Annotated in this window: 56 protein-coding genes and 1 riboswitch (2 of these 57 running past the window's edge); of the genes, 22 read left to right on the top strand and 34 right to left on the bottom strand. The window is 66.3% G+C overall.

The window, feature by feature from the left end:
* The 5 genes from JF290_RS05470 to pdeM form a co-directional block, all read left to right on the top strand.
* Positions 1–477: the 3' portion of a prepilin peptidase gene (locus tag JF290_RS05470; protein WP_199023755.1), read on the top strand. The gene continues 18 nt to the left of window position 1, outside the view; only the last 477 of its 495 coding nucleotides appear in the window; its start codon lies off the left edge, out of view; its stop codon occupies positions 475–477.
* 110 nt (positions 478–587) lie between these two features.
* Entirely contained in the window at positions 588–1,895 is a 1,308-nt protein-coding gene (locus tag JF290_RS05465; protein WP_199023754.1) for a P-loop NTPase family protein, read from the top strand.
* Positions 1,892–2,692, top strand: coding sequence for an NAD(P)-dependent oxidoreductase (locus tag JF290_RS05460; protein WP_199023753.1), 801 nt, complete (start codon positions 1,892–1,894; stop codon positions 2,690–2,692). The genes JF290_RS05465 and JF290_RS05460 overlap by 4 nt, the downstream gene beginning before the upstream one ends.
* Before the next feature lie 72 nt (positions 2,693–2,764).
* Complete coding sequence (locus tag JF290_RS05455) at positions 2,765–5,200, top strand: ligase-associated DNA damage response DEXH box helicase (RefSeq protein ID WP_199023752.1); 2,436 nt, start codon at positions 2,765–2,767, stop codon at positions 5,198–5,200.
* A 31-nt stretch (positions 5,201–5,231) separates the two neighbouring features.
* Entirely contained in the window at positions 5,232–5,894 is a 663-nt protein-coding gene (gene pdeM, locus JF290_RS05450) for a ligase-associated DNA damage response endonuclease PdeM (RefSeq protein WP_199023751.1), read from the top strand.
* On the opposite strand, the gene JF290_RS05445 is transcribed toward pdeM, so the two are convergent.
* The gene (locus tag JF290_RS05445) at positions 5,891–6,655 is read right to left on the bottom strand and encodes a LytTR family DNA-binding domain-containing protein (protein WP_199023750.1); all 765 of its coding nucleotides are present in this window, start codon (positions 6,653–6,655) and stop codon (positions 5,891–5,893) included. The genes pdeM and JF290_RS05445 overlap by 4 nt on opposite strands.
* Positions 6,656–6,814: 159 nt before the next feature.
* Between JF290_RS05445 and JF290_RS05440 the strand changes: the two genes are divergently transcribed.
* Positions 6,815–7,225: a PaaI family thioesterase gene (locus JF290_RS05440; RefSeq protein ID WP_199023749.1), complete on the top strand. Its 411-nt coding sequence runs from the start codon at positions 6,815–6,817 to the stop codon at positions 7,223–7,225.
* On the opposite strand, the gene folD is transcribed toward JF290_RS05440, so the two are convergent.
* The 15 genes from folD to ruvC all read right to left on the bottom strand — a co-directional run bounded on the left by folD (position 7,222) and on the right by ruvC (position 20,680).
* Positions 7,222–8,115 (bottom strand): bifunctional methylenetetrahydrofolate dehydrogenase/methenyltetrahydrofolate cyclohydrolase FolD, encoded by an 894-nt coding sequence (gene folD / locus JF290_RS05435; protein ID WP_199023748.1) that lies wholly within the window; start codon positions 8,113–8,115, stop codon positions 7,222–7,224. The genes JF290_RS05440 and folD overlap by 4 nt on opposite strands.
* 186 nt (positions 8,116–8,301) lie before the next feature.
* The gene (locus JF290_RS05430; RefSeq protein WP_199023747.1) at positions 8,302–8,880 is read right to left on the bottom strand and encodes an MOSC domain-containing protein; all 579 of its coding nucleotides are present in this window, start codon (positions 8,878–8,880) and stop codon (positions 8,302–8,304) included.
* 139 nt (positions 8,881–9,019) lie between these two features.
* Positions 9,020–10,936 carry an ATP-dependent zinc metalloprotease FtsH gene (gene ftsH, locus JF290_RS05425; protein WP_199023746.1) on the bottom strand — a complete coding sequence of 639 codons (1,917 nt, stop codon included), beginning with the start codon at positions 10,934–10,936 and terminating at the stop codon, positions 9,020–9,022.
* A 75-nt stretch (positions 10,937–11,011) separates the two neighbouring features.
* Entirely contained in the window at positions 11,012–12,265 is a 1,254-nt protein-coding gene (tilS, locus tag JF290_RS05420; protein ID WP_199023745.1) for a tRNA lysidine(34) synthetase TilS, read from the bottom strand.
* Positions 12,262–13,113: a tol-pal system protein YbgF gene (ybgF, locus tag JF290_RS05415; protein ID WP_199023744.1), complete on the bottom strand. Its 852-nt coding sequence runs from the start codon at positions 13,111–13,113 to the stop codon at positions 12,262–12,264. The genes tilS and ybgF overlap by 4 nt, the downstream gene beginning before the upstream one ends.
* Before the next feature lies 1 nt (position 13,114).
* Positions 13,115–13,630, bottom strand: a complete 516-nt coding sequence (gene pal, locus JF290_RS05410; protein ID WP_199023743.1) for a peptidoglycan-associated lipoprotein Pal — start codon at positions 13,628–13,630, stop codon at positions 13,115–13,117.
* Between the two features lie 78 nt (positions 13,631–13,708).
* Complete coding sequence (gene tolB / locus JF290_RS05405; protein ID WP_199023742.1) at positions 13,709–15,028, bottom strand: Tol-Pal system beta propeller repeat protein TolB; 1,320 nt, start codon at positions 15,026–15,028, stop codon at positions 13,709–13,711.
* Entirely contained in the window at positions 15,025–16,098 is a 1,074-nt protein-coding gene (locus JF290_RS05400) for an energy transducer TonB (protein ID WP_199023741.1), read from the bottom strand. Before JF290_RS05400 ends, tolB begins: the two co-directional genes overlap by 4 nt.
* A gap of 9 nt (positions 16,099–16,107) precedes the next feature.
* Entirely contained in the window at positions 16,108–16,587 is a 480-nt protein-coding gene (gene tolR / locus JF290_RS05395; RefSeq protein ID WP_199023740.1) for a protein TolR, read from the bottom strand.
* Between the two features lie 3 nt (positions 16,588–16,590).
* Positions 16,591–17,286, bottom strand: coding sequence for a protein TolQ (tolQ, locus tag JF290_RS05390; RefSeq protein ID WP_199023739.1), 696 nt, complete (start codon positions 17,284–17,286; stop codon positions 16,591–16,593).
* A gap of 103 nt (positions 17,287–17,389) precedes the next feature.
* Entirely contained in the window at positions 17,390–17,773 is a 384-nt protein-coding gene (ybgC, locus tag JF290_RS05385; RefSeq protein WP_199023738.1) for a tol-pal system-associated acyl-CoA thioesterase, read from the bottom strand.
* Positions 17,774–17,798: 25 nt separating this feature from the next.
* A complete protein-coding gene (locus JF290_RS05380; protein WP_199023737.1) occupies positions 17,799–18,422 on the bottom strand; it encodes a hypothetical protein in 624 nt (207 codons plus the stop codon).
* Positions 18,423–18,482: 60 nt separating this feature from the next.
* Positions 18,483–19,502: a Holliday junction branch migration DNA helicase RuvB gene (gene ruvB / locus JF290_RS05375; protein WP_199024004.1), complete on the bottom strand. Its 1,020-nt coding sequence runs from the start codon at positions 19,500–19,502 to the stop codon at positions 18,483–18,485.
* A gap of 9 nt (positions 19,503–19,511) precedes the next feature.
* Positions 19,512–20,186 carry a Holliday junction branch migration protein RuvA gene (ruvA, locus tag JF290_RS05370; RefSeq protein ID WP_199023736.1) on the bottom strand — a complete coding sequence of 225 codons (675 nt, stop codon included), beginning with the start codon at positions 20,184–20,186 and terminating at the stop codon, positions 19,512–19,514.
* Positions 20,183–20,680 carry a crossover junction endodeoxyribonuclease RuvC gene (ruvC, locus tag JF290_RS05365; protein ID WP_199023735.1) on the bottom strand — a complete coding sequence of 166 codons (498 nt, stop codon included), beginning with the start codon at positions 20,678–20,680 and terminating at the stop codon, positions 20,183–20,185. Before ruvC ends, ruvA begins: the two co-directional genes overlap by 4 nt.
* A 345-nt stretch (positions 20,681–21,025) precedes the next feature.
* On the opposite strand from ruvC, the gene JF290_RS05360 reads away from it, so the two are divergent.
* The gene (locus JF290_RS05360) at positions 21,026–21,244 is read left to right on the top strand and encodes a DUF1127 domain-containing protein (protein WP_199023734.1); all 219 of its coding nucleotides are present in this window, start codon (positions 21,026–21,028) and stop codon (positions 21,242–21,244) included.
* Between the two features lie 109 nt (positions 21,245–21,353).
* Here the strand turns inward: JF290_RS05360 and JF290_RS05355 are convergent, their stop codons facing one another.
* The 4 genes from JF290_RS05355 to JF290_RS05340 all read right to left on the bottom strand — a co-directional run bounded on the left by JF290_RS05355 (position 21,354) and on the right by JF290_RS05340 (position 25,313).
* On the bottom strand, positions 21,354–21,698 hold the full coding sequence (locus JF290_RS05355; RefSeq protein WP_233155159.1) for a hypothetical protein: 345 nt from the start codon (positions 21,696–21,698) through the stop codon (positions 21,354–21,356).
* 115 nt (positions 21,699–21,813) lie between these two features.
* Positions 21,814–22,680, bottom strand: a complete 867-nt coding sequence (locus JF290_RS05350) for a 50S ribosomal protein L11 methyltransferase (RefSeq protein ID WP_199023732.1) — start codon at positions 22,678–22,680, stop codon at positions 21,814–21,816.
* Positions 22,680–24,074, bottom strand: a complete 1,395-nt coding sequence (locus JF290_RS05345; protein ID WP_233155158.1) for an MATE family efflux transporter — start codon at positions 24,072–24,074, stop codon at positions 22,680–22,682. Before JF290_RS05345 ends, JF290_RS05350 begins: the two co-directional genes overlap by 1 nt.
* A gap of 6 nt (positions 24,075–24,080) precedes the next feature.
* On the bottom strand, positions 24,081–25,313 hold the full coding sequence (locus JF290_RS05340) for an MFS transporter (RefSeq protein ID WP_199023731.1): 1,233 nt from the start codon (positions 25,311–25,313) through the stop codon (positions 24,081–24,083).
* 127 nt (positions 25,314–25,440) lie between these two features.
* On the opposite strand from JF290_RS05340, the gene JF290_RS05335 reads away from it, so the two are divergent.
* Entirely contained in the window at positions 25,441–26,502 is a 1,062-nt protein-coding gene (locus JF290_RS05335) for a YeeE/YedE family protein (protein WP_199023730.1), read from the top strand.
* A gap of 157 nt (positions 26,503–26,659) precedes the next feature.
* Here JF290_RS05335 and JF290_RS05330 read toward each other — a convergent pair whose 3' ends face one another.
* Positions 26,660–28,894, bottom strand: coding sequence for a primosomal protein N' (locus JF290_RS05330; RefSeq protein ID WP_199023729.1), 2,235 nt, complete (start codon positions 28,892–28,894; stop codon positions 26,660–26,662).
* Between the two features lie 49 nt (positions 28,895–28,943).
* On the opposite strand from JF290_RS05330, the gene fsa reads away from it, so the two are divergent.
* From fsa to JF290_RS05310, 4 genes are all read left to right on the top strand, one after another.
* The gene (gene fsa / locus JF290_RS05325; RefSeq protein WP_199023728.1) at positions 28,944–29,597 is read left to right on the top strand and encodes a fructose-6-phosphate aldolase; all 654 of its coding nucleotides are present in this window, start codon (positions 28,944–28,946) and stop codon (positions 29,595–29,597) included.
* A gap of 154 nt (positions 29,598–29,751) precedes the next feature.
* Positions 29,752–30,459 carry a DUF484 family protein gene (locus tag JF290_RS05320; protein WP_199024000.1) on the top strand — a complete coding sequence of 236 codons (708 nt, stop codon included), beginning with the start codon at positions 29,752–29,754 and terminating at the stop codon, positions 30,457–30,459.
* Positions 30,456–31,376, top strand: a complete 921-nt coding sequence (locus tag JF290_RS05315) for a tyrosine recombinase XerC (RefSeq protein ID WP_199023727.1) — start codon at positions 30,456–30,458, stop codon at positions 31,374–31,376. Before JF290_RS05320 ends, JF290_RS05315 begins: the two co-directional genes overlap by 4 nt.
* 87 nt (positions 31,377–31,463) lie before the next feature.
* Positions 31,464–32,168, top strand: coding sequence for a CDP-alcohol phosphatidyltransferase family protein (locus JF290_RS05310; RefSeq protein ID WP_199023726.1), 705 nt, complete (start codon positions 31,464–31,466; stop codon positions 32,166–32,168).
* A 28-nt stretch (positions 32,169–32,196) separates the two neighbouring features.
* Here JF290_RS05310 and JF290_RS05305 read toward each other — a convergent pair whose 3' ends face one another.
* The 6 genes from JF290_RS05305 to gcvT form a co-directional block, all read right to left on the bottom strand.
* Complete coding sequence (locus JF290_RS05305) at positions 32,197–32,664, bottom strand: hypothetical protein (RefSeq protein WP_199023725.1); 468 nt, start codon at positions 32,662–32,664, stop codon at positions 32,197–32,199.
* A gap of 64 nt (positions 32,665–32,728) precedes the next feature.
* Entirely contained in the window at positions 32,729–33,181 is a 453-nt protein-coding gene (locus JF290_RS05300; RefSeq protein WP_199023724.1) for a methylated-DNA--[protein]-cysteine S-methyltransferase, read from the bottom strand.
* Positions 33,182–33,212: 31 nt separating this feature from the next.
* The gene (locus JF290_RS05295) at positions 33,213–34,151 is read right to left on the bottom strand and encodes a 2-hydroxyacid dehydrogenase (protein ID WP_199023723.1); all 939 of its coding nucleotides are present in this window, start codon (positions 34,149–34,151) and stop codon (positions 33,213–33,215) included.
* A gap of 43 nt (positions 34,152–34,194) precedes the next feature.
* The gene (gene gcvP, locus JF290_RS05290) at positions 34,195–37,044 is read right to left on the bottom strand and encodes an aminomethyl-transferring glycine dehydrogenase (protein WP_199023722.1); all 2,850 of its coding nucleotides are present in this window, start codon (positions 37,042–37,044) and stop codon (positions 34,195–34,197) included.
* Between the two features lie 127 nt (positions 37,045–37,171).
* Complete coding sequence (gene gcvH / locus JF290_RS05285) at positions 37,172–37,531, bottom strand: glycine cleavage system protein GcvH (protein ID WP_199023721.1); 360 nt, start codon at positions 37,529–37,531, stop codon at positions 37,172–37,174.
* Positions 37,532–37,551: 20 nt separating this feature from the next.
* Positions 37,552–38,676 carry a glycine cleavage system aminomethyltransferase GcvT gene (gene gcvT, locus JF290_RS05280; RefSeq protein ID WP_199023720.1) on the bottom strand — a complete coding sequence of 375 codons (1,125 nt, stop codon included), beginning with the start codon at positions 38,674–38,676 and terminating at the stop codon, positions 37,552–37,554.
* 153 nt (positions 38,677–38,829) lie between these two features.
* Positions 38,830–38,916: riboswitch (glycine riboswitch) on the bottom strand.
* A 111-nt stretch (positions 38,917–39,027) separates the two neighbouring features.
* On the opposite strand from gcvT, the gene JF290_RS05275 reads away from it, so the two are divergent.
* Positions 39,028–40,119: a DUF2855 family protein gene (locus JF290_RS05275; protein WP_199023719.1), complete on the top strand. Its 1,092-nt coding sequence runs from the start codon at positions 39,028–39,030 to the stop codon at positions 40,117–40,119.
* Between the two features lie 88 nt (positions 40,120–40,207).
* Here JF290_RS05275 and JF290_RS05270 read toward each other — a convergent pair whose 3' ends face one another.
* Both JF290_RS05270 and truA read right to left on the bottom strand, forming a co-directional pair.
* On the bottom strand, positions 40,208–40,831 hold the full coding sequence (locus JF290_RS05270) for an Npun_F0296 family exosortase-dependent surface protein (RefSeq protein WP_199023718.1): 624 nt from the start codon (positions 40,829–40,831) through the stop codon (positions 40,208–40,210).
* Between the two features lie 234 nt (positions 40,832–41,065).
* On the bottom strand, positions 41,066–41,833 hold the full coding sequence (gene truA, locus JF290_RS05265; protein ID WP_199023717.1) for a tRNA pseudouridine(38-40) synthase TruA: 768 nt from the start codon (positions 41,831–41,833) through the stop codon (positions 41,066–41,068).
* 96 nt (positions 41,834–41,929) lie between these two features.
* On the opposite strand from truA, the gene JF290_RS05260 reads away from it, so the two are divergent.
* The 7 genes from JF290_RS05260 to JF290_RS05230 all read left to right on the top strand — a co-directional run bounded on the left by JF290_RS05260 (position 41,930) and on the right by JF290_RS05230 (position 50,717).
* Positions 41,930–43,345, top strand: a complete 1,416-nt coding sequence (locus JF290_RS05260; RefSeq protein WP_199023998.1) for a YcjX family GTP-binding protein — start codon at positions 41,930–41,932, stop codon at positions 43,343–43,345.
* Positions 43,342–43,776 (top strand): GNAT family N-acetyltransferase, encoded by a 435-nt coding sequence (locus JF290_RS05255; protein ID WP_328701207.1) that lies wholly within the window; start codon positions 43,342–43,344, stop codon positions 43,774–43,776. Before JF290_RS05260 ends, JF290_RS05255 begins: the two co-directional genes overlap by 4 nt.
* Positions 43,773–44,774 (top strand): YcjF family protein, encoded by a 1,002-nt coding sequence (locus JF290_RS05250; RefSeq protein ID WP_199023716.1) that lies wholly within the window; start codon positions 43,773–43,775, stop codon positions 44,772–44,774. Before JF290_RS05255 ends, JF290_RS05250 begins: the two co-directional genes overlap by 4 nt.
* A gap of 56 nt (positions 44,775–44,830) precedes the next feature.
* Positions 44,831–45,649 carry a class I SAM-dependent methyltransferase gene (locus tag JF290_RS05245; RefSeq protein WP_199023715.1) on the top strand — a complete coding sequence of 273 codons (819 nt, stop codon included), beginning with the start codon at positions 44,831–44,833 and terminating at the stop codon, positions 45,647–45,649.
* A 63-nt stretch (positions 45,650–45,712) separates the two neighbouring features.
* Entirely contained in the window at positions 45,713–46,423 is a 711-nt protein-coding gene (locus tag JF290_RS05240) for a VIT1/CCC1 transporter family protein (protein WP_199023714.1), read from the top strand.
* A gap of 327 nt (positions 46,424–46,750) precedes the next feature.
* Positions 46,751–49,666 carry an isoleucine--tRNA ligase gene (gene ileS, locus JF290_RS05235; protein WP_199023713.1) on the top strand — a complete coding sequence of 972 codons (2,916 nt, stop codon included), beginning with the start codon at positions 46,751–46,753 and terminating at the stop codon, positions 49,664–49,666.
* Between the two features lie 214 nt (positions 49,667–49,880).
* Positions 49,881–50,717 carry a DMT family transporter gene (locus JF290_RS05230; protein ID WP_199023712.1) on the top strand — a complete coding sequence of 279 codons (837 nt, stop codon included), beginning with the start codon at positions 49,881–49,883 and terminating at the stop codon, positions 50,715–50,717.
* 1 nt (position 50,718) lies between these two features.
* On the opposite strand, the gene JF290_RS05225 is transcribed toward JF290_RS05230, so the two are convergent.
* Positions 50,719–50,994, bottom strand: coding sequence for a DUF1467 family protein (locus JF290_RS05225; protein WP_199023711.1), 276 nt, complete (start codon positions 50,992–50,994; stop codon positions 50,719–50,721).
* Positions 50,995–51,045: 51 nt separating this feature from the next.
* Positions 51,046–51,450 (bottom strand): methylmalonyl-CoA epimerase, encoded by a 405-nt coding sequence (gene mce / locus JF290_RS05220; protein WP_199023710.1) that lies wholly within the window; start codon positions 51,448–51,450, stop codon positions 51,046–51,048.
* Positions 51,451–51,577: 127 nt separating this feature from the next.
* On the opposite strand from mce, the gene JF290_RS05215 reads away from it, so the two are divergent.
* Together JF290_RS05215 and JF290_RS19685 are read left to right on the top strand one after the other, a co-directional pair.
* Complete coding sequence (locus JF290_RS05215) at positions 51,578–52,300, top strand: response regulator (protein ID WP_199023709.1); 723 nt, start codon at positions 51,578–51,580, stop codon at positions 52,298–52,300.
* A 1-nt stretch (position 52,301) separates the two neighbouring features.
* Positions 52,302–52,424, top strand: a complete 123-nt coding sequence (locus JF290_RS19685) for a hypothetical protein (protein WP_268911991.1) — start codon at positions 52,302–52,304, stop codon at positions 52,422–52,424.
* Between the two features lie 57 nt (positions 52,425–52,481).
* Here the strand turns inward: JF290_RS19685 and JF290_RS05210 are convergent, their stop codons facing one another.
* From JF290_RS05210 to aspS, 3 genes are all read right to left on the bottom strand, one after another.
* Positions 52,482–53,651, bottom strand: coding sequence for a DUF1501 domain-containing protein (locus JF290_RS05210; RefSeq protein ID WP_199023708.1), 1,170 nt, complete (start codon positions 53,649–53,651; stop codon positions 52,482–52,484).
* A gap of 9 nt (positions 53,652–53,660) precedes the next feature.
* A complete protein-coding gene (locus JF290_RS05205; protein WP_328701206.1) occupies positions 53,661–55,052 on the bottom strand; it encodes a DUF1800 domain-containing protein in 1,392 nt (463 codons plus the stop codon).
* Between the two features lie 97 nt (positions 55,053–55,149).
* Positions 55,150–56,119, bottom strand: the 3' end of a protein-coding gene (aspS, locus tag JF290_RS05200; protein WP_199023707.1) for an aspartate--tRNA ligase. The gene runs 1,019 nt beyond the window's last position; the window shows 970 of its 1,989 coding nt (coding positions 1,020–1,989); its start codon lies off the right edge, out of view; it ends in the stop codon at positions 55,150–55,152.

Genomic DNA, 56,119 nt, shown 5'->3' with positions numbered 1-56,119 from the left:
GCGGCATTCTGGTTCCTGCCCTTCGTGTTGCCGATCTGCTTCTACGTCGCTTTTACCGATCTGCGCGAGATGCGTATCACCAACCAGGCGGTCATCCTTCTGGCCGCGGTTTTCGTGATCGTCGGCCTGTTTCTGCTGCCCTTGCCCACCTATGGGTTGCGCCTGCTGCAAATGGGAGCGGTTCTGGTGATCGGTATCATCCTCAATGCCGCCGGTGTCGTCGGTGCGGGAGATGCCAAGTTCGCCGCGGCCGCGGCGCCTTACATCGCGATCGGCGACCTGCGGCTGCTCCTCGCGATCTTCGCCGCAAATCTGCTCGCCGCCTTCGCGACCCATCGGCTGGTCAAGTACACGCCCCTGCGTCGGGTCGCCCCCGACTGGAAAAGCTGGTCAACAGGCTGGAAGTTCCCGATGGGCCTGTCGCTGGGGGGAACGCTGGCGATCTATCTCCTGCTCGGCGCGCAGTTCGGAGCCTGATACCGCGGACTTGACCACCGCCCACCCGCAGAGCGCACGGGAATTGCCCAATTCTTGCCAGAAAACCCGTCTATGCACGGAGGCGAGCAACAGCAGGATCAAGCCCCGACATGAACATGCAAGTCACCCCCGTCATGGAACCGCCTCTACCCCGGGGCATCGACGACATGAAACTTCCGCTGGTGATGATGCGGGACATCCTGCTCAAGACGATCTTCCGCAAGACCGTCGATACGGTCTCGGAAATCGCCGCCGCGATCTGCCTGCCGATGCAGGTGACACAGGAACTGGTCGACATCGCCCGCGACCAGCGCCTGCTCGAGGCCACCGGGACGCTCAACGCCAACAACGGCAACGAAATGGGATACCAACTGACCGACGCCGGCAAGGCGCGGGCGCTGGATGCGCTCGCGCAGTCGGAATATTTCGGCGCGATGCCGGTGCCGCTCGACGTCTACCGCGACCAGGTCAAGCGTCAGTCGATCCGCAACATCCAGATCACCCGTGACCAGTTAACCAGTGCCATGGGCCACCTGATCCTACCCGACAGCCTGCTTGATCACCTCGGTCCCGCCGTCAGCGCGGGGCGCTCGATCCTGATGTATGGTCCACCCGGCAACGGCAAGTCCTCGATCTCCAACGGCATCCGTGACGCGCTCGGCGACAAGGTCTACGTGCCGCGGGCCATCGAGTATTCCGGGCAAGTCATCACCGTTTACGATCCGATCGTGCACACCGCCGTCGATGAAATCCGCGACGATCCCAACTCGCTGCGTCGCGCCAAACGGTTCGACACGCGTTATGTGTGCTGCGAACGGCCCACCGTGGTGACAGGCGGGGAATTGTCGCTCAAGATGCTCGACCTCGTCTACAACCCGACCGCGCGCACCTACCAAGCGCCGCTGCAACTGAAATCCACCGGGGGTATCTTCATCGTCGACGACCTCGGCCGGCAGGAGGAACCGCCCCAGGCGCTGATCAACCGCTGGATCGTACCGCTCGAGGAAGGAAAGGACATTCTCGGCCTGCAGTCAGGCGAGAAGTTCGAGGTGCCCTTTGACACTTTGGTGATCTTCTCGACCAACTTTCACCCGAACGAGATCTTCGACCAGGCCGCGCTGCGCCGGATCTTCTTCAAGATCAAGATCGACGGGCCGAGCCAGGAAAACTTCCTCAAGATCTTCGCCCTCGTCGCGCGAAAGAAGGGCATGGAGCTTGACGAGGCAACGCTGGTGCATCTGCTCAAGCAGAAATACCCGACCATCGACAACGTCTACGCCAATTATCAGCCGGTTTTCCTGATCGACCAGATGATCGCGATCTGTGACTTCGAAGGTATCCCCTACCGGATGAGTCCTGATCTCATCGACCGGGCTTGGGCCAACATGTTCGTGAAGGATGAAAAGATCGTGAAATGATCGGCATTGCGGGATGCGGTCGGATGGGAGCACCGATGCTCGCCGCCTTGCGCGCGGCAGGCTTTGACGCGCGCGGTTTCGACATAAGGCCACCAATCGAATTCGGGCCGCTTGCGCCAGCCATGACGGACGACCCAGCCCCCTTTGCGGCGGATCTGAAAACGCTCCTGACGGTTGTACGCGACATCGATCAGACCGAGGACGTTCTCTTCGGCGCCCAGGGATTTGCTCTGGCACCCCGAATTGAACGCGTGCTGATATGCTCGACCCTCTCGCCACGCTACCTTCACGGCTTGCGCGACCGCGTCCCGGCCCACGTGGCGCTCATCGACGCTCCGATGTCCGGCGCCCAGGTCGCTGCGCTTGAGGCGCGCCTGTCCTTCATGCTGGGCGGTCAGCCCGCCGATCTTCACGCAGTCCAGCCGCTGCTCGACGCGATGGGCGTCCATTTCCATCGTATGGGCCCTTTCGGCGCCGGCATGCAGGCCAAGGTGCTCAACAACCTGCTTGCGGCCGCGAGCACCGCGATGACCCGCCTCGTGCTGGACTGGGCCGATAGCGCGGGCCTCGACGAAAACGATTTGCTCGCACTCATCGCCTCGTCCTCGGGGCAGAACTGGTTCGCCTCCGGCTTCAACGACATCGAATTCGCGCGGGACGGCCACCAACCCGACAACACCATCGGCATCCTCGTCAAGGATGTCGCAAGTGCGCTCGACGCCGCTCCCGACGGAGCCGACACACAACTCCCCGAAGCGGTTCAAGCTGCCATCCGCGCCCTGAAAGCGCGCCCCTGACTTCATCTTTGGCGAAATACTCCGGGGGTTTGGGGGCTGGCCCCCAATCCGGGTCACGCTACACTGCCCCTGATGGAACTGCCCGACGCTATCAACCGCTGGTTCACCGACAGGGGATGGTCGATCCATCCTCACCAACGCGCCATGCTGGCGCGGGCGAAGGACCCCGCGACCCTGCTCATCGCTCCGACCGGCGGCGGGAAAACAATGGCCGGTTTCCTGCCCACGCTGGTCGACCTCGCACAGACACCACGTGCGGGGCTGCACACGCTCTATGTGAGCCCCCTCAAGGCGCTGGCCGCCGATATCAGGCGCAACCTCGAGACTCCGGTCGCAGAGATCGGCTTGCCGATCCGCATCGAGGACCGCACCGGCGACACCTCCGCCACGCGCAAGAAGCGCCAGCGGGCCGATCCGCCACATATCCTGCTCACCACTCCCGAAAGCCTCGCGCTTCTGGTCTCCTACGAGGATGCGCCACGGATGTTCGAACGCCTGCAACGGGTCATCGTCGACGAAATCCATGCGCTCGCGGACAGCAAGCGGGGCGATCAGCTCATGCTCGCCTTGGCGCGCCTCCAAACCCTGTGCCCCGGCCTGCGCCGCGTGGGCCTCTCGGCGACAGTGGACGATCCGACGGCCATCGCCCGCCTTCTTGCCCGCCATCCCGACCCGTGCGAGATCCTGATGGCCGACCCAGGCCCGGCGCCGGACATCCGGATGCTAGAGACCGGCGCCCCACCGCCCTGGGCAGGCGGCGGCGCCGCCCATGCCATTCCTGCCGTGCTCGACCAGGTCCGCGCCCATCGGACCACGTTGATCTTTCACAACACCCGCGCCCAGGCCGAGATCTTCTTTCACAATCTCTGGCTCGCCAATACCGAGGGTTTGCCGATCGGCATCCACCACGGCAGTCTCGATCGGCAGCAGCGCGTCCGGGTCGAGGCCGCGATGGTGCGGGGAGAATTGCGGGCGATCGTCTGCACCGGCAGCCTCGACCTGGGGATCGACTGGGGCGACGTGGACCTCGTGATCCAGATCGGTGCGCCGAAGAACGTCAAACGCCTGGTGCAGCGGATTGGCCGCGCGAACCACCGCTACAACGCGCCGTCAAAGGCCCTGTTGGTGCCGGCCAACCGGTTCGAGGTCGTGGAATGTCTCGCCGCGCTTCAGGCCGTGATGGCACATGATCTTGACGGAGAACCGCGCGGTCCCGGCCCGCTCGACGTGCTGTGCCAACACATCCTGATCGCCGCCTGCGCCGGACCGTTCCACGCGGACGACCTGTTCGCCGAAGTCACCACCGCCGGAGCCTACCGCGATCTCGATCGGACAGAGTTCGACCGCTGTCTCGATTTCGCGGCGACCGGCGGCTACGCGTTGCGCGCCTATGACCGGTGGCAACGATTGGTGCAGCGATCCGATGGCTTGTGGCAGTTGCGCGACCCACGCAGCGCCCAGAGAATCCGGATGAATATCGGCACCATCGAGGACACCGACACGCTGAAAGTCCGCCTGCAACGCAATCGCGGCGGCAAGCCGCTGGGCGAGGTCGAGGAGGCGTTCGCGGCCTCGCTCACGCCCGGCGATACCTTCCTGATCGGCGGGCAGGTCGTGCGCTACGAAGGATTGCGCGAGATGACCGTCGAAGTCACCCGCCGTGCCGATCGCAAACCGAAGATCGCGACCTTCATGGGCACCAAGTTCGCAACCTCGACCCAACTCAGCGCGCGCATTCTGGATCTGTTCGCCCAAGAGGATTGGCCACAGCTGCCGTCTCACACCGCGGACTGGCTGGCTCTGCAACGCCGCGTTTCCCGCCTGCCCGAACGCGGCCGCCTGCTGATCGAGAGCTTTCCCCATGACGGGCGCGAACATGTCTGCGTCTACGGCTTTGCCGGGCGCAACGCGCAGCAGACACTTGGCTTGCTGCTGACCAAGCGGATGGAAGACCTCGGACTCGCCCCGCTTGGTTTCGTCGCGACCGATTACGCCACCCTGATCTGGGGGCTGGAGCCGCTGCTGGACGCGGCTCCGTTGATGGAGCCGACGCGCCTGCGCGAAGGACTGGACAGTTGGCTCGCGGGCAACGCGGTGATGAAGCGCACTTTTCGGGCCAGCGCGACGATCGCCGGGTTGATCGAACGCAACACGCCAAGCGCGCGCAAGTCGGGACGGCAGGCAACGTTTTCATCCGACATCCTTTACGACACGCTCATGAAATACGACCCAGATCACCTGATGCTGGATATCACCCGTCGCGAGGCGCTTCGTGGCCTCGTCGATTTCAGCCGTATCGAGGAAATGCTGCAACGGGTTGGGGACCGGGTCGACCTGCTGCGTCTGCCGCGCATCACGCCACTGGCCGCGCCGCTGCTGCTGGAAGTGGGCAAGGTGCCGGTGGTGGGGGTGGCCGAGGAGCGCCTGATGGCCGAGGAAACCGCGCGGCTGATGGCGGCGTCCGGGCTGGACACGATGCCCGGCACGCAGGCGACAGCCGGCTCTTGAAGCACAGGACGCGATGCGTAATGACACCGCAATGGATCGACATGCTTTCCGCTTTGCTGGCTGCGACCTCGTCGCGCTTGGCTCGGGCGCGCTCTGGTGGCCCGCGCGGTCGCTGCTCTGCGTGTCCGATCTGCACTTGGGCAAGTCCGAGCGGGTCCAACGACGTGGAGGCGGGCTTCTGCCGCCCTACGACACGCGCGACACGCTCACCAGGCTGAGCGCCGATCTCGACCGCTGCGATGCGCGCGAGGTGATTTGCCTCGGCGACAGTTTCGACGATCTCGACGCCGCCAATGCACTGAGCGAGACGGACAAACAGTGGATCGCACGACTTCAGGCCGGGCGACACTGGGTCTGGATCGAAGGAAACCATGACCCGGGCCCCGTCGAACTGGGCGGCAGCCACCTGACCGAACTGGCGCTCGGCCCGCTGGTCTTCCGCCATATTGCCACGCCGGCGGCGCAGGGCGAAATTTCGGGGCACTACCATCCGAAAGCCGCGCTCCGGACCCGCGGCCGTCGCATCACGCGTCCCGCGTTCCTGCTTGACCGCAACCGGATCATCCTGCCCGCCTATGGCACCTACACCGGCGGATTGCGCAGCCACGATGCCGCGCTGTCCAGGATCATGGAACCCGACGCTTTCGCGATCCTGACCGGACCGGCGGTCCACGTGATCCCGATGCCGCGCTAGATCACGCCTGCGGCTTCCAGATCCGGTGCATATTTTCGGCTGACGGGCACCATGTCGCCATTCACCATCCGCAGGGTGATCCGCGCGCCCGTGCGTTCGACACCCGCAATCGCGGCGGCGCTGACCCAGTGAGAGCGGTGCGTGCAATAGCCGGGCACCGGATCCATCTCGTCCACGGCATCGGCAAAGCGCAGCCGGAGGGTTTCCGTCCCGGCGGCGGAGATCACGTCAACAAGATGATCCCGCGCCATCAACCGCAGGATCGGCCCGCGAAAGTCCGGCGACAGCCGCCGGAGCAACCGGGGCGGGTCTTGGCCATCCGGGTCTTCGTCTATCGCCACCGGTGCTGCGGTGATCTTCGGCAGCATCCGGCGCAACAAACAAACACCAATGGTGATCGCGGCCACGTAGTAAGACAGCTTCACCAGCCTCGGGCCTGCCTCGCCCTCGTAGAACAGGACCGCGTAGGTCAGCCCCCAGAGAACCGGTGTGAACAGCACCGTCATCAACACGGTGAGCGTCGCATCGACAAGAACCGGGCGGTCGGCCCCGACCCAGGCGACCGCCGCCTGATGACAAAGCGTCCCCATCACCACCGACACCGACGTCACCAAGGTCCAGTAGATCAGACGAATCGGAAAGGTCTGCGAATCATATGTTCCGAAAGGTCCTGTCGCCGCCGCAAGCACCGCGCATATGAAAGCCACGAGGATCACCGTGGGCGATTTCAAAAGGACCAGGGTCTTTCTCAGCAGTTTCAATATGCAGCCTTGGGTGCCATGTGTTCGTCGACAGACGGAAGATTGAAAATGAGCAGGCGGCGCATCCGTGCAAGTCGTCAGCGCTCGGTTGAAAATTTCGTTTGGACAATCGCTTGTGTGGTTCTAGGAAAACCGGACCGCAAACTCAACGAGGCCCTGATGGATAAGCGGATATCGGCAAGTTTCGCGCGCCAGAGCATGATGACGACCCTGGGCGCGCGGATCGACTCGGTCGAAAAAGGCGCGGTGGCGCTCAGCGCGCCGGTCCTTCCCGGCAGTCGGCAACAGCATGGTGTGGCCCATGCGGGCCTGACCTTCGCGCTCGGTGACAGTGCGGCGGGTTACTCCGCGCTGTCGATCATGCCGGAGGACCAGGAGGTCATGACCGCCGAGATGAAGATCAACTTGCTCGCACCGGGGCGCGGAGACCGGCTGCGCGCAACCGGACGTGTCATAAAACCGGGCCGACGCCTTGTTGTCGTGGCCGCCGATGTCCACGCCATCGACGGCGAGTCAGAGACGTTAATCGCAGTTCTGACGGGAACCATGGTTCCGGTTCCCATCGCCTAGGCGGTCAGGCCCTGCGGTTCATCGAGGCCGTGGGCGCGACAGGTCGCCGTGAGGGTATTGGCCAGAAGGCAGGCGATGGTCATCGGCCCGACACCACCCGGCACCGGGGTAATCGCGCTCGCTACGGCAGCGCAACTTTCATAGTCGACATCACCCACCAGGCGCGTGCCGCCTTCAGGCTTGTCGATGCGGTTGATGCCCACGTCGATCACGGTCGCACCGGGCTTGATCCAGGCGCCCGGCACCATCTGCGCGCGACCTACGGCGGCCACCACGATATCGGCCCGGCGCACAACATCGGGCAAGTCCTTGGTGCGCGAATGCGCGATTGTCACGGTGCAGCTGTCGCCCAGCAGCAGTTGCGCCATCGGCTTGCCGACGATGTTGGAGCGCCCGATCACCACCGCATCCATGCCCGACAGGCTGCCGTGGTGGTCGCGCAGCATCATCAGGCAGCCCAGCGGCGTGCAGGGCACCATGCTCTTCTGACCCGTGCCCAAAAGACCCACATTGCTGATATGGAACCCGTCCACATCCTTGGCCGGGTCGATGGAATTGATGACGAGATCCTCGTCGATATGGTCCGGCAGCGGCAGTTGTACCAGGATACCGTGAACGGCGGGGTCATCGTTCAGCTTTTCGATCAACGCCAGCAGGTCGGACTCGGACGTATCGGCATCAAGCTTGTGCTCATAGCTGTTCATCCCGACCTCGACGGTCTGCTTGCCCTTGGACCGGACATAGACCTGGCTGGCCGGATCTTCGCCCACCAGCACCACTGCGAGGCCGGGAGTGATTCCGTGATCGGCCTTGATCCGCGCCACATGTTCGGCGACCTGGCCGCGTACCTTGGCGGCGAATGCCTTTCCATCGATGATTTCAGCGCTCATCCATCTGTCCTTTCACTTTGGGGGGCGCCTCCCGCGCCGTTCCTTTGCCCGTCCGGAGCCATCGCCGCCACGGTGCCGAGTCTTGAAAACCCATACTGCGCGCGTGCTGCGAAAGCGGCCGGATTTCCGACAATTCGACATCACGATGCGGCAGAACGGTGACGCACGACCTCGGATCGCGCCCCGTCAGGGTGCCCATGCGCGCTGATCCGGCACGAACAGGCGAAGCTTGTCACCCAGGGCGACCGCGCCGGGGCGCTCGACCCAGGCCGTCACGCCGCGCCGGTCGTTTGCCGCCGGTTTGAAAAGCTTGCCGTGACCCGGAGCCTCGGCCTCGATCTCGCGCCCCGGGAACACGCAGGGACCGTTTTCGAGATCGATGGTCACGCAGGCGCCGCTGTCGAACAACAGGCGTGAGCCGGGTGGTACATGGCTGAAATCGGGAATTCCCCGCAGAATCATCGACGCACCGATCAAGCCGGGGTCCAGCGCGTCGAGTCCCATCGCGGCGGCGATGTCGCCCATTTCCTCGTCCGACAGCACGCTCAGCTGCCGCGTGTTGGTGATCTCGGTCCCCTTGGGATAAAGATTGGTGACGCGCGAACAGGACGGGCGGCGATCGCCCGCGTGCGCCTCGCCCTCGACACCGCCAAACGCCAGATCGACCGTGTCGCGCGCTTCCGAGCGTAGCGAACCTCCGCCGACCGGCACAACGCCCAGCCAGACCACTTCGGCGATGTATCCGCTATCCTTCGTACCGGCCATCCGACGGGTCTCCTTGCTTCGGGCTCGTACTTTCGGGACGACGATACCTGAACCCGCCGATGATGCCAGTACGCAAACGCAATGGCCCGGGGCGATATACTCGCTCCGGGCCGTTGTTGAACTAGCAGACCGTTGACACTCAGACCGAGGGTTCGGGCTCCATCCCGCCTTCAGGCGGAATCTTCTTTGGCTTGGTCTTGGGAATGGCGGTGACGCTGGGGGCGCTGCCCTGATCGGACGCATCGTCGCCATCGTCGCCCGCTTGAGGGGGCTCACCGTTCATCACGCGCCTGATTTCCTCACCGGTCAGCGTCTCGTATTCCAGCAGGCCCTGGGCCAGGCGTTCCCATTCCTCGTTTTTCTCCTGCAGGATCGAATAGGCCCGGTCATAGGCCTCCTCGATCATGCGCTTCACCTCCTCCTCGATCAGCTCTTTCGTGTGAGCCGACACGGAGAACCCCGGCGTCTGGCCGGAATAGCCTTCATGCGCCTCGGCATAATCGATATTGCCGACCTTCTCGGACATGCCCCAGCGCAGCACCATCGCTCTGGCCAAGGCGCTGGCCTGCTGGATATCGCCCGCCGGGCCATTGGAGACCTTGTCCTCGCCCCATTTCAGGATCTCGGCGGCCTTTCCGGCCATGGTCATCGCCAGCTTTTGCTCGCATTCCGACTTGTGCCAGTTCAGCCGGTCGATTTCCGGCAAGCTGACCACCATCCCGAGCGCACCACCTCGTGGGATGATCGTCGCCTTGTAGACCGGGTCGCATTCCGGCAGCGACATACCCACCACCGCGTGCCCGGCCTCGTGATAGGCGGTCTTTTCCTTCTGTTCGGCGGTCAGCACCATGGATCGGCGTTCCGCGCCCATCATCACCTTGTCCTTGGCGTTCTCGAAATCTTCCATGGTGACAAAGCGCCGCCCGACCCGTGCCGCCATCAGCGCCGCCTCGTTCACGAGGTTGGCCAGATCGGCACCCGAAAAACCGGGCGTGCCGCGCGCGATGATGCGCAGGTCCACATCCGGCCCCAGCGGGGTTTTGCGGGCATGCACGCCCAGGATTTTTTCGCGGCCCTTGATGTCAGGGTTGCCCACCGTCACCTGGCGGTCAAAGCGGCCCGGACGCAACAGGGCCGGATCAAGAACGTCCTTGCGGTTGGTGGCGGCGAGGATGATCACGCCTTCGTTGGCCTCGAACCCGTCCATTTCGACCAGAAGCTGGTTCAGCGTCTGTTCGCGCTCGTCGTTGCCGCCGCCATAGCCCGCGCCCCGGTGCCGGCCCACGGCGTCGATCTCGTCGATGAAGACGATGCAGGGCGCGTTCTTCTTGGCCTGCTCGAACATGTCACGCACGCGCGAGGCCCCCACGCCAACAAACATCTCGACAAAGTCCGACCCCGAAATCGTGAAGAACGGCACGCCGGCTTCGCCCGCAATGGCGCGGGCCAGAAGTGTCTTACCGGTGCCGGGAGGTCCGACCAGAAGCGCCCCTTTCGGGATCTTGCCGCCCAGGCGGCTGAATTTCTGCGGGTTGCGCAAGAACTCGACGATTTCCTCGAGCTCTTCCTTGGCCTCATCGATACCGGCCACGTCGTCGAACGTCACCCGGCCATGTTTCTCCGTCAGCATCTTGGCCTTGGACTTGCCAAAGCCCATCGCGCCGCCCTTGCCGCCGCCCTGCATGCGGTTCATGAAATAGACCCAGACGCCGATCAGCAAGAGGAACGGCAGAAGCGTCATCAGGAAGGACTGGAAACCCGATTGCTGCTGCTTTTCCGCCCGCACCGGAATCTCGTTCTGGATCAGCAGGTCGGTGATGCCGGCATCTTCGGGCTTGATCGCCACGTAGTCGACACCGTCGGATCCGCGGAAGCGGATCTGTTCGCCATCCAGCGTGACCTGGCTGACTTCACCGGCCTCGACGGATTCAACGAACTGGGAATACGGGATCTCGCGGCTCTGCATCGTCCCGCCGGGGCCACTGAACAAGTTGAACAGCGCAAGGATCAGCAGGAACAGAACGACCCAAAAGGCGATATTGCGTGCATTGCCCAAGGAAACTCTCCTAAATCGGGGGCCGGAAAGGTCACGGCCCGCTACAAACTTAAAATAGAGACGAAACGCCGAGGTTCAATGCGATAATAAAGATGCGAAGAACTCCTCTTCGCCGCCGACCAGCCATGCGTCCCAGCCGTCCGGGCGCCCAGCCAAGGGGGCCGCGACCAGTTCGGGCCCGTCCCAGACTGCCGGCGACGCGATCAGGGAGGCCAGCGGCCGACCGGTCAGCCGCCACTCCGGACACAGGTTCAGACCCTCGCGACCGAGCGCACGGATTTCCAACGGGCGTTCCGAGCGTCCATCGCATCGCCAACGCCGGTCCCAGGTGTCGCCTGTCGCGGCGCGGAGCGCGCTGACCGCGTTGTATTCCCGGCTGATCCAGATCTGGCGGCTGAACCGCTGAACATGGCATCCGTTCAGGGTGATGGACAGGCCCGCGCGCACCGATTTCAGCGCCTGCGTAACGGCGGCGTGGCGAGGCCCCTTGTATTGCCCGCCGACCCAGTTGATCGCGTGGACGAGGAGTCTGCGTGCGATTTCCTCGGGCAGCGTGCGGAACTGCCGCAGGTCGAGCGCAACATCGCCGCCATCCACGGTGGCGATATCGCGCGCGGTCAAAAATGTGAACCAATCCAGCGATTCGCGGGCCTGCGCCATGTTGCGTGCGACGGTTGCGAAAGCCTGCGCCGTCAGTCCGTACGACTCCAGCACCCTCAGAGCCTCGCGCATTTTCACCCGGTCAAAATTCTGGTCGTTGTTGCTGGGATCCTCGGCCCAGGCGATGCCGCGCGTTGTCAGGTACTCGCGCAGATCGTCGCGCGAGGTGTTGAGCAGCGGCCGCACCATGCTGATCCCGTGCATGACCCGCCGCAGGGGCATGGCCGACAAACCGTTCACACCGGACCTGCGGGCCAGCCCCATCAGCACCGTTTCGGCCTGGTCATCCGCTGTGTGGCCCAAGGCAAAGACGGCGACCTCCGTGCTCTTGGCCCAGTCGCTGATCAGACGATACCGCGCCTCGCGCGCCCGCGCCTGAAGGTTGCCGCTGCCGTCCCAACCGGTCCAGCGCAAGACCGTGTGCGGGATGCCAAGCTCGTCCGCCAGGCCCGCGACGAGGCGCGCTTCGTCGGCGGCTTCCGGCCGAAGCCCGTGGTCGACCGTCACGGCCGACAGTTCGACCGACCCGACCTCGAAACAATGCGCGAGGATGTGGAGCAGGGCGACCGAGTCGCCGCCGCCCGACACGGCGACGCCCAGACGTGCCGGAGGGGCATTGCCGAACTGCGCCCGAACCCGAGCGAGAATATCGCCCCGGGACGCTGTCAACTGCAGCCCAGCTTGTCCATTTCCTGCCGGGCTCGGGCCACGGCATCCGAAGCTGGAAACCGCGTGCCGACCTCTCCCAGCGTGACACAGGCCTGGCTGGTCTGGTTCAGCCGCCCGAGCGCCGCACCGAGTTCGAACAAGGCGTCCGGTGCCTCGGGGCCCGTCGTATCGGCCGAAAAACTGGCGAGATAGGCCCGCGCCGCTTCGCGCGTGTCGCCGGTGGCGTCCAGCGCCCGGCCTCGGTTCAGCTCCGCCCGTGCGGCCAGCGGGCTGCCGGGATAGGTCTGGTTGAACCGCGCGAAGAGATCGGCCGCGCGCGCCGCATCGCCGCTTTCAAACGCCTGCATCGCGGCCTGGAAATCGGCCTCTTCGCCGACCGCCAGTTCGCCCGCCGCGCTGCCCGCGCCGGCGCTCGGTTCTGTTCTCGGGGTCACCGGCGGTGTCACCGCCGCCACGTCGCCTCCGAGGGTCGAGGTTTCGCCCAGCTTGCTGACGTCGCCGCCTTCCAGCTCGACCAACCGAAATTCGAGATCCCCGATGCGGTTCGTCCCGTCGCTGACCACCGCGTTGATGCGGTTCTCCAGCTCTTCGGATTGCGCCGTCAAGCGCTGAAGTTCCGCTTCGATCGCCGCGACTCGGTCCAGCACGCTGCTGCCCGACAGGTTCAGCGCGCTGTTCCCGGTGGTGGACAGCTCGCGCTTGAGTTTCTGCACCTCGACATTGAGGATGGTCAGCTCCTGCCGGATATCAGCCAGCGTCTGGTCTGTCTGCGCCTGCCCGACCGTGCCAGAGCAGCTCAGTGCGACGGCAAGGGCGATCGCCGCGACGCGCTTTGCCCGAATGTGCATGTCAGCTCGACAGACCGCTGGCCAGGACCGTCACCGCCCGGCGGTTCTTGGCATAGCAGGCCTCGTCGCTGCAGATCTCGATCGGACGTTCCTTGCCATAGGACACGGTCTGAAGGCGGTTGCCCGCCACCCCGCGCGAGATCAGGTATTCGCGCGCCGCGTTGGCCCGACGCGCGCCGAGCGCGAGGTTGTATTCGCGGGTACCCTGCTCGTCGGCGTGGCCTTCTATCACGGCCGTGTAGTCCGTATTGGTGATCAGCCACTGCGCCTGCCCGTTCAACACGGTCTGGCCCTCGGGCGAAATCGTCGACTGATCGACTGCGAACAGCACGCGGTCGCCCACCGCCTGCTGGAAATATGCGACCGACGTCGGGTCTGACGGCAGACCGGAGCCGGCCACGCCGGTTCCGGTGCCGCTCCCGCTGCCCGACCCGGCTCCACCGAACCGGTTCGGATCGTTGCAGGCGGCCAGCGCAAGAAGCGCACCCACCATCAGGAATCTTGTCAGAAAAGTCATGCCACGCGCCTCGCAGAATTCAGTGTTCACGCTTCCTATCACAGCGGATTCGGCTTGTGAACGTAGCCGATCCACCCCTTACTTCTGCAACGGGGACCAGGACGGATCGGACGCGCCGTCCGGCGTGGGAACCGGTTTAAGGTTCCGCCCCGTAATGTCCACCGAATAGAGAGAGGACCGCCCCGATGCGCCCTGGGTCTCACGGGAGAACATGATGACCCGACCGTTCGGCGCCCATGTCGGCCCCTCGTCAAGGAAAGAGGCGGTCAGCAGCCGTTCTTCGCTGCCATCCAGCCGCATGACCCCGATGTGAAAGCGGCCCTTGTTCTGCTTGGTGAAGGCGATCAGGTCGCCGCGCGGCGACCAGACCGGGGTGCCATACCGCCCCTGTCCGAAGCTTATGCGTTGCGCCTCGCCGCCCGCCGCCGGCATGATGTAAAGCTGCTGGGTGCCCGAGCGGTCGCTTTCGAACACGATCCGGCTGCCATCGGGCGAATAGCTGGGTGCCGTCTCGATCGACGGCGCGTTGGTCAACCGGCTGCGCTGGCCGCTGTTCAGATCGAGCCTGTAGAGGTCGGTATTGCCACCCTGCTCGAGCGAGAACACCACCGTGCGCCCGTCGGGCGCGAAGCGTGGCGCAAAGCTCATCGTGCCTTCGGTCTGATCGAGCACCCGGCGTTCGACATTGCCGACGTCCAGAACGTGGATGCGCGGAAAACCGCTCTCGTAGCTCGTATAGAGCACCCGGTCGCCGGTCGGTGAGAACCGCGGCGCAAGCACGATCGACGAGCTGTCGGTCAGGTACTGCACGTTGGCGCCGTCGTAGTCCATGATCGCGAGCCGCTTGCGACGCTGGTCCTTGGGGCCGACCTCGGAAACGTACACGACGCGGCTGTCGAAATAGCCGCCCTCGCCGGTGATCCGGCTATAGACCTCGTCGGCCACCTTGTGCGCCATGCGCCGCCAGCCGGCAGTCGAGCCGACGAATTGCAGCCCGGTGCCGAGTTCAGCGCCCGAAAACACATCATAGACGCGGAATCGCACGGTCAGCTTGTCGCCCGCGACGCTGACGCCGCCGGTGATCAGGGCCTGCGCGTTGATCGCCTTCCAGTCCGCATATTGCACAGGGGCGTTGAAATCCGTGATCTTGCCGATATGCGCCGTGGCCGGGATCTCGCGGAACAGGCCGGTGCCGGTCAGATCGGCGGCGATCACCTGCGAGATTTGCCCGGCTTGCGCCGCCGCGTCGGCCGTGTCCGGCACGAAGGTCGGCACCGCGAAGGGCAGAGGTTCGATGACACCCTCGGTGATCTCGATCCGCAGTGGACCTGTCTGGGCCGCCAGCGGCGCCGCGAGCAGGGTAGCGCCGAACAGGAGGCACGCGAGGAGTCGTTTCATTTGATCCGCATCCTTTCCGGGTTGAATGTCATCTCGATATCACGCCATTGGTCGTATTTCTCGGCCGGGAGATCAAATCCGCTTGATCCGCAACGGATGATCGCCCGCCGCGCGGCACCGAACGCATCGCGCGCCGACCCGTCGCTGCCCCCGGAACTCGACACCATGCGGATCGAGTCGGTGATCGGCTTGCCGTCCTGCGCCATCGTCACGGCGACCACAACCGTGGTCTTGAGCGCCTCGGAGGACAACGAACCGACGTTCCAGCATTGGGAAACCGCGACCCTCAACGCGTCCTTTTCTCCGGCCGACAGGGGCGGACCCGACGGCGCCTCGGGCGTATCCGACCCGGCCAGCGCCTCGGCCAGCGCCGCGTTGACCGCATCACTGGTATCCGGTGCCGCCTGGGTTTCAGGCGCAGGTTGCGCCGTTGGCGTCGGTGCCGGTGTCGGGCGTTCGGGACGGACGGTCGGTGGACGGGGCGAACGGATGGGCGCCAGTGTCGCAAGCGTCTCGCTTTCCGCCTCGGCCTCGGTCACGATCCGGTCACTGGCCGCTTCCGGTGCGGTCGCCTCCTGCGGTTCCTGAGGCTCCTGAGGCGACTCGGCCGTTTCGTCGGGGACGACCTCGGGCTGCGCGACCACATCGGGCCGGGCCTCTTCCGGCGGTGTGGGCGCCGGTTCGGGCGCAACGCGTTCGGAAGGCGCGGGCGCAGGCGGCTCTGGCACAACCAGCGCTTCGGGTTCTGGCGTTTCCGGAACCGGTACCGGCTCGGGCTCAACCGGTCGGGGCGGCTCGGGTTCGACCACGGGCTCGGGCTCGACCGGTTGCGGCGGTTCCGGTTCGGGCGGTGCCTCTTCCACCGGTGCGGGTCGTGACGGTGGGCGGGGGCTGTTCTCAATGGCGTCAGGCGCGCGCGGCGCGGTCAGGGCGGCGTATTCCTCAGCCGAGATCACCGTCACTTCACGCACTTCGAACGGCAAGGGTTCCGACCGGAATGCACCACCGAAAACGGCGATCCCGATCAGGCCAGCATGGGCGATGGCCGATATCCTGGTGCCGGTTTGCACCTTGCACCCTCACTCGCTGCCGCGGTCCAGCGTCGGCCCGCCCACGTCGGTCACCAGGCCGACGTTGGAAAAGCCACCCGCATTCAGGGCTCCCATGATCTGCATCACGGATTCGTAGGGGATCGCGCCGTCGGCGCGCAGGAAGACCCGATCAGTCTCTCGCTCCGCCGCGATGGCGCGCAGCTTGGCCACCAGTTCGTCGCGCGGCGTCGCGGTGGTCTGGATCTGCACCTCGCCCGTCGCGGTGATCGTCACCGTCAGGGGTTCCTCGGAATCCGCGGGCAAGGCGTTGGCCGCCGTCTTGGGCAGTTGCACCGGCACGCCAACGGTCAGCAGCGGGGCGGCGACCATGAAGATAATCAGCAGCACCAGCATCACGTCGACAAAGGGCGTGACGTTGATTTCCGACATCGGGCGCGACCGACCACGCCGACGCCCGCGGCGGCGCCCGCCGCCGTCTCCGCCCGATTGCTGGATCGCTGCGCCCATGGCCTAGCTGTCCAACTGGCGCGACAGGATGGTCGAGAATTCATCGGCAAAAGCCTCGTAGCCTCCGACGATCCGATCACTGTCCGCACTCAGCTTGTTGTAGAAGATCACCGCCGGGATGGCCGCCAGAAGCCCCAGCCCCGTGGCCAGCAACGCCTCGGCGATGCCCGGCGCCACGACGGCCAGGTTGGTGTTCTGCTGCTCGGCGATCTCGATGAAGGCGTTCATGATGCCCCAGACCGTGCCGAAGAGCCCGACGAAAGGCGCAGTCGAGCCGATGGTGGCAAGGATCGGCAGACCTTTCTGCAATTCCTCCGCCTCCTTGCTGATCGCCACGTCCATCGACCGGTCGATCCGCGACTGCGCACCGGCGATCAGACCACCGTCGCTGCGGTGGCTGCGCCGCCATTCGGTCATGCCGGCGGCGAAGATGCGCTCGGAATTGCCGTCAGGTTGCGGGCCGATCTGTTCGAACAGCCCGTCCAGCGGCTCGCCCGACCAGAAGGCCCGATCGAAGACCGACGCCTCGGCCCGGGCCGCGCGATAGTTGATCAGTTTCTGGATGATGATCGCCCACGACCAGAAGGACGCCACGATCAGCATCACCATCACCAGCTTCACGGTAAAGGTCGCGCGCGCGAAAAGGCCCCACAAGGAGAAATCGATCTCCTGCGCCAGCGCGAGGGTTTCTGCTTCCATCTGCCTGCTCATTGTTCGCGGCCGTTGCGGGCCGACGTTTTGTTTGTCGCAACTTACAGCAGATAGCGGGCCATTGCCAATAGATCACCCGGTGTCGTGCCGCTCATGTGATCAATGCGCGAATCTCCGCCGGGAGCCGCACCGGCTGGCCTGCGGCCGTCATGCAGACCGCGGTGACCACCGCCTTGAACAACGGCGTTCCCTCGCGGGTGACCAGCTGGTCCATCACCAGCCGCGCCGGCGTGATCTTTTGCACGGTTGTTTCCACCGTCAGGACGTCTTCGAATTTCGCGGTCGACAGGTAATCCGCCTCGATCCGGCGCACCACCCAGACCAGTCCGGCCTCGCGCATGGCGTTCTGGTCGTTGCCCAGCTGGCGCACCCAGTCGCTGCGTGCCCGTTCGATGAATTTCAGATAGTTGGCGTGATAAACGATCCCGCCCATGTCGGTGTCCTCGTAGTGGACCTTGACCTCGAACCTGTGCATGTGCCGCCTCCTCATCCTGCCTTGATCATTGCGGCGCCGGCAACCGCGCAAACAGGCGCAGTGCATGGGACGCATCGCGCGCCGTGGCCGGCAGGACCGGATCATAGGCCGCCCGGATCACGTTTGCGATGTCCGGGCGCAACACGGTCGTACCGTCCGCGACCGCGAGCGGAGAAGCCGCCCGAAAAGCTGTATCCGACCACAGTAGGATGGTTTGCACCACCTGGCCCAACGCCAACGTCTCAGCCGACACCGCCGTCAGTTGCGCATCCATCCGCAGGAAAACGAACGCCGCCTTGATCGCGCCGCTCTCGTCAAAACGAAACACGCGGTACTGGTTGGCATCCGCCGCAGTCAGTCGCGCGACCAGCGGGCCGAGATCCGGCACCAGCCGGTCCAGATTGGGCACCTCGGGCAATTCCTCCCAATCGCGGAAGAAGAACATCATGCAATTGCTGCCGAGTTCCAGGTCGGTTTCGGCCATCTGGTGCCCGGCCAGCGCGCAAACCGCCTCGAAGGCTCCCTTGATCACGGGCAGAGTCTCGTCCTTGACACCGAACACCACCGGCACGATCGGCCGACTCCAGCGCGCGAAAAGGAAAGACCCGTCCGAACGGGTGAACAAGGCTTCGATCTCGTCGGGAGTCATCCTCCGCTCCTCTTGCGATGGACATTCGGGGCCGAGGCATAGAACCCCTGCCCGGCAGGTTCAATCAAAGAGATCGTTCCGCCCACGCGGCGCCGCGAGGCCCAGGTGATCCCAGGCCTTGTGCGCCAGCATCCGCCCGCGCGGGGTGCGCTGGATCAGTCCTTGCTGAAGCAGGTAGGGCTCGATCACGTCCTCCAGCGAATCCCGGCTTTCGCTCAACGCGGCGGACAGGGTCTCGATTCCGACCGGCCCCCCCATGTAGTTTTCCGCAATGAGCTTCAGATAGCGTCGGTCCGCCCCATCGAGTCCAAGGTGATCGACGCCCAACCGCGTCAGCGCATCGTCGGCGAGCGCGCGGGTGATCCGCCCGTCGCCTTCGACCACGGCGAAGTCGACCACACGCCGCAAGAGACGCCCGGCGATGCGGGGCGTGCCACGGGCGCGGCGCGCGATCTCCTGCGCACCCTCTTCTTCGGCCGGGACCCCCAACAGATTCGCGTTGCGGGTGACGATCTCGTGCAACTCGGCCACGGTGTAGAATTGCAGCCGGGTCGGAATGCCGAAGCGATCGCGCAGGGGCGTCGTCAAGAGCCCCATGCGCGTTGTCGCCCCGACCAGGGTAAAGGGCTGCAATTCGATCCGCACCGTGCGCGCGGCCGGACCCTCGCCGATCACCAGGTCGAGCTCGAAATCCTCGAGCGCCGGGTAGAGCACTTCCTCGACCGCCGGGTTCAGCCGATGGATTTCGTCGATGAACAGGACATCCCGCGCCTCGAGATTTGTCAGGATCGCGGCCAGATCACCCGCCTTGGCCAGAACCGGGCCGCTGGTCATGCGAAAATTCACGCCCAGTTCGCGCGCCATGATCTGTGCCAGCGTGGTCTTGCCCAGCCCCGGCGGGCCATGAAACAGCGTGTGATCCATCGCCTCGCCCCGCTGGCGCGCGGACTGGATGAAAATCCTGAGATTGGCGCGCGCCTCGGCCTGCCCGATGAAGGCGTCCAGGGTCTGCGGGCGCAGGGCGCGGTCAGAATCCTCGGGCAGAGGTTCCGGGCGCAGGGTGGGGTCGGCGTCGTTCATGCTCATTCCCTAGCCCTTTGGCGCCAGCAGCTTCAACGCCGCGCGGATCAACTCGGCTTCGCCCGCAACCGGCCCGGCAGCAGCCGCCTCGGCCACGGCCGCTGCCGCATCGGACGGCGCATAGCCCAGGTTGGACAGGGCCGACAAGGCGGCCGCTTGCGCGACCCCGTCGGCCATCGGCGCCGCCGCGTTCTGACGCGGCGCCTCGGCGGCGGCCTCGACGGCCGACGCCGAGGCCCCCTGTTCCGTCATGGTGGGGACGATTCCGGCCAGCGCCATCACAGCCGGGGCCTTGTCCTTCAGATCGAGCACGATCCGCTGCGCCGTCTTGGGCCCAACCCCCTTGGCCGACTTGATGCTCGCGACATCGCCCAATGCCACCGCGCGCCCGACACCCTCGGGCCCCAGGGTCCCAAGGATCGCCAGCGACACCTTGGCACCGACGCCTTGTACCGAACAGAGCAGCCGGTGCCATTCCTTTTCCACCAGTGTCGGAAATCCATAGAGCTGCATCAGGTCCTCGCGGACCACGAGGTCGGTGAAGAGCGACACCGCCTCCCCCGGTCCGGGCAACCCGGCCAGTGTCCGCTCCGAACAGAACACGATGTACCCGACACCTTGAACGTCGATCAGAACGTGGTCACTGCCGCGATGATCCAGCCGCCCCCGCAGCCGCCCGATCATGTTCCGACCTCGCGCAGCATCGGGGCTCCGATCCGCCCGAAAAAGGCATGGCAGATCGCGATCGCAAGCGCATCCGCCGCGTCCGGTCCCGCCGGATCGCAGCCCGGTAGCTGCAATTTGACCATGTGCAGAATCTGTGCCTTGTCGGCGTGCCCGACCCCGACCACGGTCTTCTTGACCCGGTTGGGCGCGTATTCCCCGACGCTCAACCCCGCCTGCGCCGGTACCAGAAGCGCGATCGCGCGGGCCTGACCCAGCTTCAAGGTGCCGGCACCATCCTTGTTGACGAATGTCTGTTCCACGGCCGCGGTGTCCGGTGCGTGCGACCGCACCACCTCGGTCAACTGGCTGTGCAACGACAGCAGCCGGGTCGCCAGGTCGGTCCCGTCCGAGCGAATCTGGCCGTTGGCGACGTGGCGCATGCGCGACCCCGCCGCCTCGATCACGCCCCATCCAAGGCTGCGCAGCCCCGGATCGATGCCCAAAATTCGCATGACTGCCCGTATCCCGGCGCGATCCGCGCACAATTTGTTGCTTTTTTGATCCACTAGCACGAAACGCGAACATGGTCCAAGCGTTTTGCGGCGCAGTCAAATGCGACACCCCGCGGCGCAGGCACGACATCCGGCCTGAAACCGACACGTTTCCGGCTTGAAAACGACATCGTCTTCAGACGGTTTTTCGCATTTGTTTAGAGATGGTTAACCCCCTCCAGACCTATGCGTTTTCGGCATAGGAACCTTGCATTTTTTTGGCTTGCCGGTTCCGGATCGCCCCCTTATGTGCCGGCAAGTTCGTCATCGAAAAAGACATGTGAACTCTAACAGAAGGACAAGGATATGGCTGCTTTCGACACCACCCGCACCAGCTATGGCTCGCACGGCCTGTTCGGCCGTATCGGCGGGCTTGTCGCCGACTTCGCCGGCACGATCGCCGCATGGAACGACGTCCGCGTGACGCGCAATGCGCTCTCGGCTCTGAGCGACCGCGAATTGGAAGATATCGGTCTGATCCGTGGCGACATCGACTCCGTCGCCGTCTCCCGGATCCGATACTGACCGACCTCTCCGCCCGATCCCTGATCGCGGCGCGGGTTCAATTCAGAAGGCCGCGTGCTTGGACCCGCGGCCTTTTCTTGTCTTGGCGCAGCTGCCCTTCGCCCGAGCCTCACTGCAGGTCGATCACCATCGCCCGTGCAAGCGTGGCCGAGATCGGATCGGCCTGCATCAGGACTGCGCCCGCACGTTCGACCGCCTTGCCAGCCTGCAATCGGGTGACCCGCTCATCATAGCCGGCAGTGCCGAGGCTTGCGATCAGGAACGCCTTGTAGAGAAGCACGATCAGCAGCACCGTGGCGAGAGGTCTTAGAGACGGCGGTTGAATCCCGCGTTTCGGTGTCAGCACGATCAGCCCATCCGGCCGCATCTGCGCCCGTGATCCCCGCGCCAAGGCGCGATGTTTTTCGCCCAGACGGCGCAAACGGTCGTGAAACAGGCTCTGTCCCTGGTCCATGGCAGCCTCCATCGGTTGAGCAGCCGCGCGGCTCGCTGCCTCAAAGGATGGCGGCGAACCATGGCGAAATTGTGGCAAACCGCGCGAAACAGCATGAAAACGGCCAGATTGCGCCTTACTTGCCCAGAACCAGCGTGGTCCAGTCACCAATCCGGTCCCGCGACAGCAGATTGGTTCCGTTCTCGCGATAGACCGCGATCACCTCGTCGGCCTGTTCGTTGAGGATGCCCGACAGGATCGCCCGCCCGCCAGTGTCCAGGTGCGCCACGAGGTCCGGTGCCAGAACAACCAGCGGTCCCTTCAGGATATTGGCGAAGATCAGGTCACAGGGCGCGATCGCCGCCAACGCCGGGTGATCGAAGCCGGCGGCCTCGATACAGGTCACGCGGCCCTGCAGCCCATTGGCCGCAAGGTTGGCCTCGGCGACCTCGACCGCGACCTCGTCGATGTCACTGGCCACGATCTGCGCCTGCCAGACCCGCGCGGCTGCCATCGCCAGCACCGCGGTTCCGCAGCCGATATCGGCGACGCGACGGGCGGCGTAGCCTTCCTTGACCATCGCATCCAACGCCTGCAAACATCCCAGGGTGGTGCCATGATGCCCGGTGCCAAAGGCCATCTGCGCCTCGATCAGCAGCGGCAACGCGTCTTCGGGCACCTTGTCCGCATCATGGCTGCCGTAGACGAAAAACCGCCCGGCCTGCACCGGAGCAAGTTCCCGACGCACATGGGCGACCCAATCGGTCTCCGGCACGTCCGAGACGACGAAGGGTTTCGCCCCGAAGCTTGCCGCCAGCAAGGCCAGGCCGGCGACATCCGGTTCCTCCTCGAAATAGCCGCCGATCTCCCACAGGCCCGATCCGTCCTCGACCTCGAAGACGCCGATGCCGGTGGGTTCGGGCACGAGGCGCTCCATTGCCGCTCCCAGGGCTTCGGCGGGCTCGCGCCCCGGGAGGGTGGTCAAGGCGGTATAGGTGGTCATCATCGTCTCCTGAAGCGGTCCGCATGCGCGTAGGGGCGCGGCGGATCGAGGTCAAGCGGCGGCAGCGTCTTGCGTCCCAGCGCCACCACGAAGCGCCAGCCCCAGAAGGCCGCCGCCGCCCCCACCAGCAGATTGACCAGGGCCTGCGCATAGATCACGCCCGGCGCCGCGAACCACCCCGCCATCAACAGGGCCAGCGGCAGGGTCAGCGCTCCGTCGCGCACCCAGTTGGTCAGGGTCGACCGGGCCGGCCATCCCAGCGCATTGAAGGCCGAGTTCGACACGAAAAGCGCCGCGGCGAAGATGAAGCCGCCCACCCCGACATGGGCAAAGGCATGAACGACCTCGGCCCCCGCCGGCGTGAGACCGAACCCCGCGATCACCAGGTCGCTGACCGCGACCAGCACCGCCCAGGTCAGGAGCGTGTAAATCAGCCCGAAAAGCAGCGCATCGCGATAGGTGGTTCGCAGCCGGTCGTATTGCCTCGCACCGAAATTCTGCCCGAAAATGCCGCCAATCGCGCCGGAAAGCGAAAAGATGCCACCAAAGGCCACAACCGTGAGACGCCCGACCACCGCCCAACCCGCCACTGCGGCATCCCCGAACTGGGCCATCACGGTGGTCATCAGGTAGTTGCCGACAGGCGTGGACATCTGGGTCAGGATCGCGGGCAAGGCGATCGCGAGATACGGCCGAAATGACGCGCGCAAGTCCTCCCATGCGGGCGGGGCCAGCAGATCATGGGTGCCCACGGCGAAGCGCAGCGCCATCACCAGCATCACGCAGCGCGACAGGTTCAGCCCCAAAGCGGCGCCGTCCAGCCCCATTCCCAGTCCCAGGATCAGGAACGGGTCAATCACCATAGCGACACTGCCCGACGTCAGCGTGACGAACATCGACCTCCGCCCGTCGCCTTCCGCCCGCAACGCGCCGTTGGCGATCATCGCGACCGCCATGATCCCGAGCGACGGCACCGACATCGCCAGATAGCGCGCCGCCAGCCGCGCGGTTTCCCCCGTAGCCCCCGCGAAAGAGACCAGATCGTGCCGGAACAGGATGATGAGAGCGGCCATGCAGCACTGGAACAGCCCGGCGATGATCGCCGCACTGGTGACATGCCGGCGCGCCTCCTCGCGCGCGCCCGCACCGATACCGCGCGACACGAGCGCGGTCGCGGCAATCATCAGGCCGATCCCGGCCGAGACGGAAAAATACTGAATCGCGAAGGCGAAGCCGATGGCCGCGATCAGCTGCGGATCACCCAACTGCGAGATCCAGAAAAGGTTCGCCGCATCGACAAGGAAGACGAAGGTGATCCCCATCGCGCCAGTCATCGTCATGCGCGCGACGTGGCCCATGGTCGATCCGGTCAGGAACCGTCCCTGCGCCGCCATTCGCGCCTACTCGGCCGGGGCGGGAAGTCCGCGGGCAAAGATGGTCTCGAATCCCGGCTCGGGATGGCGCGGGATCAGCATCGCGAGGCTGAGCGAAACCAGCGCCATGCAGGCCGCCAGCGCGAACACCGCCGCCGGCGACACCACCCAGAGTAGGCCCAGCAGGGCCGGCAGGAACACCGCCGCGATGTGGTTGATGGTAAAGGCCACCGCAGCCGTGGGCGCGATATCGCCCGGGTCTGCAATTTTCTGGAAATAGGTCTTCAGCGCCAGCGCCAGGCCGAAAAGGATATGGTCGACAACGTACAGCGTCGCCGCCAGAGCCACCCCCCAGCCGAACCAGTAAACCCCGCCGTATAGCGTGAAGACGATGGCCAGCCCGACATATTCCCAGATCAGCGTGCGCCGCTCGCCGAAATGCCCCACTGCCTTGCCGAGGAAGGGCGCGACCAGCATGTTGACGACAAGGTTGATCAGGTAGAGTCCGGTCAGTTCGTGCACTTGAAAGCCGAAGTTTTCGACCATCATGAAACCGGCGAAGACCATGAAGATCTGCCGCCGCGCCCCGGACATGAACTGCAGTGCGTAGTAAAGCCAATAGCGCTTGCGCAGCACCATCTTCTTGATTTGCGGATGCGGTGCCTCGAACTGCGGATACAGGATCATGCAGGCCACCGCGACGGTGAAGGTGACGCCGCCCGCGAGCATGAAAACCAGGTTGTAGCTCAGCGCCAACGGCTCCCACATCAGGACGATCAGCACGAACACCACCAGCGTCGTCGCCGACCCGGCGCCCATGATCCAGCCCAACATCTGTGGCGCGCGGTCCTTGGGCAGCCATTGCAGCTGCAGCGACTGGTTGACGGTTTCATAATAGTGGAACCCGATCGAGCTGAGCAGCGTCAGGAACAACAGCCCGCCAAGGCTCGGCAGCCAGGCGGTAAAAGCCGTGGCCACTCCAAGAAGGGCCAGCGACACGAGCCCCAGGACCTGTTCGCGCACGAAGATGATAATCGCGATGACCCCAACCGCCAGGAAACCCGGGATCTCGCGCACCGTATGCAGCAGTCCGATATCTGCGCCATCAAAGCCCGCAACCTCGACGACGAAATTGTTCAGCAGCGCGTACCAGGCGTAGAACGCCACCGGCATCGCCATCGCCATCACGAACAGCAACGTCACCGGTCTGCGCCAGACCGGCATATGCCTTGCGTCGGAGATCGGAACGATGCTTGTCATGTGAACGGCATACGCCCGTTCACGCGGCTTGGCGAGACAAATAAGCACCCGGCGAACCTGATCTGCATCAAGGCACGAATGCAGGAAACCGAATAAATCGCCGCAAGGACCGCAACGGAGCACCGCCATGGATATCGTCAGCCTGCTCGACCGGATCGGGGAAGCCCCGACCGCCGCTCTCTTCGGGCTCATCACCGGGACGATCTTCGGAATCGCCGCGCAACGCTCGCGCTTTTGCCTGCGCGCGGCGACGGTCGAGTTCGCCCGTGGCAGGATGGGCGACAAGGTCGCGGTCTGGCTGCTCACTTTCTCCACGGCGCTGGTCTGGGTGCAGGGCGCGCAGCTTCTCGGCCTGATGAACGCGGCGGACGCCCGCATGATGGCAGTGCCGGGCAGTTGGTCAGGCGCGATCATCGGCGGACTGATGTTCGGGGCTGGTATGGTGCTCGCGCGCGGCTGCTCGGGAAGGCTTCTGGTCCTGGCGGCGACCGGCAACCTGCGCTCGGTCGTGTCGGGCCTGATCTTCGCCGTGGTCGCACAGATGAGCCTGTCGGGCGTGCTGTCCCCGATGCGCGATTCGATCGCCGCGCTCTGGATCACCTCGGGCGGACGCAACATGAACCTGCTGACGACGCTGGGACTGCCGCAATGGGGCGGCCTGCTGCTCGGCCTCGTGACGGCGGTGATCGCGCTGGTCCTGTCGCGGCGCAACCGGATCGGCGCCGCGCGGCTGGTCTTCGCCTCGGGCGTCGGATTCGCCGTCGCCGTGGGCTGGGTTCTGACCTACGCGCTCAGCCAGGCGGCATTCGAACCGGTGCAGATCGAAAGCGCGACCTTCACGGGTCCGTCGGCCCATACGCTGATGTTCTTTCTCGATCGCAACGCCGTTCTGGAATTCGACATCGGCCTCGTTCCGGGCGTCTTCCTTGGCGCGATGATCGCTGCGGGTCTTTCCGGAGAGCTGAAATGGCAGGCTTTCGACGGTCCGGTCACCATGCGCAAGGCAATGATCGGCGCGGCACTGATGGGGTTCGGCGGCATGCTCGCCGGCGGGTGCGCGATCGGCGCCGGCGTGACCGGCGGATCGATTTTCGCCGGCACCGCCTGGTGCGCGCTCTTTTTCATGTGGATCGGCGCGATGCTGACCGATCTGCTGGTCGACCAGCCTGGCCGCGCCGCACTGGCATAGCAGGAGCGCCACTTTCGCGCCAAAGGTGCAGATCCAAGCCGACCCAGCCCCAGGCAAGCCCCGGTCTTCATCTTCGCGAAAATACTCATGGGGGAGCCGGGCGTCAGCACGGCGGGGGCGAAGCCCCACACCGCCCATGGGCCGTCGCTCCTTCAGATCAATAAAAGCTCTGCGGATCGATATCGACGCTGAGTCGAAGGTCGCCTTTCAGGCGGACCGGCGCGATCCAGCGCGCCAGTGCCTCCTGCAACGCGACCCCCTTGGGCGCCTTGACCAGCAGCCGCACCCGGTGGCGGCCCCGGATCCGCGAGATCGGTGCGGGGGCCGGGCCGAAGACCTGCGCCCCAACGGCGCGCAACGCCCCGTCATTCCGCGCCAGCGTGTTGCCAAGGTCGAAGACCTGCGCGACGTCCGGGCCCGAGAGTATAACTCCCGCCATGCGCCCGAAGGGCGGTACACCCGCCGCCTCCCGTTCCGCTGCTTCGGCGCGCCAGAATCCCTCCTCGTCGCCCGACAGGATCGCCCTGATCACCGGATGCTCGGGCTGATAGGTCTGCAACAACGCCGTTCCCGGTTTCTCGGCGCGTCCGGCGCGTCCCGCGACCTGCCGCATCAACTGAAAGGTCCGCTCCGCCGCCCGCAGATCCGACCCCTGAAGTCCCAGGTCCGCATCGATCACGCCGACCAGGGTCAGCAGCGGGAAATTGTGCCCTTTCGCCACCAGTTGCGTGCCGATGATGACATCCGCCTCTCCTGCCGCGATCCCTTCGATGGCGGCCTTCAACGCCCGCGCCGAACCGAACAGATCCGAACTGAGCACCGCGATGCGCGCCTCGGGGAAGAGCGCCGCCGCCTCTTCCCCCAGCCGCTCGACGCCCGGCCCCACTGGCGCCAGCCGGTCCTCGGCGCCGCAGGACGGGCAGACCGTCGGGATCGGCGTGGTTTCGCCGCATTGATGGCACATCAGCCGTTTCAGGAACCGGTGCTCGACCATGCGTGCGTCACACTGCGCACAGGCGATCTGCTGACCGCATGCCCGGCAGAGCGTCACCGGGGCAAAGCCGCGCCGGTTGATGAACAGCAGCGATTGCTCGCCGCGCTTCAGCCGCGTCGCCACCGCGTCACGCAACGTCGGCGAGATCCAGGTACCGGCCTGCATCCGCTCGGCCCGCATGTCGATGGCGGCCATTTCGGGCAACACCGCCGCCCCGAAACGCGCCGACAACTCCAGCAGCTCGTATTTTCCGGACTGCGCGTTGGCCCAGCTTTCCAGACTGGGCGTGGCGCTGGCCAGGACGACTCGCGCACCGCAGATGGCCGCGCGCAACACCGCCATGTCCCGCGCATTGTAAAGGACTCCGTCTTCCTGCTTGTAGGAGGTGTCGTGTTCCTCATCGACGATGACGAGGCCGAGCGCGCGGAACGGCAGGAACAGGGCCGAGCGCGCCCCCACCACCAGCTGCGCCTGACCCTGCCCGGTCATCTTCCACACCCGGCGCCGCTCGGTCATGGTGACCCCCGAATGCCACTCGGCGGGCCGCGCGCCAAAGCGCGCCTCGACCCGTGTCAGGAACTCGGCCGTCAGGGCGATCTCGGGCAACAGGACCAGCGCCTGCCGTCCTTCGGCAAGACAGGCTGCCACGGCCTCGAGATAGACCTCGGTCTTGCCCGACCCGGTCACGCCCTTCAGCAGCGTCGTGCCATAGCCGCCGCCCGCCAGCCCGGCGCGCAGGTGCCCTGCCGCCGCCTGCTGATCGGCGGTCAGGGACTTGCCGGGGCGGGTGTGGTCCAGCGGCGGAAAGGGCAAATCGCGCGGGCTGGCCTCTTCGCGCACCGCGCCCTGAGCGACCATGCCCTTGACCACCGAAGGAGTCACCCCCGCCATTTCGGCCAGTTCCTTGAGCGTGAAGGCCAGTGAGCCGTAGTCGGCCAGCACCTCGAGCACGCGCCGGCGCGCGTCGGTCAGGCGGGTGGGCTCCGCCGTGCCACGCCGATAGACTTTCCGCATCGAGGGCGGATCGGACAGACCCGGGGCCCGCGTCGCCAGCCGCAGCATCGCGGGCATCGGCGTCAGCGTGTAATCCGCGGCGCGCGAAAGGAACTGGCGCATCTCTTCCAGCATCGGGGCGACGTCCAGCACCCGGATCACAGAGCGCACCCGCGCAAGGTCGTAATCGCCCTTGCCCGGCCCCCAGACCACGCCCAAAACCTTGCGTGGGCCCAAGGGCACCTCGACGAAGGCACCCAACCGGCAGCCGCCTTCGGGCGCCTTGTAGTCGAGCAGTCGGCCCAGCGGCTGGGTGGTCAGAACCGCGACCAGCGCGCCCTCCCGGAATACCTCGGCCTCGTTCACCTTGCCCTGCCTCTCGGGGGTTTCCGCGTCATGGATCATGGGGTAAAGCCAAGCCAAGCCGAGGCCAACCCATCAAAGGAATGCAGCCATGAAATTCTTCGTAGACACAGCCGAAATCGACGCGATCGCGGAACTGAACGATCTGGGCATGGTGGACGGCGTCACCACCAACCCGTCGCTGATCCTGAAATCGGGCCGCGACATCCTCGAAGTCACCAAAGAGATCTGCGACCTCGTCGACGGTCCTGTTTCGGCCGAAGTCGTCGCGCTCAAGGCCGAGGACATGATCGCAGAGGGCCGCAAGCTGGCCGCCATCGCCGACAACATCGCCGTCAAGGTACCGCTGACCTGGGACGGGCTGAAGACCTGCAGGGTGCTGACTGATGAGGGCCACATGGTCAACGTCACGCTGTGCTTCTCGGCCAATCAGGCACTGCTGGCGGCCAAGGCGGGCGCGACCTTCATCAGCCCCTTCATCGGGCGGCTCGACGATATCAACCTCGACGGGATGGAGCTGATTGCCGATATCCGCACGATCTATGACAATTACGGCTACGAGACACAGATCCTCGCCGCCTCGATCAGAACGGTGAACCACGTCACCGAAAGCGCGCGCATCGGCGCCGACGTGATTACCGCGCCGCCCGCCGTCATCAAGGCCCTGGCCAGCCATCCGCTGACCGACAAGGGGCTGGATGCTTTCATGGCCGACTGGGCCAAGACCGGTCAGAAGATCCTCTGACACGACGCACACGCTGCGGCGCGAACACCACAGGCCCGGCGGCACCCCCGCCGGGCCTGTTGCAATTAGGACAAAGTTTACGAATGCTGCGGATCAAGGGGCGATCAGACCCCGACAGGCAGGCGATCCGCCGCATCACATGAACGAGGCCCTTATGAGCAGCAGCCCGAAACTGGAAGATACCTTGCGCGCGGCGATCATCGCCAAGCCGGACACGATTCTCGACGACAAGGACGTGATGCACGCCCTGATCGCCGCCAACGAACGCGCGATGGGCGCAAATATCGTTGATCTGCGCGGCATCGCGATGGACCGCCTGGAAAGCCGGCTCGACCGGCTCGAGGACACCCACCGCAGCGTCATCGCTGCCGCCTACGAGAACCTCTCGGGCACCAACCAGGTTCACCGGGCGATCCTGCGCCTGCTCGATCCGCTGGATTTCGAAACCTTCCTGCGGGACCTGAGCGGCGAGATCGCCGAGATCCTGCGCGTGGATCACATCAAGCTGGTGCTTGAATCCAGCCAGCAAGACGCCGACCAGGCCACTGCGCAGCTTGGCGACGCGCTGGCGGTGGTCGGCCCCGGCTTCGTCGACAGCTACCTTACGCAACTGCGCGGCGGCACGCCGCGACAGGTCACGCTGCGCCGGGTCGATCATGCCCCCGAACGCATCTACGGGGCCAAGGCGTCCGAGATCGCGTCGGAGGCCTGCCTCAAGCTCGACCTCGGCACCGGGCGTCTGCCGGGAATGCTGGTGCTCGGGTCGGCCCGCGCCGATCAGTTCACCGCGCAGCACGCGACAGACCTTCTGGCCTTCTTTACCGGCGTCTTCGAACGCTCGATGCGCCACTGGCTGTCATGACCCTGATTTCGCCCGCCTGCCGCGATGCGCTGTCATCCTGGCTGGACGGGCAAAAGGCACTGGCTGGCGCGGCCAGAAACACGATCACGGCCTACCAGGGCGACGTGGTCGAGTTTCTGTCCTTCATGACGCTGCACCATGGCGAACCGCAGGGGCTGGGGGCGCTCGAACGCATCACCGTCGCCGACATGCGCGCCTGGATGGCACAGGCACGCGCCGGAGGCGTGGGCGCACGCTCGCTGGCGCGCAAGCTGTCGGCGGTCAAATCCTTCTATCGCTGGCTCGCCGATCGCGAAGGGTTCGAACCCACCGCCGTGCTGTCCACCCGCGCCCCGAAGTTCCAGAAGAAGTTGCCCCGCCCGCTCGCCGAGGACGCCGCCCGCGCGATGATCGACACCGTCGAGTTGCAGGCCGCCAGCGGTTGGGTCGCGGCGCGGGACGTGGCGGTGGTGACCCTTCTCTATGGCTGCGGCCTGCGCATTTCCGAGGCGCTCGGCCTCACCGGCGCCGACGCGCCGCTGCCCGCGACGCTCCGGATCCTCGGAAAGGGCGGCAAGGAGCGCGTGGTCCCGGTGATCGCACCCGCCCGAGACGCGGTCGCGACCTACCTGCGGCTGTGTCCACACCCGCAGCAGAACGACGCGGCCCTGTTCCGCGGCACTCGCGGCGGCCCGCTCAATCCTCGCGCGATCCAGTCCGTGATGGCACGCGCCCGGCTGCAACTGGGTCTGCCCGCCACCGCCACGCCGCACGCGATGCGCCACAGCTTCGCGACCCATCTTCTGAGCGCGGGCGGCGATCTGCGCGCGATCCAGGAACTGCTGGGACATGCCTCGCTTTCAACCACCCAGGCCTATACGGCGGTCGATACCGCCCGCCTGATGGAGGTCTACGACCGCGCCCACCCGCGCGCCTGAGACGGCCTGTGGCGGGGCCGCAACCGCGCCCTGGCTGCAGCGCGATTTCGCTTTGCATCCGTCAGACCATTCCTGCAAACAGGGCGCATGTCCCTGTCGATGCGCGCCCTTCTCGTTCACCTCTTCACCGCGACCGGCGCCGTCTTCGCGATGCTCGCCATGCTGGCCGCCGCCCAGACAGAATGGAGCATGATGTTCCTGTGGCTGGTCATCGCCTTCTTCGTCGATGGCATCGACGGCCCGTTGGCGCGACGCTACCACGTCAAGCACTATGCGCCCGAGTTCGACGGGGTTCTGCTCGACCTGATCATCGATTACCTGACCTATGTCTTCATCCCGGCCTTCGCGCTGTTCCAGTCGGGTCTGATGGACGGCTGGACCGGATGGGTCGCGATCATCGTCATCACCTTTACCAGCGCCATGTACTTCTGCGACACCCGCATGAAGACAAAGGACAATTCCTTTCTCGGCTTTCCCGGCTGCTGGAACATGGTGGTGCTGGTGGTCTTCGCGCTCGAGCCGAATTTCTGGGTGATCCTCGCGCTCGTCACGGTGCTGGCAGTGGCAATGTTCCTGCCGCTCAAATTCGTCCACCCCGTGCGCACCGAACGCTGGCGCAGCGTCACCCTGCCGATGGCACTGGCCTGGACCTTCTTCGCGGGCTGGGCGGCCTGGGTCGATTTCCACCCCGAAAGCTGGGCCCATTGGGGCCTGGTCGTGACCAGCATCTACCTGCTCTTCGCGGGCATCGCGCAACAAATCATACCGCCGCGCAACGGCAAGCCTGTCTAGATCGGGTCAGGGCAGGCCGAACAGCGCCCTAGAGCACCTCGTCCAGCGTGATCTCGCGCCCGTTGAATGTGAAACTCTCGCCCGCCTTCAACCCCTCCATTGCCTTGTAGATCGGACTCTGCGTCGAGATGCCCATGTAGGTCTCACCTTCACAGTCGAATTTCGAGGTCGAGACGATCACCACGAAATGCTTGTCGTTGAAGGACACCACCGCGCCGGGGCGCACTGTGTCGGTCAGCGAGAAATCCGCGTTCTCGATGGCGTCGATCTTGGCGTGATGGGCGTGGACCGGATGATCGAAGGCAGCCGCAAGGTCGGCGTTCTCGCGGGCATCGGCGATATCGTCCTTGTCGTGGGACTCGCGGTCATCGAGGCGCGACTCTCCCAGGTAGCTCTCGTAATGGGCGATCGCGGCGGCCAGTTCGGCCTCCTCCAGCGACATCAGCTTGTCGCGCACCGCCTGCTTGCGTGCGGCGTTGTCCTTCGATGCGGTCATGTCACTCTCCTTGCCTTTGCCTTTGGCGTTCACAGTCCTGCGCCCATGGATAAAACGCATTGATCTAGATCAGCAATCCCGCGGCCCTCTCGTGGCGCAGCAGCGCGACCTTGGTTTCGACCCCACCCGCGCCGGAAAACCCGCCAAGACCGTTCGCGCCCAGCACCCGGTGGCAGGGGATCACGATCGGGATCGGATTTGCGCCGCAGGCCTGCCCTATCGCCTGCGCGGGCGCTCCCAGCCCGCGTGCAATCTCGCCATAGGTGCGCGTCTCGCCCACCGGGATCGCGCGCATTGCCGCGCAGACTGCACGCAAGAATTCCGAACCGCGCACGTGCAAGGGCACCGTGAACCCGCGCTCCGGGTCATCGAAATAGCCGCGCAACTCCTCCGCCGCACGATCCAGCAATGCGCTGTGCTGCGCCGCCTGTCCACCCCACGTCACCGCCACCAACGCACCTTGATTTTCGGTCAGCGTGACGGGACCCGTCGGCGTATCCACCGTCAGGCTTTGCATCGGTGCCCCTCTCTGGCAGCGGAGATCGCCATCAATAGCCCCGCACGCGGTCGACCTCGTGCAGCAAGGGTGCGCCCGACTGCAGACGCAGGTAATTCTCGGCCACGTCGGCAAAGGCATCCTCGCCCAGATGCCAGCCCGACACGTGTGGCGTGATCGTCACCGCCGGATGGGTCCAGAGCGGGCTGTCCTGCGGCAGCGGCTCGGGAGCCGTGACATCCAGAACCGCTGCGCCCGGCCGCCCCGCATCGAGCGCGGCGACCAGCGCCGCCTGGTCGATCAGATCACCGCGCCCCGCGTTCAGCAAGGTGCTGCCGGGTTTCATCCGCGCCAGCAGGTCGGCTCCGAACAACTCCCGCGTCGCCACGGTCGATGGAAGGATCGCGCAGATATAATCGGCCATTTCCAGCAGCTCGGGAAGCGCCTCCGCGCCATGCCGGCAGGCAACGCCATCGATCCGTTTGGGCGAACGCGCCCAGCCCGTAACCCGGAAACCTGCATCGCGCAGCACCTGCGCGGCGCAGGCGCCGATATGGCCCAGGCCCAGCACCGCGACCTCGGTCTCGGCCGCAAGGCGCGGCTCGACCGGGCTCCACCGCCGCGCCGCCTGTTCGGCGCGATAGTGCGGCAGGTGCCGCTGTGCGCTCAGGATATGCGCGAGGACGTATTCCGCGATCTCGCGTGCCGGGGCCACGGGTTTCAGCCGCGCGACACGGACATGCGGCGGCAAGGCGGGATGGGCCACGATGGTTTCGACCCCTGCACCCAGCTTCTGCACCAGTTTCAGGTTCGCAAGCTTCCCAGGCCAGTCGGCATCCAGACGGGACACCGCCAGCATGGTGATCTGTTCCAACGCGCCCGGATCGGTCCTGACCCGCACATCGGCGCCCGGCGCATGAGCCAGAACGCGCGCGCGCACGTCCTCCGCGGGGATCCAGCCGCCGTGCCCGATATCGATCAGCAACGCCATGCCACCCCCCAGTGCGAAATCCGCCTTGCGGCCGTGCTCTTGCCTACTCCGCCGCTTCGGCATACTCCTCCATCGGCGGGCAGGTGCAGACCAGGTGACGGTCGCCATAGACGTTGTCGACCCGGTTGACCGGCGGCCAATACTTGTCGACACGGAAGGCGCCGGGCGGGAAACAGCCCTGCTCGCGCGTATATGGACGGTCCCAGTCGCGCACCAGGTCCTCCATGGTATGCGGCGCGTTCTTCAACGGGTTGTTGTCCTTGTCGATGCGCCCTTCCTCGATGTCGCGGATCTCCTCGCGGATCGCCAGCATCGCGTCGCAGAACCGGTCGAGCTCGGCCTTGGTCTCGCTCTCGGTCGGTTCGATCATCAAGGTCCCCGCCACCGGCCAGCTCATCGTCGGCGCGTGAAAACCGTTGTCGATCAGCCGCTTGGCGATATCGTCCACGGTGATGCCGGCACTTTCGGCATAGGGGCGGGTGTCGATGATGCATTCATGCGCCACACGTCCGGTCTTGCCACGATAGAGCACGTCGAAGGCACCCTGCAGCCGCCGTGCGATGTAGTTGGCGTTCAGGATCGCGACGCGTGTCGCCTGTGTCAGGCCCTCGCCGCCCATCATCAGGCAATAGGCCCAACTGATCGGCAACAGCGACGGCGACCCAAAGGGCGCGGCACTCACCGGGCCTTCCTCGCCACCGGTCATCGGGTGACCCGGCAGGTACGGCACCAGATGCGCCTTGACCCCGATCGGTCCCATGCCGGGACCACCGCCGCCATGCGGAATGCAGAAGGTCTTGTGCAGGTTCAGGTGGCTCACGTCGCCGCCCAGGTCACCGGGACGGCTGAGGCCCACCATCGCGTTCATGTTGGCACCGTCGATATAGACCTGCCCGCCATGCGCGTGGGTGATCTCGCAGACCTCGGTCACGGTCTCCTCGAAAACCCCATGGGTGCTGGGATAGGTGATCATGCATCCGGCGAGATTGTCGGCATGCTTCTCGGCCTTGGCGCGGAAATCGTCCAGATCGATGTCGCCGTTCGCCGCGGATTTCACCGCGACCACCTTCCAGCCGACCATCTGGGCGCTGGCCGGGTTGGTGCCGTGGGCGCTGGTCGGGATCAGGCAGACATTGCGATGCTCCTCGCCGCGCGACCGGTGCCAGGCCGCGATCGTCAGAAGGCCCGCGTATTCGCCCTGCGCGCCCGAGTTGGGCTGCATCGAGATCGCCGCGTAGCCGGTGATCTGGCACAGCTTGTCGCTGAGGTCCGTGATAAGTTCGTGATAGCCCTGCGCCTGGTCGGTCGGGCAGAACGGGTGCAGCCGCGAGAACTCGCGCCAGCTGACCGGCATCATCTCGGCTGCCGAGTTCAGCTTCATCGTGCAGGACCCCAGAGGGATCATCGCCCGGTCCAGCGCCAGGTCGCGGTCGGCCAGGCGACGCATGTAGCGCATCATTTCGGTCTCAGCCCGGTTCATGTGAAAGATCGGGTGGGTCAGGTAGTCGCTGGTGCGGTACAGGTTCTCCGGTACGCGATACTCGGGACGGAAATCGTCATCCCGGCGCGTCAGGCCGAAAGCGCGCCAGACACTCTCGATGTTCTCGGGCCGGGTGCATTCGTCCAGCGTGATGCCGACCCGGCGCTCGCCGACCCGGCGCAGGTTGATGCCCTCGTCCACCGCCGATTTCAGGATCGCGCCCTGAAGCGGGCCGACATCCACCGTGACCGTGTCAAAGAACGCCTGCGGGTCGACCTTGAACCCCGCCTCCTCGAGCCCGCGCGCCAGACGCACGGTCTTGCGGTGGATGCGCTGCGCGATCGCCTTCAGTCCCTTGGGGCCGTGGAACACCGCGTACATCGAGGCCATGACCGCCAGCAGCGCCTGCGCCGTGCAGACATTGCTGGTCGCCTTCTCGCGGCGGATATGCTGCTCGCGGGTCTGAAGGGACAGGCGATAGGCACGGTTGCCGTGACTGTCCACGCTGACCCCGACCAGCCGGCCCGGCATGGCGCGGGCATAGGCCGACTTGGTCGCCATATAGGCCGCGTGCGGGCCGCCATAGCCCAGCGGAACGCCGAACCGCTGCGTAGTGCCAACGGCGATGTCGGCACCCATCGCGCCGGGCTCCTTGAGGATGGTCAGCGCCAGCGGGTCGGCGGACACGATCCCGATCGCCTGCGCCTCGTGCAGGGCGGCGATCTGGTCGGTGAAGTCACGCACATGGCCATAGGTGCCCGGATACTGGAACAGCGCACCGAACACCTTGTCGGCTTCCAGCTTGTCGGGGTTGCCGACGATCACCTCGATTCCCAGCGGCGCGGCGCGGGTCTGGATCACCGCGATGTTCTGCGGGTGACAGTCACGGTCGACGAAAAACGCTTTCGCCTTGGACTTGGCCACGCGCTGCGCCATGGTCATCGCCTCGGCACAGGCGGTCGCTTCGTCCAGCAGCGATGCGTTGGCGATCTCCAGTCCGGTCAGATCGCTCACCATGGTCTGGTAGTTCAACAGCGCCTCGAGCCGTCCCTGGCTGATCTCGGGCTGATAAGGCGTATAGGCCGTGTACCAGGCCGGGTTTTCCAGGATGTTGCGCTGGATCGCGGGCGGCGTCACCGTGCCATGATACCCCTGTCCGATCAGGCTGGTCAGCACCTTGTTCTTGCTCGCCGTCACTCGCATGTGGTGCAGCAACTCGCGTTCGGACATCGCCTTGCCGAAATCCAGCGGCTCGGCCTGCCGGATCGCCCGGGGCACGGTATCCTCTATCAGCGCCTCAAGGCTCTCGGCCCCGACCGTCTCCAGCATGTCGGCCATTTCCTCGGGCGAGGGGCCGATATGGCGCCGGTTGGCGAAATCATAGGGCAGGTAGTCGGTTGGTTCATAGGTCATCTGGTCTCCTCGGCCGGTCCCGGCCCACGCCCCCGCATCGCGGGATGATCCGAACAGGGCGCGCCTGATGCCGCGCCCCGACTTCTGTCTGGTCAGAGAATCGCCCGATCCTCGGCCTCGGCCACGCCTAGGCGATGAAATCCTTGTAGGCGGCCTCGTCCATGTAATCGCTCATCGGACCGAGGTCCGAGGGCTTCATCTTGAAGAACCAGGCATCGCCCTGCGCATCCTCGTTCACCAGCCCGGGATTGTCGGCGAGCGCTTCGTTGACCTCGACGATTTCCCCGTCCAGGGGCGCGAGGATGTCGCTGGCCGCCTTGACGCTCTCGATCACCACGATCTCGTCATCCTTGCTGACCTCGGTGCCGACCTCCGGCAATTCGATGAATACGACATCGCCCAGTTGCTCCGCCGCGTGCTCGGTGATTCCCACGACGATCAGCTTGCCCTCTTCCAGCAGCCATTCATGCTCTTCGGTGTATTTCATGTCCGATCTTTCCTCTTGGACTAGCGTTTGAACCGGGCCGCCACGAAGGGCAGCGAGGTCACCGTGACAGGCAGACGCTTCCCGCGCAACTCGCCATGAAGCGTGGTGCCGGCGGCTGACAGCTCGGCGGGCACATAGCCCATCGCGACCGGCCCACCGACCGTGGGGCCGAAGCCGCCCGAGGTGATCCTGCCCACGGGCACTCCGCCGCTCTCCTCGGCGAACAGGTCGACCCCCTCGCGCATCGGCGCCCGCCCGTCCGGACGCAGACCGACCCGCTTGCGCGCAGGACCTGACGCCAGTTGTTCCAGAACCTCCGCCGCGCCGGGAAAACCGCCTTCGCGCGCGCCGCCCCGCCGGCGCGCTTTCTGGATCGCCCAGCCCAGCCCGGCCTCGGCGGGCAACGTGGTCTCGTCTATGTCATGGCCATAAAGGCACAACCCCGCCTCCAGACGCAGCGAATCGCGCGCGCCCAGACCGATCGGCTTCACCGTCTCATCGGCCAGCAACAGCCGCGCCAGCGGCTCGGCATGGCGGGCGGGCACCGAAATCTCGAACCCGTCCTCGCCGGTATAGCCCGAGCGGGACACCCAGCAATCGACCCCGTCCAGCGACACGGTGGCCACGTCCATGAAACCCATGTCCCGCACCGCGCCGTTCAGATGCCCCAGGGCGGTCGCGGCCCCCGGTCCCTGCAGCGCCAGCAGCGCGCGATCCGTCACCTCGGTCACCGTCACACCCGGTTCGAGCGCGCTTTTCATCCGCGCGATATCGGCCCGCTTGCAGGCGGCATTGACCACCACGAAGAGGTGATCGCCCCGGTTCGCGAACATCAGGTCGTCAAGGATTCCACCCGCGTCGTTCAGGAACAGCCCGTAGCGCTGCCGCCCTTCCGCCAGCCCGGCGACGTCCATCGGCACCATCGCCTCGAAGGCCTCCGCCAGCCCCGCCATCGGTGCGCCGCCCAGCAGCACCTGCCCCATGTGGCTGACGTCGAACAGCCCGGCGGCCTCGCGCGTGTGTTGGTGTTCGGCCATGATCCCGGCCGGATATTGTACCGGCATCTCGTAGCCGGCGAACTCCACCAGCTTGGCGCCGAGCTCCACGTGCAGCGCATGCAGCGGCGTTTTCAGAAGATCCGTCATGCCCGCTCCCATTCTTCACAGGCCGGTGCAGATTCAGGCAAATCCCCCGGCATCCTTGCCGCGCGACGGCGCGGCGCGATGCCCCCTCTGTCCTTTCGCCTGAGATCGTTATCCCTTCGGCGGGCGCGCTGCGCCACTCTCCAGAGTCTTTCGTATGTGCGCACGGTCCTGTGGCCTGAGAGTTTCCGGGGCGGTTGCTCCTTCGGCACCGGCTGTCGCCGGTTCTCCCGTATGCACAGGCATACCGTAGCGTCGCGCGGCGGTCCCGGCAAGGGGCGAAACAACGCCCGGCATTCGCATGGCGTCCGCTCCGATCCACCGCTAGGGTGAGCCTTCCACAAGGAGAGCGCCATGCCCATCACCGGACAAGACCTGATCGTGACCCGCACCGCTTTGGCCGACGCAAGGATCGTGCCGGCGAACTTTCCGGACACCCCGCCCGACGGCACCTGTCTGCTGCGCGTGGACGGTTTCGCGCTGACCGCGAACAACATCACCTATGGCGTCGCCGCCGACATGCTGGGCTACTGGGATTTCTTCCCGACGCAGGATGACGGCGACGGGCGAATCCCGGTCTGGGGCTTCGCCACCGTGCTCGCCTCCTCCCACCCGGACGTCGCCGTGGGCGAGCGGGTCTATGGCTACCTGCCGATGTCGACGCACGTGATGGTGCAGCCGGACAAGGTGAACGACACGGGCTTTGTCGACGCGGCCCGGCATCGCGCCGCCCGCGCGCCGATCTACAACCACTACGCTTTCACCCGCAGCGACCCACAATGGCAGGCGGATCGCGAAGCGCTGATCAGCCTGTTCCGCCCGCTCTTCACCACCTCGTTCCTGCTGGACGACCTGCACCGCGAGAACGACTGGTTCGGCGCGGAGCAGGCGATCCTCTCCAGCGCCTCCAGCAAGACCGCGCTCGGACTGGCCTTCCTGATGTCACGCGATGCGCCACCGGGGCGATCGTTCGTCGGCCTGACCAGCGCGGGCAATCGCCGCTTCGTCGAGGGCCTTGGCTGCCATGACCGGGTGATCGACTATGACGCCGTCGAAAGCCTGCCGCGAACCGCCTCGGCCTTCGTCGACATGGCCGGCAATGCCGACCTGCGACAGCGCATCCACGAGCATCTGGGCGACGGGTTGAAAAGCAGCCGCGCCGTCGGCATGACCCACTGGCAGGACTCGGGCGGTCTTGGCGGCGACCTGCCCGGCGCACGGCCGGAGTTCTTCTTTGCCCCCGCCTATGCCCAGCAGCGCTTGAAAGAGCTCGGACCGGCGGAATTCCAGACCCGCCTCGGCACAGCATGGAGCGCCTTCACCGAAGCGGCGCAAAGCTGGATCACGATCAGCCGCGCGTCGGGACCCGAAGAGGTCCTCGCCTGTTATCACGCCATGCTCAGGGGAGAGATCGATCCGGCCGAGGGGCATTACCTGTCCCTCTGACACTGCGCCTCGATCATCGCGTCAAACCTGCGCCGACCGGGGCCTGATGGCATCCGGTCGGCGCTGTGTCGTATCGCTTCAGGTGCGATCAGGCGTCGCTGGACTTGCGACGGGCACGCGCAGCCAGCGCGCCAAGACCGGCGACCAGAAGCAGGCCACTGGCCGGCAGCGGAACCGGGGTCGCCGACACGTTGGCGAACTCGAAGGCGTTCTGGTTGACCGAATAGAACTTCACGCTGTCGAAATACTCCGACTCGTTGTCCGCGAAGATCGAAACGAAAGAGGCTTCCTGCGCCGGAATATTGAACTGGCTTCCGAGGATCGTGCCGACCAGGGTCGCCCCGTTGTAGAGCTCCAGCGTGTTGTAGCCGTCGGGCGAGCCCCACAGCAGGCTGAAGCTGTTGGACAGCGATGTCAGCGCCAGCTCCGCCGGGTTCGACGTTCCGCTGTAGGTGCTGCCGACGCCCACGGTGTAGTACCCCGGCGCGGTCAGACCCGAGGTCTGATAGGGCGACCGGTACTGGCCACCCAGGCTGGCATCCGGCGCAACGGTCAGCGGGGCAGCCGTCCAAGTTCCCGGAAGATCGAGCGAGTCGGCCGGCGTCACCATGGAAAGCGCGGTCGCGTAGTCGTTTTCCGCCTGGACGGTCAAGGCCGACGCCAAGCTCGGCATCGCCACGACCGCGGCGATTGCAATGGTATTTCTGATCATGTCATTCCCTTTTTCGACAGTTTCCCCGTTCCCGACTGAACGTCCTTCGGGGAAAGTCTGAACTCATACAAACGGACGCAGTCCATTAACGCCCTATTAAGGATTTCCCGTTCTGTCCACGACGAACGCCCCCGGCGGGCATCATGGTGTGGCAAGACAGCCTCAACGTGTCGAGCGCCTCAACAATACCGGGCGCAAGGTCCGGATTGTTTCCTGCCCGCATCAAACGGGCGCTCAGGCAAAGGGGTCCGACGGATAGCCGACACGGGCAAGGTACAGCCCCTGCGGCGGGCAGACGGGCCCACAGGCGGCCCGGTCGCGCGCCGCCAGCGCGGCACTCACGTCCTCCGGCGTCCACGCGTGGGCTCCAACCCGTTCCAGCGTTCCGACGAAGCTGCGCACCTGGTTGTGCAGGAACGAACGCGCCCGCACGTGAAACCGGATTTCGGGACCGGAGAAGCCGTCGACCGCCTCGACCCGCAGCGCGTCGAGCGTCTTCACCGGGCTCGCGGCCTGGCACATCGTGCTGCGGAAGGTGGTGAAATCATGGTTGCCGATCAGCCGGTCGGCGCCGGCCTGCATCGCCGTGACATCCAGATCGTGACGCACCTGCCAGACCCGCCCGGACTCGTGCGTCGCGGGCGCGCGGCGCATCAGGATGCGGAACAGGTATTGCCGCTCGACCGCCGAGAACCGCGCGTGCCAGTCCTCGGCGACGCGCGCGCAGGCGACGATCGCCACCGGGTCGGGCTTCAGGTGATGGTTCAGCGCCTCGGACAGGCGAAACGGCTCCCAGTCGCGCTCCATGTCGCAATGGGCCACCTGCCCCAGCGCATGCACCCCCGCATCGGTGCGTCCGGCGGCGGCGATGGTATGCGCGCGGGGCTCGAGACGCGCCAGCGCCGCCTCGATCGCCCCCTGTACGCTGGGCTGCTCGGCCTGCCGCTGCCAGCCGGCAAAGGGCGCGCCCAGGTATTCGACTTTCAAAGCGTATCGCGGCATGGCCGCGCTGCTACCGTGCGCCCGCGCAAACGGCAAGTCTGGTATCACGCGGCGCAGACGCCTATCTTGGCCGAAACGAACGGGGCAGGACGCGGTTTGGTCATTTCCAGTATTGCAGACGGGCTGGTGCGCGGCATCGAATCCGTGGGCGACACGATCTCGGAGTCGCTGTTCGAACCGGTGATCCGGCTGGGCGTGACCGGTCTGGCGCGCTCGGGCAAGACGGTGTTCATCACCTCGCTGGTGGCCAACCTGATGGATCGCGGGCGGATGCCGGGCCTCGTCGCGGCGCAGGAAGGCCGCATCCAGAGCGCGTTCCTGCAGCCACAACCCGACGACACCGTGCCGCGCTTCGATTTCGAAAGCCACCTCGCCGACCTGACCGCGCGACAGCCGCGCTGGCCCGACAGCACCCGCGCGATCAGCGAATTGCGCCTGTCGCTCCGGGTGCGGTCCTCCGGCCTGCTGGCCGGACTGCAGGGGCCGCGCACCATCCATCTCGACATCGTGGACTACCCCGGCGAATGGCTGCTCGATCTCGCGCTGCTGGACAAGTCCTACGCCCGCTGGAGCGCCGAGACGCTCGATCGCATCGCCCCCCGCGACGAGGCCGCCGCCTTTCGCGCGCTGTCCACCGGCACCGACGCGACCGCACCGCTCGAGGAATCGGTTGCGCAAGCCCTCGCGCGCAGCTTCACGGCCTACCTGACGGCAGCGCGCGACGCGGGTTTCTATGACTGCACACCCGGGCGCTTCTTCCTGCCGGGCGACCTCGCCGGTTCTCCGGTCCTGACCTTCGCCCCCTTGCCCGAACAGCCGAACGCCCCGCGCCGCAGCCTCTGGCGCGAAATGGAACGGCGCTATGACGCCTACAAGGCGCAGGTGGTCAAACCGTTCTTCCGCGACCATTTCGCCCGCATCGACCGGCAGGTGGTTCTGGTCGACGCGTTGGGGGCCATCCACAAGGGGCCGCGCGCGGTGCAGGACATGCGCGGCGCAATGACCGATATCCTCGGCGCGTTTCGCCCCGGTACCAATGCGTTCCTGACGAAACTGCTTCTGGGCAAGCGGGTCGAGAAGATCCTGTTCGCCGCCACCAAGGCAGACCATCTGCACCACAGCCAGCACGCCCGCCTGACCGCGATCATGGAGGCTCTGACGCGGGACGCCCGCGACCGGGCACGCTTTGCCGGGGCCGAGACTTCGGCGCTGTCGATCGCCGCCCTGCGCGCCACCACCGAGGAAACCCGCGAGCACGAGGGCCGCAAGCTCGACTGCGTGCGCGGCACATTGCTGGACAGCGGCAAGGCCGCCGCCTTCTACCCGGGAGAACTGCCCGAAGACCCCGCCCATCTGCTCGGCCCGGCGCGCGAGGGCGCCGACAGCTGGCTTGGCGAGGACTACCGGATCATGTCCTTCGCCCCCGCACCGCTAACCCTGAAACCGGGCGACGGGCCGCCGCATATCCGGCTGGATCGCGCCGCCCAGTTCCTGTTCGGAGACCGGCTGTGACAGTGACCTTGCGCGCCGCCCGCCCCACCGATGCCGGGGCCACCGGAACGATCCTGCGCCAGGGCCTGCCGCCTGCCCAGGCGGCGCAGCATTCGACGGCGGAAACCATCGCCTTCTGCGGCACGATGATCGACCGGGGCTGGGTCACGGTGGCCGAAGCGGATGGTCGGGTGCAGGGCTTCGTCGCGCGCGACGGAGCCGAGATCTGCGCGCTCTACCTCGCGCCGCACGCGCAAGGCCGGGGACTCGGGCGGATGCTGCTCGAGGCCACCAAGCGCCACGCCGACCGGCTGCACCTGCGCAGTCTGACCGGCAACCTGCGCGCCCGCAGGCTCTATACCCGCGCGGGGTTTCGCCCCATCGCGCCCGAAACCTGCGCCGAGTCCGCGCAGAACATCCACTATGTGTGGACGAGGGAGGCCGCCGCATGACCCAGGGCCCGGTCCTGATCGATCTCGAAGACAGCGAAACCCCGGTCTCGGTCGCCGACGCGCCCCCGGTGCCCGACCCGCACGGCCCGCCCCCCAGCGGGCAGGCGATGCAGATCGCCGCCCGCGTCGCCGCCCGCCGCCCCTCGCGGCTGGCGCGCTGGTTCTGGGGTCTCGCCAGCGCGGTGATCGGCGCGATGATGTCGGTCGCGGCCTGGGATTTCGCCACCGGGCTGGTGGCCCGCGCCCCGGTGCTCGGCTGGACGGTCACCGGGCTGATCGCGGCGCTGCTGCTGGTGCTGCTGCTGATCGCCCTGCGCGAGATGGCGGCGATCTCCCGGCTCGGGCGCATCGACAGCCTGCACCGCGCCGCCGATGCGGCGCTGGCCAGCCAGGACCTGGCCCAGGCCAGGGCCGTGACCGACAAGCTGCTCGCCTTCTATGCCGGGCGCGAGGACACGCGCTGGGGCCGCGACCGCTTCCGCGAGCGCGCCGGTGACCAGTTCGACGCCGCAGCCCTGCTGGAACTGGCCGAAGACGACATTCTCGCACCGCTCGACGCCGCCGCCTCGCGCGAGGTCGAGGCCGCCGCGCGGCAGGTCGCCACCGTGACCGCGCTGGTGCCGCTGGTCCTGGCCGATGTCGCCGCGGCACTCACCGCGAATCTCCGGATGATCCGGCGGGTGGCCGAGGTCTATGGCGGCCGCTCGGGCCTGATCGGCAGTTGGCGGCTCACGCGCGCGGTCTTTACGCATCTGGTCGCCACCGGCGCCGTCGCCGTGGGCGACGACCTGCTCGAACCAGTGCTGGGCGGTTCGATCCTGTCGAAACTCTCGCGCCGCTTCGGCGAGGGGCTGGTCAACGGCGCCCTCTCGGCCCGCGTCGGCGTCGCCGCGATGGAGGTCTGCCGCCCCCTGCCCTTCACGCGCGACCGCCGCCCCTCGGTGCGCGGCATCGTCAAACGGGCGCTGACCGGGCTGATCGGCCGCAGCCCCGGCTGATTTCCGCGAACCGCCACTTCGTGCTAGACTGACCCCATCCACGAAAGGACGGTGTCATGTCGGACCCTTCCGGCATCGCAGAGCATTATCGCGGCGACGGGTTGATGGCCCGGATAGAGGCTGCCCTCGCCGCGCATGGGGCAACGCCACCGCTCGACATCGATACGCTGGCGCTGTTTGACGAATTCCACATCGGCGGACGCGCCGCCACGCAGGCCCTGCTGCCCGGCCTCGCGGTCACCGCTACCAGCCGCGTACTCGACCTCGGCTGTGGGCTCGGCGGACCGGCGCGGTTCATCGCCCGCACCACCGGCGCGCGGGTCACCGGGATCGACCTCACCCCCGACTTCGTCGCGGCGGCGCAGGCGCTGACCGGCCTCGCGCTGCTGCTGGACCGGGTGCAGGTGCTACAGGGCGACGTTCTTCACCTGCCCTTTGCGGATGACAGCTTCGACGCCGCCTACATGATCCATGTCGGCATGAACATCGCCGACAAGCCGGCACTGATGCGCTCGGTCGCGCGGGTGTTGAAGCCGGGCGGCCGGTTCGTCCTCTACGACGTCATGGCCCGCTCCCATTCCGCCGCGCCCGGTTACCCGGTGCCCTGGGCCAGCAGCGCCGCGCAGAGCGCGCTGGCCGAACCGCGCGCCTATCGCGCCGCGCTCACCGCCGCCGGCTTCGCGATCCTGTCCGAAACCGATCGCTCGGACCTGCTGCGCCCGCCGCCCGCAGGTGCGAGCGCCCAGCCGCTGGGCCTGCACCTGGTGATGGGGCCAGAGTCCGGCACCAAGATCGCCAACATGGCGGCGGCGGTGCGCGCTGGCACGATCGCCCCGATCGAGATCGTCTCCCGCCTTGCAGCGCCGCGGGCTTGATCTGCCGCAAGGCGGCCCCGTGCCCGCGTGCGCAGACTGCACGCAACAGCAGGAGACGCCGCCATGCCGGATCACGGACACAGCCCGCAGGAGGTTCACGCACGCATCACAGCCCCACAGGGGCGCGGGGTGCTGCGCGACTTGGTCTATGGCGCCATCGATGGCTCGGTCACCACCTTCGCCATCGTCGCGGGTGTCGCCGGGGCGGGCCTGTCGCCCTTCGTGATCGTCGCGCTCGGCCTTGCCAACGTTCTGGCCGACGGGTTTTCCATGGCCGCCGGGAACTATTCCGGCACCAAGGCCGAACAGGACAACATCCACCGCATCCGCGCCATCGAGGAGCGCCACATCGCCCGCTACCCCGAGGGCGAGCGCCGCGAGGTGCGCGAGATCCTGGCCCAGAAGGGCCTGAACGGTCAGGTCCTCGAGGACGCGACGGATGCGATCACCGCGGACAAGGAGAACTGGATCGGGCTCATGCTGGAGGGCGAATACGGTCTCGGCGGAATCGACCCGAACCCGATGCGCGCCGCGCTCGCGACCTTCGGCGCCTTCCTCGTCGCCGGTCTCATCCCGCTCCTGCCCTTCGTCCTGGGGCTGCCCGATGCCTTCACCCTCAGCGCCGTCAGCACCATGTGCGTGTTCTTCGCCATCGGCGCCCTGAAAAGCCGCTGGTCGCTGTCCGCTTGGTGGCGCTCGGGGATCGAAACGCTGCTGATCGGCGGGCTGGCCGCCGCCATCGCCTATGGTGTCGGCACGCTGTTTCACGCGTGAGGCGACCCGCGGGCCGCGCGACGCCGCGCGCCTTGAAGTGACTTCCCACCCGCCGACCGCGCTCGACCCAATTCAAACACCTGGTTTGAAACGGAAAAGGCTGCCCGAACAGCGCCCGGCCCCGTCCCGCGCGGCCTGCGCGCCTTCACCCACTTTACCCCGCCCGCCCACGCGCCTATAACCGCGCGCATGTGCCATGCCCGTCTCATTGCCACGCGAATTATCGTCCCGGCGCTCTGACCCCCAGACGCCGGGCACAGGTGTTCGAGCCCTCGCACCGACCGCTTGCAGACATTTCCGACACGCTCCATCCGAAGGACGCCCGCCATGTGCGCCGACACGATCACCGAAACACCCGACTACAAATCGACCCTGAACCTGCCCCGCACCGACTTCCCGATGCGCGCGGGCCTGCCGAAGCGCGAACCCGAGTGGCTGAAACGCTGGGAAGAGCTCGACATCTACGGCCGCCTGCGCGCCAAGCAAGGCCGCACGCCGTTCACTCTGCATGACGGCCCGCCCTACGCCAACGGCAACCTGCACATCGGCCACGCGCTGAACAAGACGATCAAGGACATGATCGTGCGCAGCCACCAGATGATGGGGTATGATGCGCGCTACATCCCCGGCTGGGACTGCCACGGCCTGCCCATCGAATGGAAGATCGAGGAGAAATACCGCGCCAAGGGCTTGGACAAGGACGCGGTGGACGTGGTCGAGTTCCGCCAGGAATGCCGCGACTTCGCCGCCGGCTGGGTCGACATCCAGCGCGAGGAATTCAAACGCCTCGGCGTCACCGGCAACTGGGCCGAGCCCTACCTCACGATGGATTTCCACGCCGAACGCGTGATCGCCGAGGAGTTCATGAAGTTCCTGATGACCGGCACGCTCTACCAGGGCAGCAAGCCGGTGATGTGGAGCCCCGTCGAGCAGACCGCGCTCGCCGAAGCCGAGGTCGAATACCACGACAAGGACAGCTTAACGATCTGGGTGAAGTTCAAGGTCTTGGGTGACAGCGATCTTGCCGGTGCCCATGTCGTCATCTGGACCACCACCCCCTGGACGATCCCGTCGAACAAGGGTGTCGTCTATGGCGAGGACTTCGACTATGGCCTCTACGAAGTCACCGGAACGCCGGAGGAATCCTGGGCCAATGTCGGCGACAAGTTCATCCTGGCCGACAAGCGCGCCGAGGACGTGATGACGCGCGCCCGCCTGGAAGACGGCATGTGGACGCGCCTGCGCGATGTCACCTCCGGCGAATTGTCCGGCCTCTCGCTCGCCCACCCGCTCGCCGGGGTCGAAGGTGGCGACGGCGAATGGGACGCGCCCCGCGATTTCCGCGCCGCGCCCTTCGTCACCGACGAAGACGGCACCGGCTTCGTCCATTGCGCGCCCTCACACGGGATGGACGAATTCGAACTTTACCGCGACGCCGGGATGCTGGCCGAGGTCATCACCTACAATGTCGACCCCGACGGCACCTTCCGCGCCGACCTGCCGCTCTTCGGCGGCAAGGCGATCCTCAAGCCCAACGGCAAGGAGGGCGACGCCAACAAGGCGGTGATCGACAAGCTGGTCGAGGTCGGCGGGTTGCTGGCGCGCGGCAAGATCAAGCACTCCTACCCGCATTCCTGGCGCTCGAAAGCGCCGGTGATCTACCGCAACACGCCGCAATGGTTCGCCGCCATCGACAAGCCGGTGGGCGATGGGCAGGACACATACGGCACCACGATTCGCGAACGCGCCCTGACCAGCATCGACGAGCTGGTGAAATGGACTCCGAAAACCGGGCGCAACCGGCTCTACTCGATGATCGAATCCCGCCCCGACTGGGTGCTGTCCCGCCAGCGCGCCTGGGGCGTGCCGCTGACCTGTTTCGTCAAGAAGGGCGCCAAGCCCACGGACGAGGATTTCCTGCTGCGCAACAAGCAGGTCAACCGCCGCATCACCTCCACTTTCGAGGCCGAAGGCGCCGACGCCTGGTACGAGGAAGGCGCCAAGAAACGCTTCCTCGAAGGGATCGTGAACCCCGACGACTACAACCAGGTGTTCGATATCCTCGACGTGTGGTTCGATTCAGGCTCCACCCATGCCTTCGTGCTGCGCGACCGCGAGGACGGCACAGCGGACGGCATCGCCGATGTCTACATGGAAGGCACCGACCAACACCGCGGCTGGTTCCATTCCTCGATGCTGCAGGCCTGCGGCACAATCGGGCGCGCGCCCTATCGCAACGTGGTCACGCATGGCTTCACGCTGGACGAGAAGGGCAACAAGATGTCCAAATCGCTCGGCAACACCATCGTGCCCGAAAAGATCGTGCAGCAATACGGGGCCGACATCCTGCGGCTCTGGGTGGCGCAGACCGATTACACCGCCGATCAGCGCATCGGGCCCGAGATCCTGAAAGGCGTGGCCGACAGTTACCGCCGCCTGCGCAACACGATGCGCTTCATGCTGGGCAGCCTCGCCGATTTCACCGAGGCCGACCGGATCGAACCCGCCGAGATGCCCGAACTGGAACGCTGGGTGCTGCATCGGCTCGCGGATCTCGACGACACCGTGCGCAAGGGCTATGCGGGGTTCGACTTCCAGGGCGTGTTCCAGGCGGTCTTCACCTTTGCCACCGTCGACCTGTCGGCCTTCTATTTCGACGTGCGCAAGGACGCGCTCTATTGCGACGGCGACACGCCGCGGCGCCGCGCGGCGCGCACGGTGCTCGACATCCTGTTCCACCGCCTGACGACATGGCTCGCGCCGATCCTAGTCTTCACGATGGAGGAAGTCTGGCTCGAACGCTTCCCCGGTGCGGAAAGTTCGGTGCATCTCGTCGACATGCCGGAAACCCCGGCCTCGTGGCGGGACGACGCGCTGGCCGCGAAATGGGCGATGATCCGGCAGGCTCGCCGTGTCGTGACGGCGGCGCTCGAGGTGCAGCGCACCGACAAGGTGATCGGCGCGTCGCTGGAAGCGGCCCCCGTCGTGCATGTCCGCGACGCCGAGATGCTGGCGGCGCTGAAATCGGTGCATTTCGACGATCTCTGCATCACCTCGGCCCTGACCCTGACCGACGATCCCAGCCCGGCAGAGGCCTTCCGCATGCCCGAGACCGAAGGCGTTGGCGTGGTGTTCGAAAAGGCCGACGGGACGAAATGCCAGCGCTGCTGGAAGATCCTGCCCGATGTCGGAACCCACGCCCATCCGGGCGTCTGCGGTCGCTGCGACAGCGCGTTGACCTGACCCGCCACCGCCGGCGCACACGATCACGCGTGCCGCCGGCGGCCCCCAGGGCCGGACGCAAGTGCGGGACAGAAACGGCAGGCGCACCCTGCCCCTTCATCTTCGCAAAAATACTCGACTCCCACGCCAACAGGCGGCACGGCGGTCGGTCTGTGTCGTTGACCTTTCCAGATGAACCCGCCTTAACTGCCGGGATCACAGATCGGTCTCCATCATGACTCTCTTCGTCTTCCTTTCCGTTCTGTTCGCCGCCTTCCTGCACGCGCTCTGGAACGCACTGATCAAGGTCGGCGTCTCCAAGGTGACGGGGATGCTGATCATGACCCTCGTGCAGGGGGCCGCCGGCCTGCTGATCGCTCTCAGCCGCCCCTGGCCCGCCGCCGAGGTGCTGCCCTGGCTCGCCGCCTCGGGCCTGTTTCATGCAGGATACAAACTGTTTCTCGCCTTCGCCTACGAGCAGGGCGATCTCAGCCGGGTCTATCCGATCGCGCGCGGCACGGCGCCGATGATCGTGACCGGCATCAGCGCGCTCTTCCTCGCCGACATGATCGCGCCGCTTGAATACGCGGGCATCCTGATCCTCGGCACCGGCATCGCGGTGATGGCGCGGGGCGCCTTCACAAATGGCGAGTCGCGCCGGCTGGTGCCGCTCGCATTGGGGTCGGCGCTGATGACGGCGGGCTATTCGCTGGTCGACGGGCTGGGCGCGCGGGTCTCCGGCGACGCGATGATGTATGTCGGCTGGCTCTTCGCACTGGACGCGCTGCTCTTCACGCCGATCTGTCTCGCCTTGCGCGGGCGCAGCGTCCTGCGCGCCTCTGCGCGCGACTGGGTGACCGGCGGGCTGGCGGCGGCGGCCTCCTACGGCGCCTACGCGATCGCGGTCTGGGCGATGACCCAGGCCCCGATCGCACTGGTCGCCGCCCTGCGCGAGACCTCGATCCTGTTCGCTGTCCTGATCGGCTGGCTGGTCTTCGGCGACCGGATGGATCGGGGCAAGGCGATCGCCGCCGGGCTCATCGTCAGCGGCATGGCGCTGACCCGACTCTGAGTCACTGAAGCGGCGGCATCCGGTTGAACCAGTCGATGTCGCGCACGCTGATCACGCCCGACAGGATCACGACCACCGCGATCGCCCAGAGAATGAAGGCCACGATGGTGGTGATCCACGCCTTCTTCTTCAGATTGTGCACCTCTGGCGCGGCCGAATGGGTGCCGGGCACGACCTCCCCCACGTCGCCCTGCGTCGTCACCCGGATCGGCAGCGCGATCAGGAAGGTCATGAACCAGAAGACGGCATAGAGAACGATTGCCGATGTGATCGCCATGACTGACCTCCGTTTCGGTATAACCTAGACGCGATACCGGGGGAGTAAAGATCAGACCTGTTCGAGTTCGACAAGGCAGCCGTTGAAATCCTTGGGATGCAGGAACAGCACCGGCTTGCCGTGGGCGCCGATCTTGGGCTCCCCGGTGCCCAGAACCCGCGCGCCGGTCTTCTGCAGGTGGTCGCGCGCGGCCAGGATGTCGTCGACCTCGTAGCAGACATGGTGGATGCCGCCCGACGGGTTCTTGTCGAGAAAGCCTTGGATCGGGCTGTTCTCGCCCAGCGGGTAGAGCAGTTCGATCTTGGTGTTGGGCAGTTCGATGAACACCACGGTCACGCCGTGGTCGGGTTCGTCCTGCGGGGCGCCGACCACGGCGCCGAGCGCGTTGGCGTATTGCGCCGAGGCGGCCTCGAGATCCGGCACGGCGATGGCGACATGGTTCAGGCGTCCGATCATGGCAAACTCTCCTTGCTGCGGGTTGCCCGGTTATGCGGCGGCGCAGCGTAAAGGGCAAGTCTCCCATTAACGCCCTGTTAGCCAACGGTCCCTAGCCTGAGTCGTGTCTGCTGAGAGGAGCCTCAAAATGGACGATTCGGACCCGTTCGCCGCCCCGACCCGCATCGCGACCGCCAACCGGCCGCTGCTGGGGCTGACCATCCTGGTTGTCGAGGACAGCCGCTATGCCTGCGAGGCGATGCGATTGCTCTGCCTGCGCAGCGGCGCCCGCATCCGCCGCGCCGATTGCCTGAAATCCGCGCGACGACATCTGCAGGTCTATCGGCCATCGGTGGTGATCGCCGATCTGGGCCTGCCCGACGGTTCGGGCCTCGACCTGATCCGCGAGCTTGCAGAGGCAAGCCCGAAGGTGCCGGTGATCCTCGGAACCTCGGGCGACGATACCGGCGAGGAGGCGGCGATCGCCGCCGGCGCCGACGGGTTCCTGCCCAAGCCGATCACCTCGCTGGCGCTGTTCCAGAACGCCGTTCTGTCCCGCCTGCCGGCCGATCAGCGCCCGCTGGGGCCGCGCGTGGTGCAGGACGATTCGGTCTGCCCCGACCTCATGGCCTACCAGGACGACATGGCGCATGTGGCCGACGTGCTGAAGGACCGCGCCGAGGAGGGCAAGACGCTCGACTACGTGGCGCAGTTCGTCGGCGGCGTGGCCCGCAGCGCACAGGACACAGCGCTGGAACAGGCGGCCGCCTCGCTGGCCGCGGCGCGCAAGTCCGGCGCACCGGTGGCCGGCGACACCGCCCGCATCGCCGGGCTGGTGCGCGAACGGCTGGAGCAGAAACAGGCGATCTGAAATGCTGGAAACCTTCCTGATCGCCACCCTGTCGCTGGGCCTTGTGCTCGCCGTCCAGGCCTGGTCCGCCGCACGGGAAACCCGCCGCGCCCGCCAGGCGCTGCACCGCAACCGGCGGGCCTGAGCGGGTCCGCCTCCGGACATGGCCGCGGGGCATCGCCCCGGTGCCGCTCTGCGCCGGTCAGAGCAACAGCCCCGGGTCGCGCCCCATGTCGAGCCCCGGAAACACCGTGCCATCCAGCGCCGTCCGGTCCAGCCCGGTCAGAGCCCGCATGATCCACGCCGCCGGCGCGCGCACGTCCCCTGTCGGCATCAGGTCGCGCCGGTCATAGAGATCGGCCTCGGCGAGGCCCGGCCAATCGCCGTAAACCCGCCCGCCCCGGATCGCGCCCCCGGCCAGAACCATCGCGCCGCCCGTGCCATGGTCCGTGCCGCCGGTGCCGTTGACGCGCACGGTGCGGCCGAACTCGGTCATGGCGATGATCGCGGTCTTCTGCCAGATCTCCGGGCCGACCCCGTCGCGCAGCGCCAGGATCGTGTCGCCCAGACGTTCCAGCGCCCGGCTCAGCGCGCGATCCTGCCGGTTATGCGTGTCCCAGCCGTTGATCGAGAACGAGGCGACGCGGGTCTCGCCGCGCAACTGCTCTGCGGCGAAATCGGCGATTCTGACATGCGGACGCGCCTTGCCGGTCGCCGCATCGCCATCGGCCGACAGCATCGTGGCCTCGGCCAGCGCGGCGTGCAGCGCCGGATCCTCCTGCATCACGAGATCGGCAAGCCGCAGCGCCTGCGAGCTGATCGCGAGATCGGCATCGGGCGACCAGTCGGCCACCGGAGCGGGCCCGGCGAGCAGCTTCATCTCGCCCTGCCCGATCGCGAAGGCGGTGCGCGCCTCGACCCCGGGCAACAGCGTCAGCATCCGGTTCAGCCACCCGTCGCGCACGCCCTCGAGGCTGCTCGTGCCCGCCTCCAGCAGGTCCTGCCCGTCGAAATGGCTCCGCTTGTCGCGATAGGGCGTCGACACCGCGTGCACGAAGCCCAGATCGCCCGCCCGCCACAATGGCATCAGCGGCGACAGCGCCGGGTGCAGCGCAAAGAACCCGTCCAGATCGACCGCGCCGCCCGCAGGCCCCGCGGACAATCCCTGGCGCAGCGCGGCAAACTCCGGCGCGCCATGGGGTTGCACCACGTCCAGCCCATCCATCCCGCCGCGCAGGATGATCACCACCAGCCGCCCCTCCCACGGGGCGGCTGCGAAACTGACCCGCGTCAGAAGCGGACTGGCCGCCAGCGAACAGCCCACCAGGGCGGAGCGGGACAGGAAGGCGCGGCGGTTCAGGGTCGGTGACATGGCAGGCTCCTATCGGCGCTGAAATGCGGGGGCGGACAGCACGAGGCCAACCGCGTCGGCCCGGCTTTCGGCGGAGGCGGCGGCAAACCGCACCGGTTCGGTCGCAAAGGCGCCAAGAGTGGTGTCCACGAAGCTGCGCGGCTCGGGCAGGTCCGGGCGCAGGGCCGAGGGCGCCGACAGCGCCCAGAGCAGCCGCGCCGACACCGCCTGCGGGGTGATCCACGCCGCATCCTCCTCGGCCCACCCGTCAGGGCCGCGCGGGCGGAACAACGGCTGGCCCATCTTGGCCAAAGGATCGATCAGCAGGCGGCGCGCCCGGCGCGGCTCGAGCGCGGCAAGCCGTTCGGGCGGAACCGCCAGCGCGCGGCAGGCGCTGGCCACGTAGTCGAGCGGCGGCTTGATGTTGGCGGGCCCCGCGGCCCAGGCCGCGGGGTGTTCGATCAGCGCGCCATAGACCGCCATCAGGTCGCCGCCGGTCTCGAGGTACCGCGCCGTGACGTGATCGACCAGCGCCGGGTCGGGCGCATCGCTCACGAAATGCACCGCAAGCTTGCGCGCGATATGGCGTGCGGTCGCCGGATGCACCGCCAGGTCGCGCAGCGTGTCCAGAACCGGCTCCAGCCGCGCCGGATCGCCGCCATAGCTCTTGCCCAGCACGGTTTCGGCCCCCGGCTCGGCGCGGCGCGGCTGAAAGGCGAAGCCCTTCGCCGCCGTATAGGTCAGGCCGGTGAACAGCTCGGCCAACTGGCGCACGTCGTCCTGCGTATAGGGACCGTCGACGCCCAGCGTGTGCAGTTCCAGCACTTCGCGGGCGAGGTTCTCGTTCAGGCCGCGCCCGTCCGCGCGCCCCCGCGCCAGCCGGCTGCCCGGCCCGACCGAGGCCGACTGGTCGAGATAGTGCAGCATCATCGGATGCGTCGTCACCGCGATCAGAAGGTCGGCGAAGCGCCCCGCGACATGCGGGCGGATCGCCGATTGCTCGTAGGGCAGCGCCCCGGACAGCATGATCGAGGACTTGCCCATGACAGTGAAATGATCGGCCCAGAAGGCGGTCAGCCGCTCGCGCAGCGGCGTTTCGCTCCAGGTCCAGCGCAGCAGGCGTTGCAGATGCCAGCGGTTGCGCGCGGCAGTCAAGCTCCGGCGCAAGACGCGCTGGTTCTCGATCTTGTCCTTGCGGTTTTTCGCGGTCTCTCGAACGGCGCGCGCGGCCGCGATCTGCTCGGAAAACGCCGTGAAATCCTCGATCGGAAAGCGCGCGGACATGGCGTCCGGCCCGTCCAGCCCGGCCAGCAGGGCCTCGGGCGTGGCAGGCGGCGCAAGCGCCGGGGACAATCCGCAGCCAAAGCGCAGCGCGGCCAGATCGGGGCTGAAGGTCACGGCACGGGCCTCTGTCGATTCCACTGAGGCCAATATAGGCGATGCGCGCCACGATTGCAGCGCCGCACCTGCCCGTCACGCAACCGTGTGCGCCCGCGCGCGGATTTCAGCGCAGCCCGGTTCAGTCCTCCTGCGGGATCACCCGCAGGCCAAGCTCCATCAGCTGATCGCTCGTCGGCTCGGAGGGGGCCGACATCATCAGGTCCTCGGCGCGCTGGTTCATCGGGAACATGATGACCTCGCGGATGTTCGCCTCGTCCGCCAGCAGCATGACGATGCGGTCGATGCCGGCCGCACAGCCCCCGTGCGGCGGCGCGCCGTACTGGAAGGCGTTGACCATGCCGCCAAAGCGCTTGCGCACCTCGGATTCGTCATAGCCCGCAATCTCGAAGGCCTTGAACATGATCTCGGGCTTGTGGTTCCGGATCGCGCCGGACACCAGCTCGTACCCGTTGCACGCGAGGTCGTACTGATAGCCCAGCACCTTCAGCGGATCACCCTGCAGCGCTTCCATCCCGCCCTGCGGCATCGAGAACGGGTTGTGCTCGAAATCGATCCTGCCGGTATCCTCGTCCTTCTCGTAGATCGGGAAATCCACGATCCAGGCAAAGGCGAACCGGTCTTTGTCGGTCAGGTTCAGCTCCTCGCCGATCACGTCGCGCGCCTTGCCCGCCACCCGCTCGAAAGCCGACGGCTTGCCGCCGAGGAAGAAGGCCGCATCGCCCACGCCAAGGCCCAGTTGCTGGCGGATCGCCTCGGTGCGCTCGGGGCCGATGTTCTTGGCCAGCGGACCGGCGGCTTCAAACTCGCCAAAATATGCATTGGTCAAGAATCTTGCCTTTTCAAGATCATTGTCTAGAAGGGCTTGCCTAATTCTATCTGCACCAAGCGCCTGCTCCGATTGAGCGAGCATCTCAAAATGTGAGTTTAGCTGCGTCGCCGCATCCTTGCCTTGCACTTTGCTCCATAACAGATTCCGCAATGCTCCAACTGCTTCAAGTTTATCCTCGAAGCTTGTGTCTCCGCGTTCCCGCCAGAAGATATAGCCCATGCCGGGCAGCCCTTCCTTCTGGGCAAAGGCGTTCATCCGG

Origin of the sequence: Sedimentitalea arenosa (assembly GCF_016428585.1) — a bacterium.
GTDB lineage: Bacteria > Pseudomonadota > Alphaproteobacteria > Rhodobacterales > Rhodobacteraceae > Sedimentitalea > Sedimentitalea arenosa.
This window is presented reverse-complemented; position numbering and strand designations above follow the sequence as displayed.

Excerpts from the sequence above, each read along its gene's own strand:
- JF290_RS05465 (WP_199023754.1), top strand. The coding sequence starts at position 588 with ATGAACATGCAAGTCACCCCCGTCATGGAACCGCCTCTACCCCGGGGC.
- JF290_RS05460 (WP_199023753.1), top strand. The coding sequence starts at position 1,892 with ATGATCGGCATTGCGGGATGCGGTCGGATGGGAGCACCGATGCTCGCC.
- JF290_RS05455 (WP_199023752.1), top strand. The coding sequence starts at position 2,765 with ATGGAACTGCCCGACGCTATCAACCGCTGGTTCACCGACAGGGGATGG.
- pdeM (WP_199023751.1), top strand. The coding sequence starts at position 5,232 with ATGGATCGACATGCTTTCCGCTTTGCTGGCTGCGACCTCGTCGCGCTT.
- JF290_RS05440 (WP_199023749.1), top strand. The coding sequence starts at position 6,815 with ATGGATAAGCGGATATCGGCAAGTTTCGCGCGCCAGAGCATGATGACG.
- folD (WP_199023748.1), bottom strand. The coding sequence starts at position 8,115 with ATGAGCGCTGAAATCATCGATGGAAAGGCATTCGCCGCCAAGGTACGC.
- JF290_RS05430 (WP_199023747.1), bottom strand. The coding sequence starts at position 8,880 with ATGGCCGGTACGAAGGATAGCGGATACATCGCCGAAGTGGTCTGGCTG.
- ybgF (WP_199023744.1), bottom strand. The coding sequence starts at position 13,113 with ATGCACATTCGGGCAAAGCGCGTCGCGGCGATCGCCCTTGCCGTCGCA.
- pal (WP_199023743.1), bottom strand. The coding sequence starts at position 13,630 with ATGACTTTTCTGACAAGATTCCTGATGGTGGGTGCGCTTCTTGCGCTG.
- tolB (WP_199023742.1), bottom strand. The coding sequence starts at position 15,028 with ATGAAACGACTCCTCGCGTGCCTCCTGTTCGGCGCTACCCTGCTCGCG.
- tolR (WP_199023740.1), bottom strand. The coding sequence starts at position 16,587 with ATGGGCGCAGCGATCCAGCAATCGGGCGGAGACGGCGGCGGGCGCCGC.
- tolQ (WP_199023739.1), bottom strand. The coding sequence starts at position 17,286 with ATGGAAGCAGAAACCCTCGCGCTGGCGCAGGAGATCGATTTCTCCTTG.
- ybgC (WP_199023738.1), bottom strand. The coding sequence starts at position 17,773 with ATGCACAGGTTCGAGGTCAAGGTCCACTACGAGGACACCGACATGGGC.
- JF290_RS05380 (WP_199023737.1), bottom strand. The coding sequence starts at position 18,422 with ATGACTCCCGACGAGATCGAAGCCTTGTTCACCCGTTCGGACGGGTCT.
- ruvB (WP_199024004.1), bottom strand. The coding sequence starts at position 19,502 with ATGAACGACGCCGACCCCACCCTGCGCCCGGAACCTCTGCCCGAGGAT.
- ruvA (WP_199023736.1), bottom strand. The coding sequence starts at position 20,186 with ATGATCGGGCGGCTGCGGGGGCGGCTGGATCATCGCGGCAGTGACCAC.
- ruvC (WP_199023735.1), bottom strand. The coding sequence starts at position 20,680 with ATGCGAATTTTGGGCATCGATCCGGGGCTGCGCAGCCTTGGATGGGGC.
- JF290_RS05360 (WP_199023734.1), top strand. The coding sequence starts at position 21,026 with ATGGCTGCTTTCGACACCACCCGCACCAGCTATGGCTCGCACGGCCTG.
- JF290_RS05355 (WP_233155159.1), bottom strand. The coding sequence starts at position 21,698 with ATGGACCAGGGACAGAGCCTGTTTCACGACCGTTTGCGCCGTCTGGGC.
- JF290_RS05350 (WP_199023732.1), bottom strand. The coding sequence starts at position 22,680 with ATGACCACCTATACCGCCTTGACCACCCTCCCGGGGCGCGAGCCCGCC.
- JF290_RS05345 (WP_233155158.1), bottom strand. The coding sequence starts at position 24,074 with ATGGCGGCGCAGGGACGGTTCCTGACCGGATCGACCATGGGCCACGTC.
- JF290_RS05340 (WP_199023731.1), bottom strand. The coding sequence starts at position 25,313 with ATGACAAGCATCGTTCCGATCTCCGACGCAAGGCATATGCCGGTCTGG.
- JF290_RS05335 (WP_199023730.1), top strand. The coding sequence starts at position 25,441 with ATGGATATCGTCAGCCTGCTCGACCGGATCGGGGAAGCCCCGACCGCC.
- JF290_RS05330 (WP_199023729.1), bottom strand. The coding sequence starts at position 28,894 with ATGATCCATGACGCGGAAACCCCCGAGAGGCAGGGCAAGGTGAACGAG.
- fsa (WP_199023728.1), top strand. The coding sequence starts at position 28,944 with ATGAAATTCTTCGTAGACACAGCCGAAATCGACGCGATCGCGGAACTG.
- JF290_RS05320 (WP_199024000.1), top strand. The coding sequence starts at position 29,752 with ATGAGCAGCAGCCCGAAACTGGAAGATACCTTGCGCGCGGCGATCATC.
- JF290_RS05315 (WP_199023727.1), top strand. The coding sequence starts at position 30,456 with ATGACCCTGATTTCGCCCGCCTGCCGCGATGCGCTGTCATCCTGGCTG.
- JF290_RS05310 (WP_199023726.1), top strand. The coding sequence starts at position 31,464 with ATGTCCCTGTCGATGCGCGCCCTTCTCGTTCACCTCTTCACCGCGACC.
- JF290_RS05305 (WP_199023725.1), bottom strand. The coding sequence starts at position 32,664 with ATGACCGCATCGAAGGACAACGCCGCACGCAAGCAGGCGGTGCGCGAC.
- JF290_RS05300 (WP_199023724.1), bottom strand. The coding sequence starts at position 33,181 with ATGCAAAGCCTGACGGTGGATACGCCGACGGGTCCCGTCACGCTGACC.
- JF290_RS05295 (WP_199023723.1), bottom strand. The coding sequence starts at position 34,151 with ATGGCGTTGCTGATCGATATCGGGCACGGCGGCTGGATCCCCGCGGAG.
- gcvP (WP_199023722.1), bottom strand. The coding sequence starts at position 37,044 with ATGACCTATGAACCAACCGACTACCTGCCCTATGATTTCGCCAACCGG.
- gcvH (WP_199023721.1), bottom strand. The coding sequence starts at position 37,531 with ATGAAATACACCGAAGAGCATGAATGGCTGCTGGAAGAGGGCAAGCTG.
- gcvT (WP_199023720.1), bottom strand. The coding sequence starts at position 38,676 with ATGACGGATCTTCTGAAAACGCCGCTGCATGCGCTGCACGTGGAGCTC.
- JF290_RS05275 (WP_199023719.1), top strand. The coding sequence starts at position 39,028 with ATGCCCATCACCGGACAAGACCTGATCGTGACCCGCACCGCTTTGGCC.
- JF290_RS05270 (WP_199023718.1), bottom strand. The coding sequence starts at position 40,831 with ATGATCAGAAATACCATTGCAATCGCCGCGGTCGTGGCGATGCCGAGC.
- truA (WP_199023717.1), bottom strand. The coding sequence starts at position 41,833 with ATGCCGCGATACGCTTTGAAAGTCGAATACCTGGGCGCGCCCTTTGCC.
- JF290_RS05250 (WP_199023716.1), top strand. The coding sequence starts at position 43,773 with ATGACCCAGGGCCCGGTCCTGATCGATCTCGAAGACAGCGAAACCCCG.
- JF290_RS05245 (WP_199023715.1), top strand. The coding sequence starts at position 44,831 with ATGTCGGACCCTTCCGGCATCGCAGAGCATTATCGCGGCGACGGGTTG.
- JF290_RS05240 (WP_199023714.1), top strand. The coding sequence starts at position 45,713 with ATGCCGGATCACGGACACAGCCCGCAGGAGGTTCACGCACGCATCACA.
- ileS (WP_199023713.1), top strand. The coding sequence starts at position 46,751 with ATGTGCGCCGACACGATCACCGAAACACCCGACTACAAATCGACCCTG.
- JF290_RS05230 (WP_199023712.1), top strand. The coding sequence starts at position 49,881 with ATGACTCTCTTCGTCTTCCTTTCCGTTCTGTTCGCCGCCTTCCTGCAC.
- JF290_RS05225 (WP_199023711.1), bottom strand. The coding sequence starts at position 50,994 with ATGGCGATCACATCGGCAATCGTTCTCTATGCCGTCTTCTGGTTCATG.
- mce (WP_199023710.1), bottom strand. The coding sequence starts at position 51,450 with ATGATCGGACGCCTGAACCATGTCGCCATCGCCGTGCCGGATCTCGAG.
- JF290_RS05215 (WP_199023709.1), top strand. The coding sequence starts at position 51,578 with ATGGACGATTCGGACCCGTTCGCCGCCCCGACCCGCATCGCGACCGCC.
- JF290_RS19685 (WP_268911991.1), top strand. The coding sequence starts at position 52,302 with ATGCTGGAAACCTTCCTGATCGCCACCCTGTCGCTGGGCCTTGTGCTC.
- JF290_RS05210 (WP_199023708.1), bottom strand. The coding sequence starts at position 53,651 with ATGTCACCGACCCTGAACCGCCGCGCCTTCCTGTCCCGCTCCGCCCTG.